Here is a 57671-nt window from a genome sequence, read left to right as displayed (position 1 = left end):
GGGGCGGCTGTCAGACAGATCACAAGAGTAAGCAGCACAACGGACACATTGGCGGCTTGGGACCAGACCATAATCTTCGTCTGTCCCTTCAACATCAGAAGGCCGTTGGCCACGTCCAGCCAGGTAAAAGCAACGGTCATAATCACAAAGATGCGCAGCGCCCGGAGGCTCTCCTCCAGCAGCAGCTCCTTGGCCCCCAAGGGATGGGTCATCACCCAGGCGCCGGCAGGGGTAAAGCTCAGGAGCGCCAGTAAAAGGCCGGGCATAAAAGCCAGCAGCAGAGTGAAGCGTTTCACCTGCAGCGGATCGGTGCGGTAAAAGTTGAGCACGATCTGGTGCAAATAGGAGAACATGCTCAGCACCAGCTGGCAGACGCTCCCCGCCAGCGCAAAGGCTGCAATGGAGCGCGCCGCATCCGGGGTTTTGCCCAGAGCGATATTGATAGCAGGGCTGATGATAACCGCGATTAACGAAGAATAAAGCAGCGGGCGATAAAAGGAAAAGATCTGGCTGGGGCGTTCGTAAGGATGATTCTCCACCTTCTCAGGGAGGGTCCGCCGGTACAAACGGGAGCCTTCGAAAAAAGCCACAGCCGCTTCAATAATCATACCGGTCAGGAAAATGACTGCTCCCACCTGGCTGCTGTCCACACCTCTGGCAATGTAATATTGGGATAAGGCGTACATGCCCAGCAGACGGATCACCATCCCGATGGTCAGCCAGAAGGTGCGTTTATTAAAGATGATGATGCCGTGGAACAAACAGCGGATGCCGGAGAAGATGCTGACGAACATCACGACCCGGTACACATGCATAATCGGCTCCACTTCTTCGCCCTTCGCCCCGAACAGGGTGCCGAAGATCAGGTCACCCAGAGCGGTATAGGATACAAGGACGCCGAAGGTGAAGATAGCCGCCAATAAATAGAAAGCCACTCGTGCCACGGCCCGGAAGGAGATCCGGTCGCGCACAAGGGCGGAGCAGGTTTGGCGCAGAAGAATAGCTGGTTTCTCGGTAATCCCCAGGAGACTCATAGCCACCGCGTAGCTTGCGATGATCTCCTCCGGGTTGGGGGCCCTGGTCAACGTTCCGTTGATAATAACGTGGGAGATGGTGACGAGGCTTGCCGATAGACTTAAGGGAATAAAAAAAGCGAACATTTGGGAGAGGCGGACTCCCGATTTTTCAGGCGGGAGCTGTCCGGTTCCTTGTGAATGCATGAATACATACTCCTGTCTCACATGATGGTCGGATTGAAACTCCGGTGCGATTTGCTTACCCCCGGTGTTTGCAAACATTACCCTAGTATAACACGATTGACTGTGGGTAGGAGATAAAATATAATGCAAGCAATGATGATGACAAGTCGAGTTTGCGAAAAATTTCACGAGAGCCACATAAAGTTCGGGATTTGTTCTTTGGGAAAGCCCGGCTTTACGGTATAATCGAAATTGGCATTGGAAATGGAGGAAGGAATAATGAGGGGACCGGCGTTCACCGTATTGGTGGAACGTTTGCGCGACCACGATCCGGGATTGTTCCCAACGGGTGTTTGGAACGAGGAGCTGGATCAGGAGATCATGGATCTGGTGACATCCAGTCTCGCAGAGGACCGCTCCCAATTCGACCTCGCCTATGGAATGGCAGTCAAAGCCGGACTTCACCTGTGGAATGAAAGTTTGCACCGTTCCCACGTGCTCAGCCAGGATATCCTGAATACCACCGGATGCTATTGGCATGGTTTGATGCACCGTATGGAGGGCGATTATGACAATTCGAAATATTGGTTCGAGAAGGCGGGTAAACATCCCATCTTCAGCCGCCTCCAGTTTATCAAGGAGGATATCGTCTATGACGGCGATTGGGAATATGCCACAAGCCATGAGCTGCGGGTAGGATTGCATCAGCTGTACGTCCAACGCACCTGGGATCCGATCCTGTTCGTGGATTTAGTCCAGGGTACGGTTACCACCGGCTACGAAACCAAACTCGAGAAAATTCTTACGGCACTGCAGAAGCAGGAGATCATCACGCTGCTGGAGTATTCCTACCGCAATGCCTGTGGGGGACAGACCATTGAGCCATTTAACCGATAATACATTTGAATATCCGGAGGGCCCCTTCGCCATGATGCGGCGGGTATACCGCTATGTGCTGCCCGAGGTTAAAGGACAGCTGGCGCAGTGGCGGGAGCAGGCGGAGCGTATGCCGGATCCGGAGCTGCGGAAGCAGGCGCTGGCCAGCATGCGGGACAAGGAGTTTCACTGCATCGGCGGCTCCATCTATGCGGCGGCCCATGTGAATGCCCGGCATGTGCTTATTCCGCTGGTCGTGGCGCTTCAGACCATCAGCGACTATCTCGATAACCTGTGCGACCGCAGCACCTCCCTGGACCCCCAGGATTTCCGGATGCTTCATCAAGCCATGCTGGATGCTGTTGACCCTGCCTCGCCTGTAAACGATTACTACGCTTTCCGCCAGGAAAAGGAAGACGGAGGTTATCTGGAGAAGCTGGTGCGCACCTGCCAAAGCTGCATCCTGATGCTGCCCTCCTATGCACTGGTGGAGGCTCAGGTCCGGGAACTGGTTTCGTATTATTGCGATCTCCAGGTATACAAGCATATCCGCAAGGACCTCCGGGAAGGGGAGCTGCTCCGCTGGTGGGAGTTGCACCGAGAGCGGTATCCGGCTCTGCGGTGGAATGAGTTTGCCGCCGCCACCGGGTCCACTCTGGGTATGTTTATGCTGTTTCTGGCCGCTTCCGATCCCAGCCTGGAGCAAGCGGAGGTAACCGCCGTCCGGGAAGCTTATTTTCCATACATATGCGGTTTGCATATTCTGCTGGACTACCTCATCGACCAGGAGGAGGACCGGCAGGGGGGCGACTTGAATTTCTGCAATTATTACAGCCAGGGGGAAGCGCTGGACAGAATGTCCATGGTTGTGGACTCTGCCCGGACCAAAGCGGACGGCCTGGCCGCCCCTAAATTTCACCGTCTGGTCATTGAGGGCCTCATCGCCCTGTATCTGTCCGATCCCAAGGTCAAGACCCAGGCCGATGTGGTCAAAATCAAACGCCGGCTCATGCGGAACAGCCCGATGACACGCCTGTTTTTCTGGGTGAACAGTGTTTGGATTCGGTTCTCTTCATTGAATTAATCTTAAGGAGGCTACTACTTATGAGTGAAGTCAAATCAATTGCAGTGCTTACCAGCGGAGGCGACTCCCAAGGGATGAATGCAGCGGTCCGCGCGGTGGTACGCAGCGCTATTTATTATGGGCTGGACGTGTACGCGGTGCAGCGTGGCTATTATGGACTTATTCATGATGATATCCGCAAAATGGACCTGCGCAGCGTGGGTGACATTATCCAGCGGGGCGGCACCATTCTCCAGACTGCCCGCTGCAAGGAAATGATGACGCTGGAGGGTCAGAAGACCGCCGCGGACAATCTGCGCAAGCGGGACATTGATGGTCTGGTTGTGATCGGCGGCGACGGCTCCTATCAAGGTGCAGACAAGCTGGCTCAACTGGGCATCAAGACAATGGGCCTGCCCGGCACCATTGACAATGATATTTCCTACACCGACTATACCATCGGCTTCGATACCGCCGTGGGCATTGTCGTGGACGCCATCAACAAGCTGCGGGATACCATGTCCTCCCACGAGCGGGCCTCCATCGTTGAGGTGATGGGCCGCCATTGTGGTGACATTGCCCTTCATGCAGGTCTTGCCAGTGGTGCGGAAAGTATCCTGATCCCGGAAGTTCCCTTCAACGTGGAAGATGTTGCTGACCGGATGAAGGAAAACTTCGTTAACGGCAAACGTCACTCCATCGTGGTTGTGGCGGAGGGAGTAGGCAGCGGCGAGGAGATTGCCAAGTCCATTACCTCCCGTGTGAACATCGATGCCCGCCTTACCGTGCTGGGCCATATTCAGCGGGGCGGCACACCGACCCACAAGGACCGGATTCTCGCCAGCCAATTGGGCGACTTCGCCGTACGCCAGCTGATTGCAGGCGACTCCGGCAAGGGCTGCGGCGTGATTAACGGCCAACTGGTGGCAACAGACATCCACAAGGTCATTACCACCAAGAAGGAATTCAACATGGACATGTACGAGCTGGCCTTGCGTCTTTCCCAATAATCGGATCAACATCAACAATCCCTGGTTAAGACGGCGCGAATGCTCCGGATGATCGGGGTTTTTTTCATGCCCAAAAACGCCGTCCCGGGCTGGGCGGCGTTCCGGATTTATTGCGTCGGCAGGGGGGGTTACTTACGCTATGCAACGGCGGCAAGATTAACTGTTACAGGCTCTAACGGAACTACGAGACGCTTAGAGGCAAATTTAAGCGTTTTTTCCGGCGTAACGGAACGGAGAGACACTTACAGGGGAAAAAGCGGCTTTATCGCTGCCCACCATCCCGCTAAGGCTCCGCCAGTTCCGTTAGAATTCTAAACGGCCGATTTATAGCCTTTAAGAGTCGTTGAGTCCCGTTACGCAGCGGCCTAGCCAGCTCAACCAGCTCAGCCCGCCCGGCCGTACCTCGGACTAAAGGCTGATTAATACCCCTGGCTCAAATCCATTTCATTGTGAAGAGGCCCATCCGGGTCCTCCGCCAGCCTCCGCAGATTCTCCCGGACAATTCCGGCTGCCCGTTCGTTATAATGGGGGCTGGCTCCGGCCACATGGGGCGTGATCAACACATTGGGCAGCTCCCATAAGGGAGATTCCGGAGGAAGCGGCTCCTCCTCGAACACATCCAGGGCCGCTCCGGCAATGATGCCGTTCTGGAGAGCGGCAATCAGCTCCGGCTCGGAGACCACTGTCCCTCTGGCCAGATTAATCAGGCATGCGGAGGGTTTCATGGCGTGCAGCTGCTCTTGTCCGATCAGACCCTGGGTATCCGGGGTGGAGGGGACAATTACTACCACATAGTCGCTTTCCCCAAGTACAGTTAACAGCCCGTCCGCTCCATGAAACACCCCGTCAAAATGAAGCTCGGGACGGCCGCTGGTATTATATCCCAGGGTACGCATGCCGAAGGCCTGCGCCTTGGCGGCAATGGCCTGGCCGATGCTGCCGGTGCCCAGAATACCGACGGTTTGGCCGTGGAGCTCTCCCGAGGGGACCCGCCGGCCCCATCTTTTGTCCAGCTGATTGGAGAAATGCAGATCCGCCCGTCTGGCCCATTGGAGCATCTGCAGCAGGGCAAACTCACTCATCTGAATCTGGTGGACACCCTTGGCGTTGGTCAAGCGGATTCCCCGCCGGTGCAGCTCCTCCAGGGGCAGCTTATCCGCTCCGGCGGATAGAATTTGTACCCAGGCCAGCCGTGGCAGCTCCTCCAGCATAGCGGAATCGGGCATTCCGCCGCCCGCGGCAATAAAACCTACGGCATCCGCAGCCAGGGCTGAAACTTCCTCCCGGCTTCGGCAGTGGACAAGGGTGAGCCCCTCGGGAAGGCCTTCTTCCAGGAGTGTCAGCAGGGTGTCCGCGTTCTTTGGCGCATAAACGATGATTTTCAAAGCGAATTCCCCCTTTTCTTTTCATCATAACGCGATTTCTGGTAAGATAAAACTCAAGTTTACCCGGATAAAGCATCCGAGATGCTAATGCTATCTGAATCTTTACCCCGAAAGGCGGGAAATGACCGATGTTTCTGTATAAGCTGGAAATCAAATTAACCGGAATGAATGTATGCCTGATTGTCCTGGCGGACTCCGATGAGGCGGCCTTCGGTTATGCGGAGGGCCATCTGGTCCGGCATTTTATCAAAAAACCGGAGGTTCTGGAAACCGTCATTGTGGAGAAAAAACGGGTGGAAAAGGGCAGCGGCTATGTGATTGAGACCGGGGAATTCTAGATTGCCCGCCTTCACGGGAGGAGGAGAGAGGCCATGAAGATCCTTGTGTTGGCCGGCAGCAACCGCAAGACCGGCTCCAGCAGAATGCTTGCCAAGGCGATTGCCGGGCGGATCACAGAAAAGGGGCATGAGGTGTCCCTGTTCGACTTGCATGCCAAGCCGCTGCCCATGTTTGATCCTGATGAGGATTACAGCGCGCATCCGGCGGTGGAGGAACTGGTGAAGGGTGTATACCTGGCCCACGGCATCGTGCTGGTCAGCCCGGAGTATCACGGCACCATCTCGGGCGTGCTGAAGAATGCTCTGGATTATTTGGTTCATGAGCATGTTGACGGCAAACCTGTCCTGTCCGCAGCCTGCTCTGGTGGAGTGGCGGCCTTCGGCGCCTTAAACCAGCTGCAGGCGATTGTACGGAACCTGCATGGCATCAACTCGCCGGAATGGATCTCCATTGGCAGCTCAGAACGGGAAACAGACCCGGCCGGGGATTTTACGGAGCCGCGGGTCCGGGCGAAAATCAGCCAGGCGACGGATTATTTTTTGAAGCTGGCTGAACAGCTGCGAAAGTGAACGGTGCACGTGCGCCAAAAAGCCCAGGGATGCGAAATTTGCATCTTCCCGGGCTTTTTCTTTGCGGTGCAGCGGTTATGCTAATACGCCACTCCCGCGGTATAGGTATTAACTGCATTCCAGAGCAGGAATTCCTCCACGCCGTTGTCCTTTAAGGCCCGGATCTGCTCCTCCACCTCATGTTTGCCGTACTTGATGTAGCCTTGCACCCAGGATGCGGTGAAATCCTGAATCCACGGCCGGATAATGGGCTTCAGCGTCTCAAGCGGTTCCAGCTTCTTGTTGGTGTCTACGGAAGCCCCGTTGATGGTTGCGTACGGTGCCGCATCGGGCACCTTCTGGCCGAACCAGCCTGTGCTGTAGTGGCTGGGGTATATCATGGGGCTAAGCACATCGGTATTCTGGGCGATCTTGATGAAATCCTGGCCGATGCCCTCAGCTGCCGGAACCGATGCCGCGTAGCCGAAGATATCCACGGAGGTTCGGACCCCCAAAGGGGCAAGCTGCTCACGGGCATATTTCACGAAGGACGTGACCGCATCCACCCTGGACCGTTCATCCTTGGTATACTGCAGCTTATCCGCACGGGTTTCGAAGCCTTCGGGGAAACGGACATAGTCGAACTGGATTTCCTTAAAGCCCGCCTTCACCGCTTCCTTGGCGACGGTTATGTTGTAATCCCATACTTCTTTGCTGTAGGGATTCACGAAGCTGTCCGCCGAGGCCTTGCCGTTGTTCCACAGAGTGCCGTCCGGGTTCAGGAAGGACAGCTCCGGCTTCTTTTTGGCCAGCACCGTATCCTTGAACACTACAATCCGGGCAATGGGATAAACCTTATGCTCATTCAGCTTGTTCATCAAGGCAGGCATGTCGGTGATGATCTTCTTCGTAGTTTCCATGGCTTCCAGCTCGGCATTCCCCGTTTTGTAGGTGATGTAGCCGAAATCATCCTTCACATCCACCACCAGAGCATTCAGCTCGGTTTCATCCATTAGCTTCAAGAGCGTTTCGAGCCTTGCCCCGCCTGCACTGTGAGCAGTGGCATAAACCCCTTTAACGGTGGGGGCGCTTCCCGCCTGCGGATCGGCTTTGCCTGCGGGAACCAGCGGGTCCACGGACTTGGTTCCGTCCGGCTGGACCACAATAGCAGCCGGCGGCAGCTCTGCAATCTGGGCGATTTGGTCAAGGGTCACTCCCGGATTCCCATCCGTCACATTTCCCCATAGCATCAGCATGGCGGCAATAAGCAATTCCATTATGAACCTCTCCCTGTCTCTTTTCTTTGTAGCTTTATTATAAGCCACAGCTTCAAAAGCCGTACAGGGCAAATGGACGGAATTTGTGGAAATCTGCCGGTTGCTGCTGTCAAAAAATAACAAAAGCCCCCAAATGCACGGGGCTCTTTTGTGAAATCTATTGTAGATAGTTGTTCTTCTGATGCTCGGATATGCTGAACTGAATAATTTCAATGGCATCTTCTTCCAAAAGCGCGTCGATTCCATGCATCAGCACGATGTCGGAATCCAGTTCACCCGGTTTAAGAAAGGTATGGAGCTCGGGCGTTAATTTCATTACGATCCTGGATAATTTGACGGTTTCCACGTGAATCATCCTCCCTTATCGTTGTAATTGCGATAGGAATAGAAGGTGCACGATCACTCTCGTAATACCAGAACAGATATGAAATTACAACCCATTATACCACAAGAGCCGGGATTGTACATCCGTTTCTCGTGGATTTCCATCCGTTTATAAAGATAGGGAAGCTGTCAGGCGTCCTTGCCCCGCCGGAATTGACCCAGCACACCAACCGTTTCCACAATATTGACGAAGGCGTGGGGATCGGTTTCGCGGATCAGCTTGCGCAGCTCGCCCAGTTCATAGCGAGTGGTGACCGTCATCAGCATGTCGCTTTCATGATGGGAGAAGGCGCCTTCCACCTTCATCAGTGTAACGCCGCGGGGATGCAGGAGCATTTTCTCCAGAAGGGCGTCCTTGTTTTTGGTGATAATAAACAGGGTGACCTTCACGTGGCGGATATGGATCGTGTCCACGACCTTGCCTGTTATGTAGATGCAAAGCATAGAGCGCAGGGCGGCAGTCCATTCTCCCTGTACATAGGCCAATGCAATAATAACAAAGCCATTCAGTGCAAAAAGCAGCATCCCCAGAGGGAAATCGCTCTTCATGGTGATAATGGAGCCTACGATGTCGAAGCCCCCGGTTGAACCGCCGATGCGCAAGCAGATTCCCGTACCTGCCGCTACCACAACTCCGCCGAAGATTGCTGCGATAATCGGGTCCTGAGTAACCGATAGCTCCGGGATCAGCTGCATTAACCAGACGGTGCCCGCAACGCTGATGACACTTAGGGTAATGAAGCGTTTCCCCAAAACCATCATGCCCCATAGAATGACTGGCAAATTAAACAAAAGGTAGAGCAGGCTGATGTTCCATGAGGTCACATAACCGACGATCATGGCAATGCCCGAAATCCCGCCGCTGAGCAAGCCGTGGGGAATGAGAAACAAATTGAAGCCGGCAGCCACCAAAGCCGCTCCGGCTACCGAAATCATCACATCCGAAATATTCTTGATCCAAAAGCTGCGTGTCAAATGCGAATGCCTCCTCAAATCTGCATCTTGTACTGCCAGTATAGTGGATTGGGGGCGCATACGCAAAAATAGGTATGCAAAAATCCGGCACATCCGCAGATGCGGCTTGCCGGAATCGCCAAAATCATGCTATCATTAACGGCTGCTCATAAATTTAACTTGTGCGGCTGATGTTTGCTCGCCCCGCATGGCGATAAAGCGCCCGTCCTGCCATTGCAGGAAAAAGTATTCGTCCGTGTTCCCGCTGATGCCGTAATACCGCCAGAACATCAGGTCGTCTCCGTTGCGGAAGTCTGTATTGCCCTCCACCCGGGTGAGGTCCGTACGCTGGTGGTCCAGCTGGAATTCCGAATCGCCGTCAATATCCAGACGGTTGGGCACATCCTGGGGATCACTCAGAGAGCCTTCCAGAAAGTCGCACAGGAAGCATTCATAGCTGCGGCCCTTCTCCACGAGCAGGCAGGAAATTTTGCGTCCGCTCTGGATATAATAGGCGAAGCGGTGGGGGGCGTAGCCCCGGTCAAAATAAATGACCTTGCCCGTGACAACGTATTGCTCGAGATCTACATTGACAATGTCCCCCACCTGTGAATCTTCATACGGGTTGCGGCTTGGGGCTGCGGGTACTTCTTTATTGCTACGCATGATGGAACCGATCCGTTTGAATATGGACATGAAAGGTCAGCGCTCCTCTTATAAATTCGTTTCAATCCGATGCTCCCTTATACGCGGCAAAGCGGCGCCGGTTTCGAAAATGAAAATAATTGATGATGACTTTCATAAAAGTGGCGAAATGGAACGGACATATGCTACAATATTAGAGATATTCTTAAGTTCGGCTGTATTTTCCTTGGTTTCCAGGATGTGCCGTACCGTGGCATGACATCGACAACAGTCCATATAGATCTGCCTGGATGGGGGAATACTTCCCGTATATCCGCTGAATCCTCGGCATTGATTGCATGCGCTGCTTTGGAGGGGATGTGCCCCGCTGCCCAAAGAAGCATGATTGAAACCATTGCTTCATTATTATACTAAGTCGCGCTTAAGGGTAAATCACCAAGACGTGAGCTTTGAACGAACGAAAGCGTTGAAGCGGCACGCAAAAAAGGAGATCGAACGTATTGAAAACATTTAATGAATTTGGCTTGGAGCCAAAAATTGTCCGCGCCGTTACGGAGATGGGCTTCGAGGAAGCCACCCCGATCCAGGAAAAAGCTATTCCTCTGGCCATGGAAGGCCGCGACCTGATCGGCCAGGCGCAAACCGGTACCGGTAAAACCGCTGCATTCGGCCTGCCGCTGATCCACAAGATCGATGTCAGCGAAGACCGCATTGTTGCCCTTATTATGTGTCCCACCCGCGAATTGGCCATCCAGGTAGCGGAAGAAATCAGCAAGCTGGGCCGGTTCAAGGGCATCCGCTCTCTGCCGATTTACGGCGGCCAGGATATTGTGAAGCAGATCCGCGCCCTGAAGAAGCGTCCCCAAATCATCATCGGCACACCGGGACGTCTGTTGGACCATATCAACCGCAAAACCATCAAGCTGGATGATGTGCAAACCGTTATTCTGGATGAAGCTGACGAAATGCTGGATATGGGCTTTATGGAGGATATCCAAAGCATCCTTTCCCTGGTTCCGGAAACCCGCCACACCATGCTGTTCTCCGCAACCATGCCGCCCAACATCCAGAAGCTTGCCCAGCAGTTCCTGAAGAACCCGGAGCATGTTTCCGTTATTCCGAAGCAAGTTAGCGCGCCTCTGATCCAACAAAGCTATATCGAGGTTCAGGAAAAAGCCAAGTTCGACGCACTTTGCCGCCTGGTGGATATGGAAGCTCCCGAGCTGGCCATTATCTTCGGACGCACCAAGCGCCGTGTGGATGAACTTTCCGAGGCTCTTCAGAAGCGCGGATATACCGCGGAAGGACTTCATGGCGACCTGTCCCAAAACCAACGGGATAACGTGATGCGCAAGTTCCGCGATGGCAGCATTGACATTCTGGTTGCCACCGACGTAGCTGCACGGGGCCTGGACGTGTCCGGTGTTACCCACGTTATTAACTTTGACCTTCCGCAGGACCCGGAAAGCTATGTGCACCGGATCGGCCGTACCGGCCGTGCAGGCAAGGAAGGCACATCTTATACCTTCGTTACTCCCCGTGAAATGGATCACCTGCACCTGATCGAGCGGGTTACCCGCCACCGCATCACCAAGCGCCAGCTGCCCACCATTGCCGAGGCTATGGAAGGCAAGCAGCGGATTCTGGCCCAACAGGTGCTGGAGGTTGTGGAGAACGGTGACAGCCACGAGTTCAAGGCAGTGGCTATCCAATTGCTGGAGCAATATGATTCTGTAGCTCTCCTGAGCGCCGCCCTTAAGCTGATGGCAGGCGAACGCAAGGAAGTGCCGATCGAGCTTACACCGGAGGATCCGATCCGCGTGAAGCGCCGTCAAGGCGGGGACATTCGTTCTCAGGGACGCCGTCCCGGCACTGGAAGCGGCTATTATAACGGCGGCAACCGCAGCAGCGGTGGAAGACAAGGCGACCGTCCCGGCGGCGGCTACCGCTCCTCCTCCCAAGGCAAGGGCGGTTATGAAGGCCGTTCCTATAACAGCAATAAAAGCGGCGAAGGCTACAGAGGCAACCGCAGCGACCGCGGCGACCGTCCGCAAGGCTCCTCCGGCTCCAACCGTGAGGGAGATTTCGCCAACCGTTAAGAAAACCTTCAGGCATACACCGATTCCCGAATCCGGGAAGATGGTGTATGCTTTTTTTGTGCGGAAGTAACAAAAACGAATAAGGGGAACAGGCATGAATCCTACTATTTTGCTCTTGGAAGATGACCGAAGCCTTATAGACGGCCTGCAGTATGCTCTCACGAAAAACGGCTTTTCCGTAGAAGTGGCTCATACCATTGCTGAGGCGGAAGCGTTTCTTTCGGAGCGGACCTATGATTTATTGCTGCTTGATGTGGCTTTGCCCGACGGGAACGGCTTTGAGGTATGCGAGAGGATCAGGCGGCAGGGCAATGCCGTCCCTATTATCTTCCTGACTGCATCGGATGAAGAAGTGAACGTAATTCGCGGGCTGGATATAGGCGGGGATGATTATATGACCAAACCCTTTAAGCTGGGGGAGCTCTGCTCCCGGATCCGGGCACTGCTGCGGAGGGCGGGAAAGCTGGGGCTGGACGGCTCCGATTCGGTTTTGGAGTCGGGCGGCTTGCGGATCGATTTGTTGGGCAGCCGTGTTATGCTGCAGGGGAAGCCAGTGGAACTGACGGGGATGGAATACCGTCTGCTTTGTCTTCTGGTGCGTCATACAGGCCGGGTGCTGCCCCGGAATCTGATTTTGGACAGCCTGTGGGACGGTACGGGGGATTATGTGGATGACAATACCTTGTCGGTGTATATCCGCCGCTTGCGGGAGAAGCTTGAGCGTGATCCGTCCCATCCGGAGCGGCTGGCGACAGTGCGCGGCTTCGGGTACCAATGGAATGAGGTGCACCCATGAGCTTTTGGAGAGACCGGGAATCCCGCCTTTTCTTTCAGGTTGTTATCGGATTGTCCATACTTCTGCTGATCTCCGCGGTGCTGCTCGTTCTGGAGCAAGCCCATTCGGCCAGGGAACTGCTGCTGGAGCACAATGCCAGAGTGGCGGGAGCCTTGTTGCAGGAGGGGGTGCGGCCCGATATTATCGCTGCCGCTGTCACTTCCCGGACCCATGAGGGACAAGGGTATGAACTGCTCACACAGCTAGGGCTTTCCCGGCAGACGGCGGTCCGGTTTCTTCCCGCGGCGAGAGGTTATGCAGTCCATACTGCCTTTTATTCCGTTACAGTCTGCCTTCTTTATACCTTGCTGCTCGCTGCCGCATGCTGGGTATATCTGACGCGGCGGGAGAAGCACTATGGGTGTGCCACCACAGTCATCCGCCGTTTTACGGAGGGGGATTTCTCTGAGCGTCTGCCGCGGAATGGCGATGGGGGGCTGTACAAGCTCTTCGGAGCCGTTAATCATGTTGCCACTGCTCTGCAAGCCAAAGGGGAGGCCCAGTACCGGTCCAAGGAATTCCTCAAAACAACCATCTCCGATATCTCCCATCAGTTAAAAACACCTCTGGCAGCCCTTCAAATGTACAACGAAATCATAACCGGCGAACCGGATCAGCCCGGGACAGTATCCCGCTTTGCGGAAAAAACGGCAGGTGCGTTAAGCAGGATGGAGCAGCTGATCCAGGCTCTGCTCAAGATGGCGCGGCTGGATGCAGGAAGCATCACCTTCGACAAGCAGCTCTGTAAGGTTTCGGAGGTTGTAGCCCAGGCTGTGGAGTATTGCGGAGTTTGGGGCGAAGCAGGGAGCAGCAGGATAAAAATCATCGGGGATTCCAGTGAGCAGATCCGGTGTGATTTGCACTGGACACGGGAGGCGCTGGGGAATATTATCCATAACGCCCATGAGCATTCCGGTCCGGACAAGGAAATTCTGGTTCAGTGGGAACGTCATCCCGGCATGGTACGCCTTACAGTAGAGGATCATGGATCGGGCATTGCACAGGAGGATATCCACCATATATTCAAACGTTTCTACCGGAGCACGCATGCGGCGGGCCGGCAAGGGCTGGGTCTGGGGTTGCCCCTGGCAAAAGCCATTATTGAAGGACAAGGGGGAATTATCAGCGTCCAAAGCGCCCTGAAGCAGGGAACCATCTTCACCGTCAGCTTCCTTACAAATCCGTAAGCTTCCCTTCACCGGATAGTAAGCTGCGTCTGGTAACCTTCAGGGAAAGGAGGGACAGTATATGAAGCTGTTGACAGTAGACCATTTGAACAAGCAATACGGCAAGGGCGAAGCGGGCATACATGCCTTGAAGGATGTATCCTTCGTTATGGAAAAGGGCGAGTTTGCCGCGGTTGTAGGCGAATCGGGATCGGGGAAAAGCACACTTCTGAACTGCATCGGAGGTCTGGACAACCCCACCTCGGGGAAGGTGTATTTGGACGGGTGCGATCTGTTTTCCCTGAAGGAATCTGAACGGACCGTATTCCGGCGCCAGAATATCGGCTTTATCTTCCAATCATTTCAATTGGTGCCGGAGCTGACGGTGGAGCAGAACATGATTTTTCCCCTGCTTCTGGATCACCGCAAGCCGGAGCAAAAAGCCGTGAATGAGCTCTTGGAGCTCCTGGGCCTCACAACCAGGCGCAAGCATCTGCCCAACCAGCTGTCCGGCGGCCAGCAGCAGCGCGTCGCCATCGGGCGGGCGCTTATGGCCAAGCCCATGCTGATATTGGCCGATGAGCCCACCGGCAACCTGGATTCCCGGAACAGCCGGGATGTTCTGGACATGCTGATTCAAGCCTCGCGGCATTACCAGCAGACCATTCTCATGATTACCCATAATGTGAACCTGACGTCCGCTGTGGACCGGGTCTTCCAGGTAGCGGACGGAGTGCTTGCCGACTTGGGGGGGATGCGGGAGTGAAAAGCTACCTGGACTTGGTTCCGATTTTTGCAAGGGTCCATCAAAAGCAAAACCGGATGACGATTATTTGTATTGTTTTATCGGTATTCCTGGTAACGGCGGTTTTCGGAATGGCGGATATGGCTATCCGCGGCCAAAAGCTGCAGGTTATCCAAAGCTCCGGCAGTTGGCATGTTTTGGTTACGGGAGTCAATGCCGAAACCCAGGCCATGCTGAAGGCCAGGCCGGAGGTTACCTCCGCAGGAGGGTATGCGTTTTTGGGGGACAGGAATGGCTTCACGGTTGCGGGAAAGCCTGTTCAGCTCGCCGGGTTGGATAAGGAAACCTCCGAGGATATGTTCCCTCTCCATATTACAGAAGGAAGATATCCGGAGAAGGATACGGAAATCGCCTTAAGCGAAAATGCCGTGTTCAGCCTGGGCGCTGGTTTGGGCGATACGCTCACGCTGGAGCGGCCGGGAACCGGCCCCGTACGGCTGAATGTCGCCGGTATTATGGAAGGGACATCCTCCATGATGAGCCGGGGAAGCTTTGTCCTGATGTTCTCGGAGGATGGGTTTCGGCATACAGTGCCCCGGGACATGTATGACAGCAGCCTGCTCATGAAGCTGTCCCGGTTCAGCAATATGCAGAAGGTGATTGCGGACATGGTCAAGCAGCTTCAACTGCGCGAGGATCAGATCCAGCAAAACGGGAATCTTCTGGCGGCAATGGGTCAAAGCAGAAACAGCTATGTCCTGCAGCTGTATGCCAGCGCAGCCGTTCTCTCCGGCATTATCGTGCTGGCGGGCGTGCTGATGATTGCCAGCAGCCTCAACAGCCATGTGATGCGGCGGACTGAGTTTTTCGGAATGATGCGCTGTTTGGGTGCAACCCGCCGGCAGATTATGCATTTTGTCCGCCGGGAGGCGCTGCAATGGTGCAATACCGCCATGCCGTGGGGGATCGGTGCGGGGATAGCCGTGGTCTGGGGGTTGAGCGCGGTTCTGAAAATGGCCAATCCCAGCCAATTTGCGGAGCTTCCGGTTTTTGGAGTGAGCTGGATTGGTGTTGGAGCGGGCGTGGTGGTCGGTTTGCTTACGGTGCTTCTGGCTGCCCGATCCCCTGCCCGAAGGGCTTCCCGGGTTTCGCCCTTGGCCGCCTCCACCGGAAGCGTCCACACCCTGCGGCCTGTCCGTATGGCTGCCCGCACCTCCTTATTCAAGGTGGAAACGGCCCTTGGCCTCCATCACGCAGTAGCCAGCAAAAAAAGCTTCCTGATGGTGGTAGGTTCATTTGCACTTAGCATTGTCCTGTATCTGTCCTTTTCCACCACGGTTGACTTTATGCACCATGCTATCCGGCCGTTGAAGCCGTGGAACCCGGATTTTTCCCTTGCCAGTGTGGACAAAACTACCTCTCTCGACCCTGCCTTCGTTAAACGGCTGGAGGGGATGGCCCATGTGAAGCGGGTATACGGCCGGATGTTTGCCTACGGGCTTCCAATGGAAACTGCAGACGGGCCCAAAAAAGCGGATCTCGTCTCCTATGAAACGCATCAGTTAAAATGGGCGGAGGAGAGCCTGCTGGCCGGCTCCATTGAGCCTCTGCGCCAGCCGGGTATGGAGGTGCTGGCGGTTTACAGGAAAGACAGCTCCCTACAGGTCGGCGAGCTCCTGCAGCTTCAGGTCGATGGAGTGTCTCAGCAGGTGAAGGTTGCAGGAATTCTGTCCAACAGCCCCTTTGACAGCCAGGCCGGCGTAGAAACGGTAATTTGCTCCGAGGAGCTGTTCAGGAGGCTGACCGGTCAAACCGGTTATACGGTGATCGATGTCCAGTTCTCCAAAGGGGCTTCCGATGAGACGGTACAGGATATCCAGACCCTTGCCGGTAGAGAGGCTGCCTTCTCCGACCGACGTACAAGCAACAGTGAGGCGAGAGGGAGCTACTTTTCTTATGCGCTGTTTATCTACGGGTTTTTAGCGGTGATCGCCTTGATTACCATCTTCCATATCGTCAATACCATAGCCATGAGTGTGCGCTCCCGTATCCAGCATTATGGGGCCATGCGGGCTATCGGAATGAGCAGCCAACAGCTGGTCAGAATGATTCTGGCGGAAGCTGCTGTTTATGCGGTCTGCGGGACCGCTGTAGGCTGCGCTCTCGGGCTGCCTGTGCACCGGCTTCTGTACGGGAGTATGATTACCAGCTATTGGGGAGAGGTGTGGCAGGTCCCGTACGGCTCGTTTGCCGTCATTAGCCTGATTGTGATTTCAGCTTCTTTCCTGGCGGTTCGTGGTCCGGTGCGGCAGATTCAGAACCTTTCGATTGTCGATACCATAAATGCCCAGTAAGGGTGCGCAGAAATAGAGGCCTCGGCCTCTATTTTGTTGCTGAAAAAAAGCTCGAATCATGGTAAAATGTGTAGTAAAACCAGAGAAGGTTGTCGAAATGATGACATCATCAAGCGGTGACAATCCACGACGTTCCTCCCCATCCTGGCTGTGGGCGGCTTTGGCCGTATATGCAGCGCTGTATGTGGTCCTGCTCCTTATCTCCAATCCGGCGGCGCTCGGCGCCGCCACGCTCATACCCCCGCTTCTGGCATATCTGGCCTGCCGTTTCTATTCCCGGTTTCCGCCGGAGCGGCGAAGCTGCAGACTGCTGCTGGAGGCCGCTTTTCTTTTCCATCTGGCCGGTAATCTGTTTGCGGTGGCCGGAGCTGCATTTTTCCCCTCCGGTGAGGCAGGCAGCTTTGCCTTTACCGCTGTCAAGCTGCTGATTTATCTTTTGCCCAGGCTGTGCTTTCTGTTGTTTCTGATCAGTTACGCCCGCCGCTTCATGAGCGGCCATACCCGGATGGAGCTGCTTTGGGACTGGATCACTATTTTCGAATGTGTTGTTGGCACAGTGTGGTTTATTTATCTCCAGAACAATCCGTTTCACATCTCCGGGTTCGATGTGAAGGCGTTCATTGCGCTGGTTTATACGGTTCTGTCTCTGTCCGTTCTGTCCTTGATCCTGCTGGTTTCGCTGTACGCAGACAAAAAATCCCGCACCGCCGGCCTGGTTCTGCTGCTCCTGGGCATCGGCATGTGGACCTCCACGGATTTGATCCAAACGCTGCATTTTCGGGTGTTTTCCGGTCCCCTGGTTGATGTTATCTACAAGTCCGGAACCCTTCTGATGGCCGCAGGAATATTGGTCTATCACCGGCCAATACGGCAGCCCGCCAGCGGCTCCAGATGGAGCTGGCTGATGCTGGGAGACCGTTCCCTGAAGGCGGGGATTCTGTTTGCCGCATATCCGGTCCTGGTGCTATTTATGAAGGGTGTATCCACCAATGTGCTGCTTTATTTTTCCATTATTATCATGTCCTACTTCCTTGTCCGGCTTTACGCCAAGCAAGTCCGGGTAACGAAGAGGCTGCTGGATACGGAGCGCCAATACACCGAAAGCTTGCAGCTGTATCTGAATGTAATTGAGCAATCTCCCTTGTCCATCCTGATTACCGATACGGACGGCAATATTGAATACACCAACCCTTTTTTCTCCAAGGTCACCGGGTACCGCAAGGAAGAGGCGTTGGGCAAAAATCCCCGGATTCTGCGCACAGGCAAAACGCCTGCAGATGTGTATGAGGACATGTGGGAGACGATCCTGAAGGGGGACATTTGGAAAGGCGAGTTTGTCAACCGGAAGAAGGGCGGCGAGGAATATGAAGAAGCCGTTATTATCTCGCCCATTAAGAATGCGCAGGACCGGATTACCCATTTCGTCGGCATTAAGGAGGATATCTCCGAGTACAAGCGTATCCGCAAGGAGCTGTCCAACCAGCTTTATTTTATTAATCAGCTGATTGATACCCTGCCTAATCCCTTGTTCTATGTAGACAAGGAGGAGCGGTTTGTCGGCTGCAACCGGGCATACGAGGACGCCTTCCGAATTAACCGCAGCCAGCTCCGGGGGCTCAAGCTTCGTGATTTCGCCCATGTATCCGCCAAGAGCTATGAGGAATTCAGCTGCGCCCGCCAGCAGGTGCAGGATACGGGCAAACCGGTGAGCATTATGATGAAGCGGATATTCGCCGACCGGCTGGAGCGGGATATTCTCTATACGGTCTCGACATACCGGCTGTCCGACGGAAGCACCGGCGGGTATTTGGGGATTATGACTGACATCAGCGACCTGAAGCAAAAGGAAAAGGAACTGCTGAACACCAATCATTTTCTGGATACGATTATCGACAGCCTGCCGCTTATGCTCTATGTGAAGAATGCGGATACCCTGAGCTTCGATAAGGTTAACCGTGCCTGCAGCGATTTCTTCGGGCTTACGCCTCAGGCTATGAACGGTTTGACCAATCTGGATATTTTTCCGGAGGATGTGGCGAAGGCGCTGGACGAAACGGGTGGGCGTGTGCTGAGGGAAGGCAAACCGGTCAGTGAAATTGAAGTGGTCCATACGCAGGATAAGGGCACCCGGTATATCCATGCCACCAAGCTGCCCATGGTGGATGCGGACGGGCATCAAACCTATCTGTTGGGCATCTCGGAGGATATCACGGAGCTGAAGCTGAAGGAAAAGCAGCTGGAGGAGGCTCTGCGGCTTGCGGAGGAGGCCACTCAGGCCAAGTCCCAGTTTCTGGCCAATATGAGCCACGAAATCCGGACTCCTATGAATGCCATTATCGGGCTGGCTTATCTGGCCCTCCGTACGGAGCTGACCGGCAAACAAAAGGATTATGTCACCAAAATACATAACGCAGGAAAATCCCTGTTGGGGGTTCTAAATGATATTCTGGACATCTCCAAAATCGAATCCGGAAAGCTCCAAATGGAGCATGTGGATTTTGTACTGGAGGATGTAATCAGCCAAACCATCGGTCTTGTCAGCCAGCAGGCGCATGACAAGGGGCTGGAGCTGCTGTCCCGTTTGGGCCCGGGCATCCCCCGGAGTCTGAAGGGAGATCCTCTGCGGCTGGGGCAGATTCTGATGAATCTCCTGAGCAATGCCGTTAAATTTACCCGGGAGGGACAGGTGGAGCTTCAGATTGAGATGCTCTCCGGTTACCGGGATAAGCTGGAGCTGAAGTTCTCCGTCTCCGATACGGGAATCGGCATGTCCGAAGAGGCCAGGGCCCGGATGTTCCAGGCTTTTATGCAAGCGGACAATTCCACAACCCGGCAGTATGGGGGGACAGGCCTGGGATTGGCCATCAGTAAAGAACTGGTGGAAATGATGGGCGGCTCCATCTGGGTGGAGAGTGTGGAAGGGGAGGGCAGTGTGTTCAGCTTCAAGGCCTGGTTCGAGGTTCCCGAAACGGCGCTGATCCACAGCCGGATCGTGCCGGAACGGCTGGACGGCCTCCGGGTTCTGGTGGTGGACGATAATATGACAGCCCGGGAAATTCTCTCTGAATACCTGGGGCAGATGCGCTGCCGGGTGGAAACCGCCGAATCCGGTGAGGAAGCCCTCCGTGCAGTAGCCCTGGCGGATGCAGACCGGCCCTTCGATCTGATCCTGCTGGATTGGAAAATGGAGGGAATCTGCGGTTTGGAAACCTCCACTCTCATCCGCAATGATCCGTCCATCCGGCACCAGCCGGCCATTATTCTGGTTACCGCCTTTGGTGAGGACAGCCTGAAGAAGCAGGCGGAGGCTGCTATGGTCAACGATTATCTGGTGAAGCCGGTCAGCGAATCCATGCTGTTCGATGCATTGGTTCGGATCTTCGCACCGCCGCCTGCCTTGCTGGAGGGCCGCGATAGCCTCGCAGCCGGCGCTGATCTGGAAGGATATGTGCTGCTGGTGGAGGATCACGAGATTAACCAGCAGATTGCTGTGGAGCTTTTGACCAGCCGGGGATTGCGGGTGGATGTTGCGGGCAACGGCGCCATTGCGGTAGAAAAAATGAAAAACCAGGCTTTGTCTGCTGATCCGTACCATTTTATTCTGTTAGATTTGCAGATGCCGGAAATGGACGGCTTCGAAGCGGCCCGGCGGATCCGGGCCATGGGGCATACGCTGCCTATTATCGCCATGACGGCCCGCACGCTCCAGGAGGAGCAGGAACGGTGTCTGGCCGCGGGAATGAACGATCACGTGGCGAAGCCCATTGATCCGGATATTCTGTTTGCCGCTATCCGGCGGATTGGGCTGGCTGCTCTCCCCGAGGTGGCAGCGGCTGCCGGGGACATCCGGGCGGGCGATAACGGAGCGCCGGAGCCGGATAGGCTGGGGCAATGGCCGCCCAGCATCCATGGTGTCGACCTGGAGGACGGCCTGCGCCGGGTAGGCCATAATCTGGAGCTGTACCGGAGACTGCTGCTGAGCTTCGCGGATAACCAAACGGATACGGCCGTGCCGGTCCGTTATGCCCTCCGCCAAGGGGATCTGGAGACGGTGCAGCGCCTGATCCATAACCTGAAGGGAGTCACCGCCAATCTGGGCATATGGGTTGTCAGCGGCTTATGTGAACGGATCGAGAAAAAGCTGTCTCATGATGGCGAAGAACAGGAGCTTAACAAGGAAGCCGAGGAGCTGGAGCAGCTTCTCCGCCGGATCGCTTTTGACATCAAGGAGCTGATTCCTGTGGAGCCCGAGGCTAAACCCGAGATGAAATTCCGCGCGGAGCCCACCGTTCAAGCCCTGCAGAAGCTGTTGGGCATGCTGCAGGACAGCGATAGTGAGGCTGTTGATTATTATGAAGCCATCAAGCATGAACTGGCCACGCTTCTTTTGCCGGATGAAGAAAGTCACCTGGGACATTGCCTTAAATCTTATGAGTTGGAAGAGGCGGCCACCGTTATTGAGGCCGTTCTTGCCCGCCATCCGGCTATGAAGGAAAGGAGCCATGACTGCCTATGAATAGTAAGCCCGTTATTCTGGTAGTTGACGATACACCCGATAATTTGACCCTATTAAGCGGTTTGTTGAAGGAGCACTACAAGGTAAAGGTAGCCACCTCCGGCACTAAAGCTTTGCAGATTGCCAAAGCCTCGCCGCCCGATCTGCTGCTGCTGGACGTTATGATGCCCGTGATGGACGGCTACGAGACCTGCCGGCACTTTAAGGAGGACGAGGCTTTAACGGACATTCCCGTGATTTTCCTGACAGCCAAAAGTGATACGGAGGACGAAAACAAGGGCTTTGCCTGCGGAGCGGTGGATTATATTATCAAGCCCATCAGCTCCGCCATTCTCCTCTCCCGGGTAAAAACCCATCTGGAGCTAAAGCAGACTAAGGATTTTCTGAAAAACCAGAACGAGTTTCTGGAGCTGGAGATCTCGCGGCGGATCAAGGAGATTTCCCGCATCCAGGAGGCCACCATCATGTCCATGGCCGCCTTGGCGGAAATCCGGGATACGGATACAGGCAACCACATACAGCGCACCAAGCTATACATACAGGAACTGGCCAAATGGCTTTCCAAAACAAGCAAATACAGCAAGCAGCTCAATCAGGAAAACATTGATCTGATCGTCACCTCCGCGCCTCTTCATGACATCGGGAAGGTGGGGATCCCCGACCATATTCTGCTGAAGCCCGGCCGCTTGACGCCCGAGGAATTTGATATTATGAAAACTCATACCGTATTGGGCAGAGAAGCGATAGACAGGGCGGAGCGGGTGATGGATGAAACGGAAACGTTCCTGCATTACGCCAAGGAAATTGTCTATTCCCACCACGAGAAATGGAACGGCACCGGCTATCCCGACGGGCTGGCGGGGGAGGCTATCCCCTTGTCGGCGCGCCTGATGGCCGTGGCGGATGTGTATGATGCGTTAACCAGCAAGCGGGTATATAAGGATGCCTTCAGCCATGATCAGGCCGTTGAGCATATCGCACGGGAAGCGGGGGTCCATTTCGACCCGGATATTATCGAGGTGTTCCTAAAATGCGAGCGCCGCTTCCTGGAAATATCCGAGCTGTATAAGGAGCCGCGGGGCATCGTGGGGTAATATCCCTCCCCATCCTGGAGCGATTCCCCTCAAATGGGCCTTGCCCATTTCGAGGCCTTCATTACTTATCCAGCCCTCGGCGTGGACCAAGTAATGGAGGCGGGGGAGCCGCTACCGATTTTGCCGGAAATAGGCTATAATATATGCATGATGTGATTCTGGCACTATGTTAAGGAGGAGCTTCTTTTGGAAATGCGGGGCATTATGGGCGGGTTCTACCGTGTATCGGAATGGATTATGCGGTTGAGCGCCATCAATATTTTGTGGGTGATTTGTTCCATCCCGGTCTTTTTTATGCTGCTGACCATGCTGGCATCGCCGGAAATGACTGTGGATGTTATGCTTTCTTCTTTATGGATAATCGCAATTTTGTGTCCGTTTACATTGATTCCCGCCACAGTGGCAATGTACGGTGTTGCCCGCAAGTGGGTGATGGGGGATACGGATGTTCCTTTGTTCAAAACCTATTTCCGTTGTTATAAAGAAAATTACAAACAAGCCATGCTGGGCGGCCTGCTGTTTCTGGTCATCGGCGTTCTGCTGATTGTCTGTATCCGGTTTTATTCCTCCCAGACCAATGCTTTGCGCTGGCTGTCGTTTCTGTTTATCTCCTTTGGCGTCGTGTATGTCGGCGCATTGTTGAATTTCTTTTCGTTGATGGTCCATTTTCATATGAAGCTGCTTCAACTGGTGAAGAATGCGTTTATAATGACTATGGGACAGCCGTTCACCTCCATCGGGATCCTGGCTACCAATGCGGTAATTGTGTATATCAGCACCCGGTACACGTTTTTGATCCCCTTCTTCATGGGCAGCGTCAGCGCCTTCGTGACCTTCTGGTATTTCTACCGCGGGTTCCAACGGCTGCAGGACAAGGCCGAGAAGGCCAAGGAAAAGGCCGGAGAGCTGGAAGAAGCCGAAGAGGACGAGCTGAACGCACCGACCAAACTGTAGGTATATTCTGATATTTTACTTTTGCTTCAGCGGAGATTATAATAAAGACACATTCCTGCGATGTGCGTATTGGTCCTCCATTGTTTTGAACCAATGAATGTTTCTAGGGAGATCAAGATTGTCGTGCGGCTGACCTGCCCCCCTGATGCGGGGGACTTCAAAAGCGCGGCTGCGGTCACCCACCTGCGAGAGCGGGTTTGAAGCATAGAGGACTGGACGGCATAGGCGGGTAACCCAAAAACTCCTTCTTCGGAAGGAGTTTTTGGTGTTTCATGGAGGGCGCTGGAGATGAGGACAGATCGTACAGATTGCAAGGGCAGGTGGATGGAGATGAACGGGATGGGGACGTATGGTGTTTGAAGGGCATAGAGGATTGTGGGACTGGTCGGACTTAGTTTTACCTTCCGATGGCGAATGTTGTGCTCTTGTGGACCGTAGATCCTTTATTTGGGTAAAAAGATGATTTATGCGCCGTTTGCGGACTCAGGGGACGTTATTCGGGTATGCGGGCTGACCAAAGTGCTGTTTTGGCCGGAATAGCGGAAGCTGAGTCCGAAAGAATGGCAAAAAGGGTGTTTATGGCGAAATACAGGCTCCTGGGTCCGTTAGAGTCAGTAAGCAGCACAATAATAAAGCCCGGCCTCCCAAACAGGGAAAGCCGGGCTTGCATATTATTGCTGGACAGCCAACGCGCTCAGTTGGTGGAAGGAGTCGCGCAGGGTCGGGTACATGCTGCGGTAAAGCTTGTAATACGCTTCGTAGCGGGCGCTGTTGTCCGGGTTAGGCTCGGTTCTGTGCTCCACGCGAATCCATTCCTCACACAAGGTGGAGATGTCGCGGTTAAGCACACCGGAAGCAGCCATCACGGCTGCGCCGTAAGCCGGGCCGTCGGTGGAGTTCACCGTCACCACCGGGTAACCGAAAATGTCGGCGATCATCTGCCGCCAGAAGGGACTTCTTGCGCCGCCGCCATTGACACGCAGCTCACTGATCTCCACGGAGGATTCCTTCATCAGCTCCAGGGAATCCCGCAGGCCGAAGGTGATGCCTTCCAGCACCGCACGGGTCAGGTGGGCTTTGGTATGCCGCAGGTTCAAGCCTATAAAAGCGCCGCGTGCCCGCGGATCGGGGTGGGGTGTGCGTTCGCCGGTGAGATACGGCAGGAACAGAAGGCCCTCACTGCCGATAGGAGCGGTTTCCGCCAGGGCAGTCAGATATTCGTAGGCATCTCGGCCTTCCTTGGCTGCCTTCTCCAGCTCCTCGTAGCCGAACTGGTTGCGCCACCATTGGAAGGAGCCGCCGGCGGAGAGCATAACTCCCATCCGGTGCCACTTGCCGGGCACACCATGGCAGAAGGAGTGGAGTCGGAACTCACTGTCCATATGGCATTCCTCGTCATGTACGAAAACCACACCGGAGGTGCCCAAGGCAACGGAAGCAATACCCTTCTTCACCACGCCTACCCCTACAGCGCCGCAGGCTTGGTCCCCGCCACCGGCAACTACGGGAGTACCGGCAGCCAAGCCTGTAGCTTCAGCCGCTTCAGGCAGCAAGTGGCCAGCAATGTCATTGCTTTCATAAAGAGGCGGCAGCCATTCGAAGGGAATACCCAGAGCGTCAGCCACTTCTTGGGACCAAGCCCGCTTGGCCACATTCAGCAGGAGGGTACCGCTGGCATCTGCCACATCCATCCCCAGCTTGCCTGTCAGATGAAGTCTTACATAATCCTTGGGCAAAATCAGATGACGGGTGCGTTCGAACAGCTCGGGTTCATTCCGCTTCAGCCAAACCGCCTTCGGCGCGGTGAAGCCGGTCAGCGCTTTGTTGCCGGTCAGCTCGCCAAGCCTTTGCTTGCCGATGGTTTCTTCAATCCAGGTGCATTCGGCCTCGGTACGTTGGTCGCACCACAAAAGAGCGGGGCGTACCACCTTCAGCTCCTCATCCAGGAATACCGAGCCGTGCATCTGCCCGGACAAACCAACCCCGGCCACTTGCGCTGCGGGAATTCCTGTTTTGGCCAGAAGGCCGCGAATGCAGGCGGCGGACTGATTCCACCAATCCTCGGGATGCTGCTCTGCCCAACCGGGATGTGGCTGCAGGAGCGGGTATTCTTCACTGTGGCTGCCGGCGACAGAGCCGTCCTCAGCCACCAGAATGCACTTGACGGCAGAAGTGCCGAGATCAATGCCCAAGAAATAATTCATCGTATCGTGCTCCTTGTAAAAGTGATGATTTGAGCTTCATTATAACATAGTTTGTTAAATGAATAAACTTAGATTTTTAGCGGAAAACTTTTTTGAGAGCGCCTCACAAAACCTATTGTATAATCCCGGCCAGACTGCTAAAATGGATTCAACAGATACTTTATTTAGTCAATAAAGAAAGTAGGTGTCTATGGAAACATTTAATACCGCCAACAAAAGTCTGATCAAGGACATGAATACCTCGACCATTCTCCAGATTGTCCGTACCAAGGGGCCGATCTCCCGTGCGGAAATCTCCAAGATTACAGGGCTTAACCCCGCCACTGTATCCAGCAATACTGCAGGGCTGATGGAGCTGGGACTGGTGAGGGAAACCGGGATCGGCGTGTCCAGCGGCGGGCGGAAGCCGCTCCTGCTGGAGCTGAACCCCGAGGCGTATTATGTGGTCGGTGTGGATATGGGAACCACCGATGTCGCTGTAGGCATTACGGATTTGGAAGGTCATATCCGCTGCAAAAGCACGCTTCCTTTTGGAGGAGCATCCGAGCCGGAAGAGATTATGGGCATCATCGGGCAAGCTATCCGTAACGTGCTGGATGCTTCGGAAATAGCCGCCGAACGGATTCTCGGCATCGGTATGGGCATCCACGGGCTGGTGGATCCCGACCGGGGGATTTCACTTTTTGCCCCGGCCTTTCAATGGAAGAATGTCGAGGTCGCCCAGCTGTTCAGCGAGCAGTTCGGGCTTCCCGTCTCCATCGATAATGATGCGCGTGCCATGGCTTTGGGTGAGAAGTGGTTTGGCAAGGCCCAGTCCGTCTCTAACTTTTTCTTCCTGAATATCGGAACAGGTATCGGGTCCGGCATCTATCTCAACGGCGAGCTCCTGAAGGGGGCCCACTTCGGGGCAGGGGAGATCGGTCATATCCGCATCGCCAGCCACCAGGAAAAGCCCTGTTTCTGCGGCAAAACGGACTGCCTATCCACCGCTGCTTCCGGTCCCGCTCTGGAGGACATCGCCCGGACGGCCGTGCACAGAGGGATGGCGCCGCTGCTGGCACAGCTCAGTAACGGTGAGCCTGATGTCATTACAGGCGAACTGATTCACCAGGCAGCCTTGCAGGGTGATGAGTTCTCCATCGGTTTGCTGGATCAGGCGGGCCGGCATATCGGCGGTGCACTGTCCCTGGTTATCAATCTGCTGAACCCCGAGATGGTGCTGATCGGCGGCGGCGTTGCCAACGGCGGGGACTTTATTTTCCAAGGTATCAGGGAGGAAGTGGCCAACCGGTCCATGCAGCATAATATCGAGCATATCTATATCGGGCCAGCCGGGCTGGGGGACGATTGCGGCATTATCGGCGCCGCCACCCTGATCCTGCGCAGTGTTTTCAGCAATCCCAATCAATACAATACTTAATAAAAAGGATGATCATCCATGGCAAATGTGGAGCAATTGAAGCAGCGTTTTGTGGAGCTGCACGGCGGCAGCGCGGCAGATATCCGGGTGTTCTTCGCCCCCGGCCGGGTTAACCTGATCGGCGAGCATACAGACTACAACGGCGGCTACGTTTTTCCGGCTGCCCTGACCTTCGGCACCTTCATGCTGATCCGCAAGCGGGAGGACGATGTTATTCGTCTGGCCTCCACCAACTTTGAGCTGCAGGTGGATTTTAAGCTGAAGGACGCGGTTTATGAAGAAGCCCATGACTGGGGCAATTATCCCAAGTCCATTCTGGTTCATCTGGCCAAGCGGGGCTTCACCTTCGGCGGCTACGACGTGCTGTACCATGGCGAAATCCCCAACGGGGCAGGACTTTCCTCCTCCGCGTCCATCCATTTGGCAACCGCTATCGGCTTTATGACCATGGAAGGACATCCTATTGACCGGGTACAGCTGGCTTTGGCAGCCCAAGAAGCAGAAAATCAATTTATGGGTGTCCAATGCGGCATTATGGACCAATTCGTCATCGCTAACGGCAAGAAGGATCATGCGGTGCTTCTGATGTGCAGCACGCTGGAATATCAGCTGGTGCCTTTCCAGGCCAAGGGCTACAAAATTGTCGTCGGTAATACCAACAAGCGCCGCGGGCTGGTAGACTCCGAATACAATACCCGCCGGGCCCAATGTGAACAGGCGGTAATCGACCTGCAGGCTGCTTTCCCCGACCTGAAGCTGCTGGGTGAGCTTACCCTGGAGCAATTCGAAGCCAATGCCCATCTGATCAAGGATGTGATTGTGCTGATGCGTGCCCGCCACGTCGTGGAGGAAATCGACCGGGTGCTGAAATCCGTGGAAGCATTGAAGGCGAATAATCTGGTCCGTTTCGGCGAGCTTATGACTGCATCCGGCATTTCCCTGCGGGAGCTGTATGAGGTGACCTGCAAGGAGCTGGATGTTATGGTGGAGGAAGCACTCAAGATTGAAGGTGTGCTGGGCTCCCGGATGACAGGTGCAGGCTTCGGCGGCTGTACGGTTTCCCTGGTCCGTGAGGATAAGGTGGAGGAGTTCATCGAGAAGGTCGGCAAGGCCTATGGCGAACGGACCGACTACAAGGCGGATTTCTACGTAGCAGATATCGGGGACGGCGCAAGCGAGTATTTCCCCCAAAACTAGTCCCCCAAAAGTGAAGCGAAGCTCTGAAGCTTAATCCGATTACTTTCGGGGGAGCCCCCGGAAAAACATTCATGGCAAGTACAACCCATTTATATAGAAAAAAAGGAGTGTATCCACATGGCAGTATTGGTAACGGGAGGAGCCGGCTATATCGGTTCCCATACAGTGGCAGAATTGATCACTGCAGGCGAAGAGGTAGTCATTGTCGATAATTTGTACCAAGGGCATAAGGACGCTGTGCTGGGCGGCAAGCTGTATGTAGGCGATATCCGGGACAAGGATTTTTTGGATACGGTATTTAAGGAAAACACCATCGACGCTGTGGTTCACTTTGCCGCTAACTCCCTGGTGGGCGAGAGCATGAAGGCCCCGGCCAAATACTATCACAACAACGTGTACGGAACTCTTTGCCTTTTGGAAAAAATGAACGAATACGGTGTCAGCAAAATTGTCTTCTCCTCCACCGCAGCCACTTACGGCGAGCCGGAGAATGTGCCGATTCTGGAATCCGACCGCACCTTCCCCACGAATACCTACGGTGAAACCAAGCTGGCGATGGAAAAAATGATGAAATGGTTCGATATCGCCCATAATGTAAAATATGTGTCCCTGCGTTACTTCAACGCCTGCGGCGCTCATGAAAGCGGCAAAATCGGGGAAGACCACAATCCTGAAACCCACCTGATCCCGCTGATTCTCGAGGTCCCATTGGGAAAACGGCCGTTCATCTCTGTTTATGGCGATGACTATCCGACAGAGGACGGCACTTGCATCCGGGATTACCTGCATGTCACAGACCTGGCGGATGCCCATCTGAAGGCTGTTAATTACCTGCGCAACGGCGGCGAAAGCAATGTGTTCAACCTGGGCAGCGGCACCGGTTATTCCGTTAGCGCCGTAATTGAGGCAGCACGCAAGGCAACCGGACACCCCATTCCCGTGAAGGTGGAGGGCCGCCGCGCGGGAGATCCTGCAGTGCTGATCGCCTCCTCCCAAAAGGCCAAGGATGTGCTGGGTTGGACACCGAAGTTCGATAATCTGGAATACATCATCGGAACCGCATGGAAATGGCATGAAGCCCATCCGAACGGATACGCTAAATAAGGAGAGAGCATCCATGTCCTACAACATTGCGCAGGATATCGCGTTATTGGTCCGTTTTGGAGTTGAAAACGGCATGCTGGGTGAAGGCGACGATATTGTTGCCGTCAACGGCCTTTTGGATCTGCTTCAGGTGGCGGAGCCCTATGAGGGGCCGCTGTCTGAGGTGCGGGAGGAGAGCCCGGCTATTCTTGGCCGGATTCTGGACTATGCCGCAGACAAGGGGATTCTGCCGGACAATACAACCGGGTACCGGGATCTGCTGGATGCCCGGATTATGGGCCTGCTGATGCCCCGCCAATCCGAGGTGGCCCGGGAGTTCTGGGAAACCGCCGGCAGCCGTTCGGTGGAGGAGGCGACGGACCGCTTCTACAAGCTGTCCATCGATTCCAACTACATCCGTATGGACCGCATCCGCAAAAACGGCTATTGGCCTGCGCCGACGGAATACGGTGATCTGGAGATAACCATCAACCTCTCCAAACCGGAGAAGGACCCCAAGGAAATTGCCGCCGAGCGGGCACTTCCCCAGAGCAAATACCCCAAGTGTCTGCTTTGTGTGGAGAATGTAGGGTATGCCGGGCGGTTGAACCACCCTGCACGCCAGAACCATCGGGTGATCCCGCTGAAGCTGGAGGGCAACCCCTGGTATTTCCAATATTCGCCCTATGTGTACTACAATGAGCACTGCATCATTTTCAACGCCGAGCATACGCCCATGCAGATCTCGGAGCGGACCTTCGTGCGGCTTCTGGACTTCATCGGCCAATTTGGCCATTATTTTATCGGCTCCAATGCAGATCTGCCCATTGTGGGCGGCTCGATCCTAAGCCATGACCACTTCCAGGGCGGAAGGCACATCTTCCCTATGGAAAAAGCTCCTGTGGAGCAAACCTACCAAGCGGAAGCTTATCCCGGTGTCAAAATCGGACGCGTCAAGTGGCCTATGTCCGTGGTCCGCATTTCCGGTAAAAACAAGGAGCAGCTGGTGGAACTGGCCAGTTCCTTGCTGGATACCTGGCGGTGCTATACGGATGCGGCGGCAGGAATTTTCGCGGAATCCGCGGGAGAGAACAAGGCGCCTGTGCCCCATAACACCATCACGCCTATTGCCCGCCGCAACAGTGACGGAGAATTCGAGCTGGACCTGGTGCTCCGCAACAACCGGACCTCCGAGGAGCATCCTATGGGTATTTTCCACCCCCATGCCAACCTGCACCACATCAAGAAGGAGAACATCGGCCTGATCGAGGTGATGGGGCTTGCCGTGCTTCCGGGACGGCTGCTTCAAGAGCTTGATGAAATTGCTGGAATTTTAAAAGGAGAATGGGGTGCCGATGGCGAATGGAATAAGAATGAGCATCCATTGTCGAAACATGCCGAGTGGATCGGTGAGCTGATCACCCGTTACGGCTCCTCTCTGAACGAGCAGGAAGCAACGGCCGCTATGCAGCGTGAGGTGGGACTGAAGTTCGCCGCGGTGCTGGCTGATGCCGGTGTATACAAGCGTACGGAAGCGGGAATGGCCGCTTATGACCGGTTTATGGAGCATATGGGCTTTCGCAGGGTGTAATTCTCTTTCGCTTAAAAGGAGACACGATAAACATGGCAATTACGGTGAAGACAATCACTTACGGCGGGTGGGGCAACTGCGTTGAGATATCCAACGGCATTGTAGATGTGGTCGCGACTGTGGACCTGGGCCCCCGCGTTATCCGGTACGGTTTTAAGGGGCAGGCGAATCTGTTCAAGGAAGACACAGAGCGCGCCATCACCAATCCGGTGCAGTACGAGGGTGTTGAGGATACCTGGTTTATTTACGGCGGACACCGTCTGTGGACCAGCCCGGAAGCTCATCCCCGCAGCTATTATCCGGACAATGAGCCGGTGGCCTGGCGTGCGACAGAAACAGGAGTGGTATTGACACCTTCCGCTGAGAAGTGGAACCATCTGCAGAAGGAAATGGAAATTTCCATGGATGACAGCGGGGAAGTGACAGTCCATCACCGGATTGCCAATACCGGAGCATGGACAGTGGAATTGGCTCCATGGGCGTTGTCTGTTATGGCCAAGGGTGGCACGGCGGTCATTCCCCAGGTTAAACGGGAAACCGGCCTGCTGGGCAATCGGATTCTTGCCCTCTGGCCATATAGCCGGATGAATGATCCGCGCGTCACCTGGGGGGAGGATTATATCCTGCTTCGCCAGGCGGACGGCCCGACTCCGTTCAAGATTGGTACCAACAATGAAAACGGCTGGGCGGCTTATTATAATGAAGGCAACCTGTTTGTGAAGTATTACAAGCATCAGCCTGAAGCTGCATATCCTGACTTCGGCGTTTCGTTCGAAGCCTATGTAAACGATCATTTCTTGGAATTGGAGAGCTTGGGCCCGCTGGTGCAGCTTGCTCCCGGTCAAACAACCGCTCATACCGAAACCTGGAATCTTTTCCGCACAGTAGAGCTTCCCCTTCAAGAGGAATCCCAGCTAAGCCGGGAAATGAAGCATTTCCTTAAAGGTTAGGCAATCCTATGATTACCACAGTAACATTAAATGCCACGATGGATAAAACCTGCTTTGTAGGAGATCTCCGGATCGGGATGGTTAACCGGGTTCCTGACATGCGGTGTTTTCCCGGCGGCAAAGGCATCAATGCAGCGCGGGTGGCCCATGATTTGGGCTGCCCTGTTCTGACAACAGGATTTGTAGCCGGGTTTAACGGATCATTTATTGAGACGGAGCTTTCCAGACGGGGGCTCCTTCACGATTTTGTGCGCATAGACGGAGAGTCCAGAGTGAGTCTCAACATTATTGACCGCTTTTCGGGAAAAACCACGGAGATTCTGGAGAGTGGCCCCCAGATTGAGGCGGATGATGTTTTGGCGATCCGGGATAAGGTTCGGGCGTCGGTGGCTTCCTCCTCGGTGCTGGCGATTTGCGGCAGTATGCCGGAGGGGACCCCGGTGACGCTGTATGCCGATTTTATTGAGATGGCCCATCATGAGGGGATCATCTCCATTCTGGATGCCAGCGGCGAGGCCTTGCTTGCTGGAATCGAAGCCCGTCCCACCTGTGTGAAGCCCAATGAGGATGAGCTGGCTGCCGTTCTTGGCCGGAAAGCCGAGTCGGATGAGGATGTTTATGAAGCGGTCCAGCGTCTTGCGGACAAAGGGATTTCCTGTGTGGCGGCGACCTTGGGCGAACGCGGTGCCGTGGTAGGAATAGACGGTCAGCTGTTCCGGGTACATGTTCCGGTCCTGAAGGCAGTGAATGTAGTAGGCTGTGGGGATGCTTTTGTCGGCGCTATGTGTGCAGGATATTACCGGAGAACGCCAGTGGAGGAAATCATCCGTATGGCAGCGGCAACGGGAGCGGCCAATGCCCTCACGGAAGAGGCAGGCGGCGTCAATCTGAACGATATGAGAGCCTTGCTGGGCGAAATCCGGATTGAACCTATATCCTGACACAGGTTTTCATAAGCATTTTCAATCACCTCTTTTGCTGTGCCCAAAAGAGTGGTAATATAGAAAGGTCAGAACTTGAGGATTTTGCTTCATTCCGATTTACCAAAAGGGGGATTCGCGTTTTGCTTAAGAGAACCTTGATCGGCATCATCCGCAGTCATGAGCTGACCGGAGAGAAGGCCAAGGACCCGGCCTTGAAAACCAAACACTACAAGCTGCCGAAAGCCAAGGCATGGGATGAAGTCGTATCGACTCTAAAGAAAATGAACGGGTATAAGCTACTCCATGAGGTTCCCAATGTGGGCGAGATTGTATTGGAGCGCAGAACCATTACAGGCCGGACACAGGACATTACGCTGACTGTATTCGATCTGGGGCCCAGCAAATCAGCAGTGGATATTTATTCCGCTTCGCGTGGTTCGATGGGAGATCTCGGCTCCAATTATCGCATAATTCTGGAAATTTACAGGGAGCTTGACCGGAAGCTGGCTCCATACAAAATATAAAGCGGATACAGCTGCTAGGGTGTGTTTGCAAACTCCGAGGGGAGCAGATTTGGCCGAATTTTCGTTCCAGGCAAGGCACTTACGTGAAGGCGTACCGGGGGTACGTCAAGCGGAAGTAACGATGCAAGGGACGAAAAGGCGGTGAAAGATGCCCTCAAGCGGGTTTGCAAACACGGCCTAGGCCGGCCTGCTCCACAACAAAAACAGCGGAAGAATTGAAATTCCCCCGCTGTTTTTCTGTGTCCTTAAAAACCGGTTTGTCCTGTTGGCCAAGCCCGGACGATTAGATGAGCTTACGGACGGCTTCCACGGCTGCTTCATAGTTGGGATGATCGGTCATTTCGCCAAGATACTCCACGTATTGTACGGTGTCATTGGCGTCGATCACGAAGATGGAGCGCATGAGCAGGTGGAATTCCTCGATCAGCACGCCGTAGGCTTTGCCGAAGGAGTGTTTCTTGTAGTCGGAGAGGGTAATGACATTCTCAATGCCTGCGGCACCGCACCAGCGGGCTTGGGCAAAGGGCAGGTCCACGCTAACGGTTAAGACCACCACTTGATCACCCAGCTTAACGGCTTCTTCATTGAAGCGGCGGGTTTGGGCGTCGCAGACTCCTGTGTCCAGGGAAGGGACAACGCTGATCAGCTTGATTTTGCCTGTGTAGTCCTTGAGAGAAACCTCAGTAACCAGATCCTTGTTCAATGTGAAATCAGGGGCTTTGTCGCCCACCTTCACCGTATTGCCTGCGAGAGTAAGGGGATTTCCTTTAAAGGTAGCCTGTGCCATTAGTTTCTTCCTCCTGTATCAAAAAAACGTTTTTTTCATTATAATATGGCTATGATGGACTTGTCCAATTAAGAAATGATAAATGTCACAGTTCGACAAAAACTTTTTTTGAAAGGATCGCTGCCGTGGAGCTTCGACAACTGCACTACTTTATCAAGGTTGCGCAAAAGCAGCATGTGACCCAGGCTTCCGAGGAGCTTCATGTGGCCCAGTCCGCCGTCAGCCGCCAGATTCACCAGCTTGAGCAGGAGCTGGGGGTATCTTTGTTTGTACAGAAGGGACGTAATCTGCAATTGACCCCGGTAGGCAAGCTGTTTCTGGACCGGGTGGAAAATATATTTACCGACCTGGAGCGGGCAGTCCGGGAGGTGCGCGAGTTTCTCGATCCGGAGCTGGGCGAGGTGCGCATCGGGTTTCCCCACAGCATGGGGATCAGCCTGCTGCCCACGGTGGTCGCCCAATTCCGCAAGGAGCATCCTGGCGTGAAGTTCCGCCTGCGGCAGGGAACGTACTCCAGTCTTCTGCGGGATGTGATCAGCGGGGAGATTGATTTGTCCTTCGTTTCCCCGTTTCCCGAATCCCACGACCAGGTTACCGGGGAGCTGCTGCTTACGGAGGAGCTGTATGCAGTGGTGCCGGTGAACCATCCCCTGGCGGAACGGGAGGAGATCCGGCTGGACGAGCTGAGCGGCGATCCCTTCGTGATGTTCAGTGACGCGTATTCGCTGCGGTCCATTGTGCTGGACGGCTGCCGCGCCGCGGGTTTTGTGCCGCAGATCGGCTTCGAGGGAGAGGAGACGGACACCATCCGCGGTCTGGTGGCCGCGGGGCTGGGAGTGGGCTTGCTGCCGGAGATGGCGCTGACGGAGATCAGCCCGCTGGAGCCGGCCAAAATCCGCATCAGCGAACCCAAGGTGACCCGTACCATCGGCCTGGTCCGGCGCAAGGAAGAAAAGCTGACACCGGTGGCGGAGCTGTTCCGCAGCTTCCTTATGAACTACTTCAAGCTGGGGTGAGGGGTACATCCGCTACCGATCCTAAATATGTGACTCCTTGCCGGATGCTGTTGCAGGCCATATTTTTTCAAGGTAAAATAGGCTTGTAAAGCACGTAAACCACATATGGTCGTGAAGCACACGCCGCTGGTCTCCTTCTCATAAAAAGGGGATGCAGCGGCTTTGTTTTTGCCGGAAGGGGAGAGTCACATGGCTTTTCGGGAAGCGTATGAAGCCTTTATGAGCAAACACAGAAAAGGGAGGAGTGGCGAGGATTTACGGCGTTTGGATGAAGGACATGGCCATGCGGAACGATTGTTTCTGGAGCAGGTGTGGTGGCCGGGCTTTGGGCAGTTTGATGATTTGATTCCGGAGTATCAGGTGACGGATTTTAAGGGAGGCAGCCGCTTTCTGGATTTTGCCTGGGTAAGAAGCCCATACCGGATCTGCATTGAGATCGATGGGTATGGGCCGCATCAGCGGGATGTCAGCAGGTGGCAGTATGCCGATCAAATACAGCGGCAGAATGATTTGGTGCTGGATGATTGGATTGTCATCCGGTTCTCCTATGATGATGTGAAAGACAGGCCGAGGCTGTGTGAGCGGACGCTGCAGCAGGTTCAGGGAAAGTGGTTTGAAGGGTATGATCAAAAATATCGATTAGCTGACTTGGAGCGGTTTATTCTTCATATTGCCATTCAGCAAGAGGAGCTTGTTCCCGGCAAGGTTGCGGAAGAACTGGGAATTAGCGAACGGACGGCAAGAAAATGGTTGAAATCCTTGGTAACCAAAGGGTTGCTGGTACCCTTGTCAGGCAACCATCGGGTCCGCAGGTATAAGGTAAATAAGGATGAGAGATTATCCAAATATCTGAGGTGAAATGTAAGCCTGACATAATAGCGGAAGCTATTTTCCGCTAAAGAGAGTTTGCCTTATCCATTGGGTGAATAACGGAAGGAGATTTCCGTTATTGCAGGATTTTATTCTGCTTCACGCAATAAAAAAGAGCATTAACGGAAAACTGTTTCCGCTAATGCTCTTTTTATTAGGTTTTGGGGGAGATAACGGAAACGCGTTTCCGTTATTTCATCACTGTCCACCGAATAAGCTCCAACGAGCGCGAATCAATCGTCCGAGCGGTTGAAGATCCAAATGTACTCCAGGAGCTGCAGGATGCTCATAACGGCTGCCGCGACATAGGTCAGGGCTGCTGCGTTGAGCACCTTGGCGGCGAAGCCTTCTTCGTCGTTGCGGATGAAGCCAAGTGCCACCATGTTGTCTCTGGCCCGGGTAGAGGCGTTAAACTCCACCGGCAGGGTGACGACCTGGAACAGGACTGCGGCGCTGAAGAAGATGATGCCCAGGAGAATCAGGCCGCTGAATTTGAAGAGGAACCCTCCGATTAACAGAAGCGGTGCAATGCCGCTGGCAAAGTTGACAACCGGGAACATCCGGTGGCGCGCCACCAGCATCGGGTACCGGACCTTGTCCTGGATAGCGTGGCCCACTTCATGGCAGGCGACGCTGACGGAGGAGATGGAGTTTCCGTAGTATACAGCCTCGGAGAGGCGTACTGTTTTGGCGATAGGGTCATAATGGTCGGACAGCTGTCCCGGTACGGGTTCGATGGGGATGTTGTACAGGCCTGCGTCATCCAGCATCCGTCTTGCCGCCTCGTAGCCGGTCATGCCCGTACTGACGGGAACCTGGCCAAACCGGGCGAATGTGCCTTTGACTCGGAACTGCGCCCATATGCTGAGGCCAAAAGCCAGCAGTATCAGGGGCGTCCATGGGGTAAACAGCATCGTGCCTCACTCCTTTTTTTGTTTGCGGTAAATGTGGTTAGCGGTAAGCCATGCTAGGCCGTGTTTGCACACTCGCTTGAGGGCATCTTTCACCGCCTTTTCGTCCCTTGCATCGTTACTTCCGCTTGACGTACCCCCGGTACGCCTTCACGAAAGTGCCTTGCCTGGAACGAAAATTTGGGTATTAGCTGCTCCCCTCGGAGTTTGCAAACACGCCCAAGGGTGTGCGTACTGCCCTAAAAGGGATCTTTGCCGAAGAGGACAAGCAGGGCTTCCAAGCAGGCGATTCCGGCTGGTGTAATCAGCTTGAAAAAGTTCTTCGCCTGGTTAGGCTTCAATTGCTCCAGGATCGGTTCGATTTCCTTGACTTCCTTCAGAAGCTGCTGCATGTGGAGCTGAAGATCTGTCAGTTTATCTGCCACACTTGCTTCCCCGGTTATCCGGTCCAAACGATCCAGGCTTGCCTTGATTTCCTCCAGGGTGAGCTTCTCCTGCTTCAACGATTCAATACGCTTCAAACGGTGGATGGTTTCATCATTATAGTAGCGGTAGTTATTATCGGCCCGTTTGATGGGATGGATTAATCCCAAATGCGTGTAATAATCGATGGTCCTCTGACTGACACCGGTCAGCTTCGCCAATTCCCCTACCCGGTAGAGAGTCCGTTCTTCCATTGGGATCACCTCCATCTTCTATTGTACACCACAAAAACCGTACAGTAAAACGTTATGCTTTTGGAAGAGCTACATTATAGATCGGTAAACGAGGTTGAAAATCTAATTATAAGCGAAAACCTGACATGAATAAAGCGCTTGAACGGAATAATTGAATATTCGTGATCTCATGTCAGATTTATATAGATTGGAATGTTCCGAGCGTCCTAACATATGGTAAATAGTACAATGCATGTACTCTAACATCCCATATGTTAAGAAAACACGAATTATTATCAGAATTGATACGTTAATTTTTCGTTTTTTGAAAAATTAGTTGTTGTCAAACGGAACATACCCGTATATAATGACATTAAGAATTTCATAAGATGTTAAAAAACATGACATTAAAGAAAGGGTGTTGGTTAGTATGGTAAAGAAAATGCTTTATGCAACGGGTATCATGAGCTTATTATTCCCAACCTTGGCTTTTGCAGCAGATGATCCGGTGGCTACTGTGAGCCTCTCGCTGGACAGCTTGTGGGTAATGGTTGCAGCGGTTCTGGTTCTGCTCATGCAAGGGGGATTTATTCTTCTCGAAGTTGGCTCCACCCGCATGAAGAACGCCGGTCACGTAGCCGGCAAAACCATCTTTGCAACAGGCCTTTGCACCCTGGTCTTCTGGGCAGTGGGCTACAGTCTGATTTTCACCGAAGGCACCTCCCTCCTGGGCGGTTTGTCCGAAGCCTTCTTTAACCCCAGCAAGATTGTGGAAGGCGGCATCGCCGGTACCTCTATCTTCTTCCTCTTCCAACTGGCTTTTGCGGCAGTTTCCCTCTCCATCGCATGGGGCGGCTTCGCAGAACGCGCCAAGCTGTCTGTGTACCTGATCTTCACCATTATCTTCGGCGTTGTCATCTACCCGGTTATTGCACACTGGATCTGGGGCGGCGGCTGGTTGGCTTCCCACGGCAAACAAGACTTTGCAGGCTCCACGGTTGTTCACTTAACCGGCGCAGCAGCGGCTCTGGCAGCTACAATCCTGCTTAAGCCCCGTATCGGCAAGTACAACAAGGATGGCACTGTGAACGCTATTCAAGGCCACAACCAAGTATTCTCCACTGTATCCGTACTGCTGCTGTGGGTAGGCTGGTTCGGCTTCAACGCCGGCTCCACGGTTGCTGTAGGCGATGGTTTCTTCGGTTATGTTGCATTCAATACCCAACTGGCTGCCGGCGCAGGCGCAGTAGCCGCTTTGATTGTATCCTGGATTTTCCTTGGCAAAGCTGATATCCCGACTATGCTGAACGGCGCATTGGCAGGTCTTGTAGCAATCACTGCATCCTGTGCATTCGTCGAACCTTGGGCGGCTGTGGTAATCGGTATCGTCGCAGGCGGTCTGATGTACTTCACTATGAAGTTCTTCGACAAGGTTAAGGTTGACGATCCGGTCGGCGTACTCTCTGTTCACGGCGTTGCCGGTATCATTGGTACCATTTCCACCGGCTTCTTCGCAACAGGTGAACTGGCTGAGAAGGTTGGTGTAGGTAAAGCGGGTCTGTTCTATGGCGGCGGCGTTGATCAATTGGTGGTTCAGCTTTATGGTGTGATCACCTCCGGCGTATTCGCATTCGTAGTATCCTTCGCAGCCCTGTGGCTCATCAAGAAGGCAATTGGCCTCCGCGTAACCGAAGAGGAGGAAGTGATCGGTCTGGACTTGAGCGAACACGGCTCCTACGGCTATCCGGAACAAATGAAGAAAGCTGGCACAGGCTACAACGTAACAGGCTGATCCAGCTGGAATCATCGGGCCGCTAGAAATAATCCATCTATGTTAAAATGGAATCAGGAGGTGGCTCCCAACCGGGGCCGTTACCTTCTGATTCTGTTTTAGGGCTAAAGACGGAAGGGGACAATGTCTATGGAACTCCATCTGGAGGAGATTCGTAAGACCATTGCGCGCAGCTCGGACCCCGATACATTGCGCGGATTGCGAGACCAAATCCATGAGAAGCTCCTGGCGCAGCCCCTTGACGCATTTCCCGGGGATTGGAACGACTGGATCAATACAGTCCATGACGCTCTGATTCAGTTTGCCGTAAAAAAAGCGGAGGACAACCTGCAACAGGCGGGATTGGGAACCCCACCGCTTCCATACGCCTTTGTTTTGTTCGGCAGCGGCGGGCGCCGCGAGCAGACGTTGTGGAGCGACCAGGATAGCGGCCTGATTTATGAAGAGCCGGAAGCGTTCATGAAGGAAGCGGTGGATGCTTTTTTTAAACGGCTGGGATCGGAGATTGTGAAGGTGTTGTTCCAGTTGGGTTATCCTCCCTGTGAAGGGGATGTGATGAGCAGCAATCCGGCATGGACACAAAGTGCGGACAACTGGTATGCCACCATCAATGCTTGGCTGGATGAGCCCAACTGGGAGAATATCCGGTATATCCTGATTATTGCCGATTCCCGCTGCATCAGCGGAGACCAGAGGCTTGGCGAAAGCCTGAAGCGATTGGTGCTGGACCGGGTGGCTTCCGACCGCAGACTGCTGGTGCATATGCTCCGCAATACCCTCCGGCGCAAGATTTCCTTGGGTGTCTTGGGGAATCTGATACCCGAACGGTTCGGGGAGGATATGGGCGGGATCGATATTAAGTACGGTGCGTACATTCCTTTGGTGAACGGGATTCGCCTGCTTGCCATCAGCCACGGCATCTCCCTCTCCAATACCTTGGACAGGTTAGCCGTGATGGAAGAGCAGAAGGCGGAGGACCCGGAAGCGATCAAACAATGGCGCCAGGCGGTATTAACGGTGCTCAAGCTGCGTTCGTTAACCACCTCCAAGCTGGAAGACGGCTTCTACCAGTCTGGAGGCATCCTGCCCGGGTCCAAGCTTACCAAGGAACGGAAGAACGAATTGAAATTCGCCTTGAAGGTTGGCCAGAAGCTTCATAAATATGTAGAGAAAGAAATGCAAGACGAGGAGATATAGAAGGTTCGGGAATCGGTATGGGCTTCGGAGATACACTTCACTTTGTGGGGAAGTTTAACGGGAAGAAGGGATACGGATGAAGGATCCGGGACCTGCAGGCCGAATGTGGCAGCTGTATAAGATGGGAGGACTGACGCCTGCCATCACATCCATGTTCGATTCACGGAATGCGCAGCAAATGGCCTTTATCCGGTCCGTCATGAAGGAGCAGCGCAAAAATTCCCTGTATGATGTGCAGCTGGATACGCTGGAAGCGGTGGTTTTTGATTTGGAAACCACAGGATTCTCTCCTTATAACGGGGATGAGATTCTATCCATCGGCGCCATTCTGGTGAAGGGGGATCAGGTATGTGAGGAAACCTTCTATACCTTGGTCAATCCCAAACGCCAGGTGCCGGATGAGATTGTGGCTTTAACCGGGATCACCAATGAAATGGCGGGCCGAGCCCCGGATCTTATCGACGGGCTAAAGGGCTTTCTGGAATTTGTCAGCAACCGGGTGCTTATCGCCCATGGCAGCGGACATGACAAGCATTTCTTGAATTCAGCATTATGGAAAACCTCCAAGGTAAACCTGTCCCACAGGCTGCTTGATACCATGATGATCGGCATGTGGCTCCACCCTAAACGAAGCCACTTCGACTTGGATTCTATGCTGAATCTGTACGACGTGGAGGTACTGCACCGCCATCATGCGCTGGAGGACTCCATTATGACCGCCCATTTGTGGGCCAAAATGTTAAAGGATATTGCAGCCAAGGAGATTACCAATCTTGGCGACTTATACGCCCATCTCAGCCACTACGGTACCTGATGGCCTGTTCCTCCCAGGAACGGCCTCCCCGGGGAAGGTAGCAGCGGAGCTCGGGCGTATTGTTGTTTTGGAGAGAAATAATCAGATGCAGCGCCGTGTCCCATAAGCTGTCCATATCCGCGGCAGAAGGGATGGCAGAGGAATTGGGATGGGAATGAAACAGGCCCACTAGTGATAATCCCGTTGCTGTCTGAGCATAACGATAGACCGTCTCCACCCATTCCGCCGGATCAAAAGCAAAGGCCGATTCCGGATCTGCTGCCCTGTTGCGCATACATTGAAAACCTTCTACATATAAGGAGCCATTCCGGTTGTGCCCTGTCAGAATGCCGCAGCATTCTCGGGGGTAAACCTTCCGGCAGGCGGCGGCCAGGCTATCCGGATGGTGATGGTCCCGAAAGAGCTTCGGTTCAAAGAAAATATCCATGTCTTCCTCCGAATGGGGTTTGGGGCGTGTCAGACACGCCCTAGCTTATAGTATAATGAAGATACTCCAATTTCGGTAGGATGGTGGTCATGAAGATTTTGTTTTTGTTTTTGGGCTTTTTCTTTTTTGGGCTGGGTGCAATTGGAACGGTTGTGCCGGTGCTTCCCACCACACCCTTTTTGCTGTTGGCGGCGTTCTTTTTTGCCAGAGGGTCGGAGCGGTTTAATCGCTGGTTCTTATCCACAGGCCTGTACAAGAAGCATCTGGAGTCCTTCATTGAGTCCCGCTCCATGCCCCGCAGGACCAAGGTGTATATATTAAGTTTTGCTTCCACCATGCTGGCGGTGGCTTTTATCCTTACGGATCTGTTGTTCCTGCGTCTATTTATCCTGGTGGTGGCAGCTTATCTTCATTACTATTTCGCCGCCCATATCAAAACAATGCCGTCTGAACGGAAAAAAGGAGCCGAAAGCGGCTTTACGCCACCTCCGCCTCCGGTTTGACCAGGAAGAACACCAGGGTCAAAGCGATCAGAGCCAGAACCGATACGGTGATAAACACCAGCATGTCCGAACGGTTCATCATCAGCTCGAATAAGGGAGGACCTGCTGCCACCCCCAGAAAGCGCAAGCTGCTGTAGAGGGAGGTGATCATGCCGCGCTGCTCCTTTTCCACCGAGCCGGTAATCATGGTATTGAGGCAGGGCAGCAGCAGGCCGGTGCCTACACTGCTGGCCGTAAGCAGGCCGATGAGCCAGTAGATGTTGCCGTTCAGGAAGATCGCTGCGGTTAAGCAGGCGGTCATTACAGCCAGGCCGATCAGCATTAGCTTGCGCATGAGGATACCGTTCTTTTTGATGACGGCGCCGGTGGTGTATGAGGTGATGACCATTCCCAAAAGAGGGATAGCCAGCACAAGCCCCTTCACAACCCCGTCGATGGAATAGGGCGGTTCCTCCAAAATCTGTGACAGATAAAATAACACGCCGAACAGGACAAACAAGGCCAATGCTCCTGCCAGATAGCTGGTGAGGAGCCATTTGGCTTTTTCTTTAATGAGCTTCAGCGTGGTGTGGGTATACTCCCCCAGCTTCATGGGAGGGCCGTCCCGGCCTGGCTCCTTCAGCAGGAAAATCACGGCCAGAAGGGAGATGGCGCAGAATACCGGGAGGGCAAAAAAGGCCAGATACCAGACGATCAGCGCCAGTGCCGCCCCCAATATGGGACTGACCACCTTGCCGGTGCCGTTGGAGGCTTCGGTCAGACCCAGAGCCTTGCTCTCCGTTGCGCCGCTAAAAAGATCCCCCGCCAACGCCATGGCAATGGGGGCCGTCCCCGCTGCACCCAAACCCTGCAAGGCCCGCGCGCCAATAAGGACCGAATAGGAGCCCCAGATGGCTCCGAAGCCGGCTAGAATCCCTGCCGAGCCGTACACGATAAGAGAAGGAATCATAACGGCTTTCCGGGAAAAACGGTCGGACAGAAATCCGCTGACGGGAATAAACAAACCTGCCGTAACGGAAAACAAGGTAATGACCAGACTGGACTGGAAATCGGAAATCTGCATTTCCTGCACCATATCCGGCAGAATCGGAATCAGCATGGAATTGCCAAGCACCAGAACCAATGGGACGGTAGCAATGGCTGCGAACTGCCAGCCGTGGCCTTTTTCCGCTTTTTTAGACTTGGACTTGGAATTTGGCTCCTTTTTATCGGCCGTCTCCTCGCCGTCGTCCTTAATCAGGCTTTCAAACACAACCTCCAAGGGCTTTTGCTTCGTCTTCTCCATATATGTTTCAGCCTCTTCTCGTGGGGGATATCCCTAATCTGTCCCAACGGGTATTCGGTCATGCTGGAGAAGCGTGGTATAATTGGCCTGGATGTCGGCAATCATGTTAGAATCATTTTAATGAACTAGAATTTTGGACAGGAGGCACATCATGAACCGCAACCGGATCGTGGCACTGGCCGTAGGGCTGTTGCTCACGGGGACATTGCTGTACCATTACGGCTCACGCGGACAGGCCGAGGCCGTGCTTCCGGCAGAGGCCGCTCCGCGGCTGAACATGGCTGCGCCTTCCTTTCAGCTGACGGCTCTGGACGGGGCTACTTATCAGGTGGGGGGGCCGCGGGAGAAACCGCTGCTGTTGAATTTTTGGGCGTCGTGGTGCAGCCCCTGCGAAGAAGAGGCCCCTGCTTTGGCCAGCTTGTACGACAAGTACAAGGACAAGCTTGATCTATATGCCGTTAATTTGACGGAAAATGATGACTTTGACCAGGTAAAGGCCTTTACCAACCGGTTCAAGTTCCATTTCCCCGTTCTTCTGGACTACAAGCTGGAGGCAGCGAAAAAGTACCGGTTCCAGGTGATTCCCACCAGCTTCCTCATCGATACCAACGGCAACATTGTGGACGTGATCAACCTGCTCACCCCCGAGGAGCTGGAGAAGAAGCTGCAGAAGCTGATAGGGATTTAAAAGGATAGAAAAACACCGGAAACCTCGACGGAGGAGTTCCGGTGTTTTTTGTGTAAGCATAGAGCATTACAGTGCATTCGTTATGCACCATTTAGTGATTAATCAGCCCTGCTTTGCCGAAGGGGGCATCCTCCGCAATCGCGGAGCGTTCCTTGCCGATGAGGGCGTACCGGATACTGTCCACCAGCGCCTGCCAGCTGGCTTCAATAATATTATCGGACACCCCTACAGTGTTCCAGCTGTTCTTATAATCAGTGGTCTCGATCAACACCCGTACCTTGGCGGCGGTGGCATCCTTTTCGTCGATGACCCGGACCTTGTAATCTGCCAGATGCATATGGGCAATAGCCGGGTAATATTTCACCAGCGCCTTCCGCAGAGCATTGTCCAATGCATTAACGGGACCATTGCCCTCTGCCGCGGTGAAGATGGATTCCCCGTGGACCCTTACCTTGACGAAGGCCTCGGATAAAAAGGGATTGTCGCCGGACTTTTCAACGAGAAGCTTGAAGGATTCCAAAGTGAAAATATGCTCCAGTTCTCCGAAGGCTTCTCTTAGCAGCAGCTCCAGGGAAGCATCTGCCCCTTCAAACTGGTAGCCCTGATGCTCCAGTGCTTTGATCTGCTCTATAACGGCCTTGGTTTTGTCCGTCTGGCGGGTCACGTCCAGGTTCAGATCCTGGGCCTTGGCCAGAAGATTGCTCTGCCCGGCCAGCTCTGATACCAGCACCCGTTGTTTGTTGCCCACCAGCTCCGGAGAGATGTGCTCATAGGTGCTGGAGGCCTTCAGAATTGCGGAAACATGGATGCCGCCCTTATGGGCAAAAGCAGAAGCGCCCACAAACGGCTGGTTGGGGGAAACATGGATATTGGCAATTTCGCTGATATAACGTGCTGTTTGGGTCAGACCGGCCAACTGGTCGTCCGTGACGCAGCGGTATTGCATTTTCAGCTGCAAATTGGGAATAACCGAGCACAGATTGGCATTGCCGCACCGTTCGCCCAGCCCGTTGAAGGTGCCCTGCACATGCCGTGCACCCGCTTGTACCGCAGCCAGCGTATTGGCTACGCCCAGCTCGCAATCATTGTGGGCGTGGATGCCCACCGGAATGCTTAGCTCCTTGCAAACACGGCCAACGGCAGCGGCAATTCCATCGGGAAGCGTCCCTCCATTGGTATCGCAGAGGACTACACAGTCCGCTCCTGCGGCAGCGGCAGCCTTCACGGTATTTAAGGCGTAAGCTTCATTATGCTTGAACCCGTCGAAGAAATGCTCCGCCAGATAAATCACCTCAAGACCGTGGCTCTTCAAATAAGAGACGGAATCGGCGATCATGGCCAGATTTTCCTCCAGAGTGGTCTGAATGGCGGTTTCCACGTGGAAGTCCCAGGATTTCCCGAAGATCGAAGCCACGGAGACACCGGTTTCCAGAATCCGGTTGAGATTGGTATCCTCCTTGGCGGGAATCCCCTTCCGGCGGGTGCTGCCAAAGGCGCTGATTTTGGCATGCTGCAGAGGGAGCTCCTTGACCCGTTCGAAGAATTCAATGTCCTTGTAATTGCTGCCCGGCCATCCGCCTTCTATATAATGGACACCGAGTTCATCGAGCTTGCGTGCGATTTTCAGCTTATCCTCTACGGTCAAACTGATGCCTTCCCCTTGGGTTCCATCCCGCAGTGTCGTGTCAAAAATCTTCACTTGATTCATCCGTCAATGCCCCCTGTGCCCATCGCAAATATTCAACACACGACCCGTAGGCATGTATAATGCATCATTATAACATATTCTTCGGGGAAGAAGAGATATGTATAAAAAAATCCTATAGGAATGGAGGGGACTGGGGCTTCTTGACCTCTTCCCCAGGCAACGGTATGCTGAATAGAAAAGGGCGGCGGCCCGTAAATTTAGACCGGGAGGTGCACAGCAATGCCCAAATCGGATGCGGAATCCCATTATCCCAAAAACGGCAGAGTTGTCCTCCATATCGATATGAATGCCTTTTACTGCTCGGTGCATGAGGCGGTGGAGCCGGAGACATACAAGGGAAAACCCTGTGCGGTGGCCGGAAGCGTGGAGCTGCGGCGGGGGATTGTGGTCACCTCCTCCTATGTGGCCAGAGCCAAGGGAGTGCGGACGGGGATGCAGGTACGGGAGGCCTTGCGGCTCTGCCCGGAGCTGATCTTAATCTCGCCGGACTTTCACCTGTACCGACAATTTTCCCGGCGTTTCCTGAATATTGCCTACAGCTATTCGCCGCAGTTGGAGACCATGTCCATCGACGAGTGTTTCCTGGACATTACCGGCTCCAAGCAGTTCGGGACGCCCGTCCAAATCGCGGAGGAGCTGCAGGGGAGAATCCGGACGGAGCTGGGGCTGCCCTGCTCCATCGGCATCGCTCCCAACAAGCTTTTGGCCAAGATGGGATCGGATATGAAAAAACCCAACGGCATTACCATTGTCCGGAAGCGGGATGTGCCGTCGCTTTTATGGGACAAACCCTGCTCGTATATGTATGGCATCGGCAGCCGGACGGGGGAGAAGCTCGACAAGCTGGGCATCCGTACCATTGGGGAGCTGGCCCATGCGGAGGAGAGCTTTCTGACCGCCCAATTCGGCATTGTGGGGGCATGGCTGAAGGCTGCCGCGAACGGTGAGGATGAAACGCCGGTGAATCCGGAGCAGGAGGCCAGCAAGTCCATCGGCCATACGACTACATTGCCCAAGGATTTCACGGACGAGCTGGATATCCGGCGTGTGTTCCTGAATTTGGCTGATCAGGTTTGCCGCCGGATGAGAAAGCAGCATCTGATGTCCTCCACGGTGCAGATCACCATCCGTAATCCCAGTATGAAAACCATTACCCGTTCGGTGACGCTGGATGCCCCCACCGAGGATGCGGATACAGTTTTCGAAACAGCCTGCAAGCTTTTCCACCGCCATTGGCAAAAAGGCCAGCCTGTCAGGCTTTTGGGGATTACCCTGCAGAATCTGGTGGACAAGTCGGAGGCGGCAGTACAGCTGGATCTTTTCGACTATAACAGGCAGCCCAAGAAGGAAGAATTGAACCGGATAATGGATAAGCTCAGGGACCGTTTTGGCGAAAGCGCCATTCTCACCGCGGGTATGCTGGGTGATGATCCCTCCGCTTTAATCCGCAATCACAAGATCCGGGGAACGTCTCTGCAAACCGACCATTTAAAGGAAAAAGATTTTTTTGGGGAGTCCCAATAACAGAGTAATGCCATAGACTGTAACAGAGTCGCCATCTTTATTTGAACTTTGTATGAATTTATATTATAGTTCTTATTGAGGATGACTTTTGAGGAGGAAGATACAGATGGCCAAGTATACTTGGGTAGACAAAGAAACTTGTATTGCATGCGGCGCATGCGGCGCAACAGCCCCCGACATTTATGATTATGATGATGATGGACTGGCTGAAGTTATTTATGAAGGCGACGGCAACAAAGGCGTAACCGAAATTCCGGAGGATCTCTACGACGATCTTCAAGACGCCCAAGACGGCTGCCCGACAGATTCCATCAAGGTTGCAGAAGCAGCTTTCAATAAATAATTCATCCATCAGAAGAAGCTGCCGGTATTTGCCGGCGGCTTCTTTATTTTTGCTGCTTGCGGACAGAGAGGCCGTTATTGTCCGCATGTAGGCCATATTTGAATTTTCGCGGACAGACGATCCCTTATTCGGCTCTAAAGGTGCGCAAAACTGCTGTTTTTTCGCATATAAAGGATTCTGTGTCTGTTCAGGAGAAAGATTGGCTGTTTTCAGCAGAATAACGGAACCAGGGTCCGTGAGGTAAGCCGGATTATATACAGCACCTGCATTGTTGCCTATATGGGAGGTCCAAAACATGGTAAACTTGTCATGAGCGTTGGAAGCCCTAAAGGAGGAACGAATATGTCCGAGGTTAAACTGGCGGTGGCGTATGAGGATTACGAAAACGGCGTCGAGATGAAGCAGCTCATCGAGGAGCTGGCGGCGAAGCCGGAGAGCAAGGAGCTGGAAAGCCTGATTATCGGCGATTGGGGCGGCTCGTATGAGAACGACTCCAGTGCCGTGGTGGAGGCGTTGGTCCAGTCCAAGGATGCATTTCCCAAGCTGCGCAAGCTGTTTATCGGCGACATGGATTCGGAGGAGTGTGAGGTGTCCTGGATCATGCAATCGGATCTGTCTCCGCTCTTCACGGCATTTCCCGAGCTGACTTCCTTGACCATTCAGGGAAGCACAGACCTGAGCCTGAAGCCTGCCCGCCATGAAAAGCTGGAGGAGCTGGTTATCATTTGCGGCGGTCTGGGCAAGAGTGTGCTGGACAGCATTGCCCAAGCTCATTTTCCCCGCCTCAAAAAGCTGGAGCTGTATCTGGGCGTGGATAATTACGGCTTCGACGGTACCCTGGAGGATGTTCTTCAGGTGGCCAAACCCGGACTATTCCCCGAACTTACATACCTTGGACTGAAGGATAGCGAGATCCAGGATGAGATTGCCGTTGCACTGGCTGATGCACCGATTCTGGACCAGCTGCATACTCTCGATTTGTCCTTGGGAACCTTGACCGATGCCGGGGCGGAGGCATTATTGAACAGCGAGCGGGTGAAGAAGCTGCACCATCTGGATTTGAGCCATCATTTTATGTCGGAAAAGATGATCAAACGCTGGAAACAATCCGGTCTGCCTGCGGACATCAGCGATGCCCAGGATGAGGATGACGAATACCGGTATCCGGCACTGACCGAATAGGATGGAGCAGCAGCTTATTCTGATTGGTAATCCTGGCAACCGCCGGACGGAAGGGCTGCAGGAGGCACGGCGGCAGCTGGGGCTGGAGCCGGCACTGGTGATTCCGTACCTGGATTTGCTCCAGGGGACAACCACTTTGGAAGAAGCGTGCCTGCGCTTTGGCCTTCCCGCGGATGCTGTTCCCATGCTGCGGCTGGATGCCCCCGGCGAGGACTTCCAGGTGGAGCGGCTTCTGATCGCCCTGGGTGCGCCGGATGCTCCTGTTGAGAAGCGGGTCGAGGGACTGTTGGTCTACGGGGCTATCCCCGATCCTCATCCGCTGGCGGAGGAAGAGGCGCTCTGCATCCGGGAGGAGGCGGGACGGCTGATCCATCCCTCCCAGTGGTTCCGCGGTTACATGCGGCTGTTGGGACGACTGGAGCGGGAAGCGGAGCAACTGTGGCCCGTCCCGTTCTGGTTGAATGCTCCTACCGATATTGCCGCCATGTTCGATAAACGGGTTACCCACCGGATTCTGTCCGGAGCCGGGATTGCCGTCCCGAAGCCGCTGGCTCCTCCTGAGGAGCTTCCCGATTCTGAAGCTCTGCGCGAAACGATGCTTCAGAAGGGGAAACACCGGGTTTTTGTGAAGCTGGCATCCGGCTCGGGGGCATGCGGTGTAGTGGCATACCAGGTGAACCCCAGGACTGGGGCGGAGGTGGCTGTTACCACCCTGGGGGTGGAGCAGCACCTGACCCGCCCTCCGGTGTATTACAACGCCATCAAGCCGTTCCGTTATACGGAACCGAAGCTCATCCGGCTGCTGCTGAACTGGCTGCTGATCCACGGGGCTCATGTGGAGGAGTGGATAACGAAGGCCACGTACCAGGGCAGGGCTTTTGATGTGCGGCAGCTGGTGGTGGACGGGCAGGCCTGCCACAGTATCGCGAGACTAAGCAGGACCCCCATCACCAACCTTCATTTGAGAAGTGAGCGGAAGAGTCTGGAGGAGCTGGGCCTATCGGAGGAGATCCGGCGGGGGGCGGAGGAATCTGCGGAGCGGGCGTTGTCTCTTTTCCCGCGTTCTTTGGTTGCCGGGGTGGATGTATTGCTGCGCCATGGCACCTATGCTCCCGTTATCGGGGAGCTGAATCCCTTCGGCGATCTGTTGTACCGGGTTGACTATCAAGGTTATGGCACCTACGCCTGGGAAATGAAGCGGCTCCCGGATTACGACATGTGGAGGGCACGGGGGGGTTCGCCTGAACCGGCAGAAGTGGCAAAAGCTGAAGGGGATGCAGGAGCTTCAGGAGGTATAGCACCATGACGGACATGAACCAAATCGTTGGCGACTACGACATTCTTATGATTACTCTGGATACCCTCCGGTATGATGCGGCGGTGCTGGAGGAAGCTAATTGCCCCAACCTGTGCGGCGGCGGGCATTGGGAAAAACGGCATTCGCCGGGAAGCTTCACCTATGCGGCTCACCATGCTTTTTTCGGGGGATTTTTGCCGACACCGGTCACTACGGACAAAACCGGACCTGAACACGTCAGACTGTTTCATTCCAAAAACACCGGCAAACCCACCCACCCCCACACCTGGCTGTTTGACACTCCGGATATGGTATCCGGCCTGGCGGGAGAGAGCTATAAAACCGTCTGCATCGGCGGGGTGATCTTTTTTACGAAAAAAGTACCGTTAGCCCGTGTGCTGCCCGGGTATTTCCAGAAAAGCTACTGGCGCATGAGCTTTGGGGTGACCAACCCCCGTTCCACGGAGCATCAGGTGGACCATGCGCTGAAGCTGCTGGGTGAAACCGGGCAGGAGGAGCGGCTTTTTCTGTTTATGAACATTTCGGCTATTCATGGGCCTAATCATTATTTTGTGCCCGGGGCCAAGCGGGACTCGGTGGACACCCAACGGGCCGCCTTACGCTATGTGGACGGCCAGCTGGGGCGGCTGTTTGCAGCAATGCGCGCCCGGAAGCGGCCAGCTATTTGCCTGGTCTTCTCCGATCATGGTACTGCCTATGGAGAAGACGGCTATGAAGGACACCGGCTTGCCCACGAGGTGGTATGGACGGTGCCGTACCGTGAGTTTGTTCTTTAGAGGGTTGTGCGGTGGGATGTAAACCAGCGCTGCTGAAACGCTAACGGAACTCAGAAGCTCTTAGCGGCTGAAAAGGCGGCTATTTGACTTGTAACGGAATTCAGTGCCTCTTAGCGCACAATTTGCAGCTCTTTTGGCCCGGTTAAGCAGGCTAAGAGTCGCTCAGCTCCGTTAGCGCGCTGAGGCAGCGGATTTCGGCCTCTAAGAGTCGCTCAGTTCCGTTAGCGCGTCAAGCTGGCGGATTGCAGCCTGGAGGTAGTGGATTCCGAGACGGCCCGCCAGTCAAAAGAGCTTCCATCGAAAGGAGGACGTTCCCGTGTTCGATTTAACTTTTCCCGATCCGTCGGATGATGCGGCTATTGTCCGGTGGAAGGAGGAGGTGCGGGCAAAGCCGTACCGCTCCTATTTGTACTCGTATCCCCACAAAACGGCTTACCGGGAGCTGAAGCCGGGCCTGCCTCTTGCCCAGCTGTGGGAAAAGGAACCCGCCGATAGCTTCTTTTTATATATGCATATCCCCTTTTGCGGGGCCCGCTGCGGCTTCTGCAACTTGTTTACGCTGGCGGACAGGCAGCCCGGGCTGCACCGCCAATATGTGGATGCTCTGGAGCGCCAAGCCCGGCAATGGTCGCCTTTCGTGAGCCGCAAACCCTTCGCCCGTTTTGCCATCGGCGGCGGCACACCGACACTACTGGCGCCGGAGCTCCTGGACAGGCTATTCGATATAGCCGAAGAGGTTATGGGCCTAAACCCGGAGCACGCGTCCATCTCCGTGGAGGCTTCTCCGGATACCGTCACCCCGGAGCGTCTGGATGTTCTCCGTAAGCGCCGGGTAGACCGGGTCAGCATGGGGGTGCAAAGCTTCGTGGAAGCAGAGTCCGCCGCCATCTACCGGCCGCAGAAGCCGCTGGAGGTGGTGCGGGCGCTGGAGCGCCTGAAGCGTTACGATTTCCCGGTGCTGAATCTGGACCTGATCTATGGGCTGCCCGGGCAGACGGTTCAATCCTGGCTGTATTCCCTGGAGCGGGCGCTGGCGTTCCAGCCCGAGGAAATCTTCCTGTATCCACTGTACACACGGGAGCATACCATCCTGAAACCTCAAGAAAGCCGGCGGGATGGCACCGATCTGCGGATGGAGTGTTATCTTGCCGCCCGAGACCGGCTTGCGGCGGAGGGGTATGTCCAATCCTCTATGCGCCGGTTTGCCAAACCCCCGGCACATTCCGGCAAGACCGTATTGCCCTACGGCTGCCAGGAGGAGGGGCTGGTTGGCCTGGGCTGCGGTGCCCGCTCCTACACCCGGCAGGTGCATTACGCAACCCGGTATGCCGTCAGCCGGGTAGCTTCGGAACGGATTATCCGGGAGTATATCAGCGCCGATAGCTATGAAACCGCGGACTACGGTATGGTGCTGGACAGCCGGGAGGAGAAGCGCCGCTACATTCTGAAGGCGGTTCTGCATCAGGAAGGTTTGGCGCTCCCCGCTTATGAAGAACGGTTCGGCAGCCCGGCGCTGGAGGATTGCCCGGAGCTGCAGGTGCTGCTGAAGGCGGAGTGGGCCTCTAGCTCGGATGGCATCCTCCGGCTGACAGATGAAGGTTTTGCCCATTCCGACGCCATCGGAGACGGGCTAATCTCCCCGCAGGTACGGGAGCGGATGGAAGGATTTGTGTTCGCATGAGGGCCGTATTGTATTACCGCGGCTCCTTATCCTCCTGCAATTACGACTGTCCGTATTGCCCCTTCGGCAAAAAGAAGGATACAGCGGAAACTCTTGCCCGGGACCGGGAGCAGCTGTCCCGGTTTGTCCAGTGGGTGGGTGCACAGAGTGAAGCCGGGCACCGTTTGAAGATCTTTTTTAACCCTTATGGGGAGGGGCTGATCCACCGCTGGTACCAGACGGCTATGACGGAGCTTTCCCGCATGGAGCATGTGGAGAAGGTGGCCATCCAGACGAACCTGTCTGCGGGTCTGGCCTGGGCGGACGGCCTCAATCCGGACAAGGCGGCATTCTGGGCTACTTATCATCCGGGGCAGGTGGGCGAGGCGGCGTTTTTGGGCAGGTGCGGGGAGCTGCACAGCCGGGGCATTCCCTTCAGTGTGGGGACCGTAGGCGTAAAAAGCGCCTTCGAAGCCATAGCCTCGCTGCGCGGCAAGCTGCCTGCGGGGGTGTATCTCTGGGTGAACGCCTACAAGGATAAGGCGGATTATTACACGGAGGAGGACCGCTCGTTTTTAAGCGGAATCGATCCCCATTTTGAAAGGAATCTGATGGATTATGCGAGCTCCGGCAAAAGCTGCCTGGCAGGCGAGTCTGTTTTCTACGTCCAGGGCACGGGTCTGGTGAAGAGATGCTACCAGGACCGGCAGGTGCTGGGGCATCTGTACCGGGAGGGACTGGAGGGACTGTCCCGCCGGAGGCTGTGCAGAATGGATGCCTGCGGCTGCTACATCGGGTACATCCATATGCCGGAGCTGGAGTTGGCGGAGGTGTATGGGGAGCGGCTGCTGGAGCGGATTGCTGGACCCGGCGCCGGGATAGCTCGGACCTGAGCCATTCCGTGATGTTCGGAGCTGGAAAGGGCCGTTTATTACAAGGAGGAGCGCTGATACATGCTTAGGAAGCAGCAAGGGTGGACCCTATGGATGACGGGATTGCCAAGCGCGGGCAAAACCACCACCGCCAACGCATTGACGGAAAAGCTGGAGGAGCTCGGTTGCGCCGTGGAATGCCTGGATGGTGACAAATTGAGGCAGCATATCGGTTCCGGCCTGGGTTTTACCCGTGAGGACCGGATGGAGAACGTACGCAGAGCGGTGTACGTATGCGGCCTTTTGAACCGGCACGGAGTGAATGCGGTTGTCGCTATGATCAGTCCGTATGCGGAAATGCGTGCGTATGCCCGCAGTCAATTGACCAACTTCATGGAGGTGCATATCGACTGTACCATATCCGAATGTGAACGGCGGGATGTGAAGGGGTTGTATGCCAAGGCGCGCCGGGGTGAGATTCCCCTGTTTACCGGAGTGTCCGATGTTTATGAACGCCCGGAGAATCCCGAGCTGGCCCTTCATACGGACGGTTCCGAGGTGGGGGATAATGTGCGCCTGCTGCTGGAGATGCTGCAAACCAGAGGATATGCTGCGGCGCCCTCCGTGTTCGGGGTCTAGAGTCTCATTTAACGGCGGCGCCGTTTTGCCGATATAATCCATGACGACACGGCAGAAAGGCGGTGCTGGTATGAATCAAAAAGAGCTGGAGGACCAGCTGCAGGCGTTTTTTGAGCATAATCCTCTGGATGACGATATGGTGTATCTCAAGCAATTTGTGAAGGAACACCCGGAAAACAAGCTTTCCTGGTATCTCTTGGGCAAGGAGTATGCGCTGCGGGGCAAACAAGGGAAGGCGCGGTACTGCTTTGCTCAAGCGGGAGAGGTATATGAAGCCTTCGAGAAAAAGAGGGTCCGTCTAGGGCTTCTGGAGGAGCTGAAGGCGGAGGAAGGGACAGCCGCCGGAGGCACCGTCCGCAAAAAACGGGCAAGATTGGCAATCAAGCTGGCCGGTGCAGTATTAATAGCGCTTCTGGCCGGTTCATACATATTAGGAGACGGGGTTCTTCCCCGTAAAGATTTGGACGGAACCGGGGAGTTGGCTTCGGAGGAGACCGAAACAGCTGCTCCGGGAGAAGGGGGGCTGCGGATTCTGTATACCGATCCGGTTGCCGGGCGGGGTCAGGAGCTGTGGAAGCAGGTAGTTCAGCCGGGGCAAGCTCCGGGCAGCAAAACACTGGTGGTGGAGGGGATACCCACCTCTGACGGGAAATGGGTTAACGGGCTGCGCCAGCCAACACTGCTGGCCAGTGCGGAGAGTGCTTCCGCCGGCAACGGGGTGAAGGTGGATTATCTTCAGCAGGCCTGGTGCAATTGCACTCCCCAGGTGAGTGTGGAAGCAGCGGCAGCTGTAGCCTCCTGGTACCAGAGCCAGGAGCAGGACGTGATCCTGCGCTCCGTCGTCAAAGCCTACCAAAGCAGGTACGGGGCGGCGTTGCCGGAAACCCTGGACGGGGTGGTCCGGAATTTTCCGGATAATCTCCTGCCGGGGTATACAGAGCAGATGAAAGCGGCCTATGAGGCGCTGCAGAGCGGGGCTCCTTCAGCAGGTGCTGCTCCAGGCAGCGGCGGAGGAGCCGGCGCTGGTGTTGGGCAGGACGGGGCAGGGGCAGGTCAAATCCCCGCTCTCTTCAGCGAACCGCTGGAGATTGTGGTCGACCGGCAAAACTACAGGCTTGCCTTGGTCAGCGGCCGGTTTATTCTGCGCAGCTATCCGGTTGGCCTGGGGGGAGACAAAACGCCTGAGGGTGTTTTCACCATCACGGACAAAGTCAAAAACCCCAACGGCAGAGACGATGGGGACTTCGGCTCCAGAGGCATGCAGCTGTCAGATACCGACTATGCCATTCATGGAACGAAAGAGCCGAGGAGCATTGGAGAAGACCGCTCACTCGGCTGCGTTCGGATGTTGAAGGCGGATATAGAAGAGCTGTTCGACATGGTCCCCTCGGGAACTAAGGTAACCATCGGACGCGGTCTGCTGCCGGCGGATATCCTCCGGAGCGAATCGCCCTTCCGTATGCCGGCCCTGCGCCAGGAAACCAATCCCGGCAAAATCTACAGGTGGCTGTAGGTTAACCGTTTACAATGATCAGGACGGAAACAAGTACAACGATGGCGCCTACAATGGAGGCCGTCCAAATGAGGGCCTTCTTATTCATTTCGTTGTCCTTTTTCTTGGTGCGGGCCATAATAGGAGCCTGCTTTTTCACGGACATGTATGATCGCCCTTTCTTCTCACGATATTGAACACTCCTATTTTAGCACAATCCGGCGAGGGTGTACTAGCACCCCTTTATAAATTCGCGCCAAGGCTGCCGATATTCTTGCAAACCTTGGAAGGATGGGGTTTAATAATGAAGGAGACAGCGTAAGCTTACGAAGTTGAGCCTTGCTTAACAGCAAAGCTCTTGGGAGGAAGCCGGATGGACGGAAGAGATTGGAGCAAGTTTTTGCTCCCGTACGAGCAGTCGGTGGAGGAGCTGAAGGTCAAGTTCAAGCTTCTACGGACAGAGCTCAAGTCCCGGGAGGAATATTCGCCTATTGAGTTCGTGACAGGGCGGGTGAAGAAAATATCGAGTATTCTGGCCAAGGCCAAAAAGTTGAACGTGCCCATGGACCAGCTGGAAACGGGCATCGAGGATATTGCGGGTATCCGCATCATGTGCCAGTTCGAAGAGGATATTGAGCGGCTGGCGGAGCTGATCGCAGACCGCAAGGATCTGAAGGTGCTGTATTGCAAGGACTATATCCGCAACAAGAAGGAAAGCGGGTACCGCAGCTACCATATTATTGTGGAATATCCGGTGCAAACCTCATTGGGGATGAAGAATATACTGGCCGAAGTCCAGCTGCGTACGCTGGCGATGAATTTTTGGGCCACCATCGAGCATTCCCTCAATTACAAATATCATGGCATTATTCCCGCGGATATCAGCGGGCGGTTATCGAAAGCGGCTGAAGCGGCTTACCGGCTGGATAAGGAAATGTCCAGCATCCGGGATGAAATTGTGGAATCCCAGAAGCTGTTTGAGGACCATTCCATTCTGGTGTCCAAGATTCTGAATATGATCCAGGTGCTGTACTTCTACCGCAAGGGCAAGGAAGCGGCGGAATTTCAGCGCAGGCTTGAGGAAATCTGGGAGTCCAACGAGCTGTCCAAGCTGTACGGACTGGCGGACGAGGTGGAGAAGGCTGTGATCAAGGCAAGAGAGGCCTTTAAGACCAAGCCCGAAGGGGAACAAGGATCATGAGGGGCTACGAGGAGCTGTATGTGGCCTTCATCTATTACTTCAATATCGAACGCGACTATTTCGAATGTCATGAGGTGATGGAGGCGCTGTGGCTGGAGGAGGGGCGCAATCCCATTTTCCAGGGACTGCTGCAGCTTGCAGTGGGGCTGTATCATCACCGCAACGGCAATGTCAGCGGCTCGATCAAGCTGTTCTCCCAGGGCATCGCCAAGCTGGAAGCACAGCCTGACATTCTTCACGGCATCAGGCTGCAGAAGCTTGTAGAGGATGCAAGGGTATACGTGGAGAAGCTGAACCGGCTGGAGGAGGAGCCCTTCGAATTCTATGATCTGGATATCGAGGTTACCGATCCGGTGCTGGAAGATTTGGTGGAGGAAATGAAGCTGAATCCGCCCGAAAAAGAAGAATAGCACGGCTGCCCTGTTTGCGGGGCGGCCGTTTTTTGGCTGTGCGGGGGCAAATAGCGTCCCCTGCTTCGGTTAGAATCAGATTCGTTGCTATGAACGTTTTTGTCAAGCCCTCCGGTTTTGCAGGGTCGGAGCACGTGGCACGGGAGCAAATAAACGAGCGACGGTCGGCACGCTGCTATCCGTGGGTTGGTACCACATGGTATGCCTTCGTCAAGGAGAGCGGTGGCAAGCTAGAAACGCACGTAAAGGGAAGTTCCCTTTGTGC

General features: G+C 54.6%; 52 protein-coding genes and 1 other RNA gene (1 of these 53 running past the window's edge). 39 read left to right on the top strand and 14 right to left on the bottom strand.

Features of this window, described 5'->3' with window-relative positions; genetic code table 11:
* Positions 1–1220, bottom strand: the 5' portion of a protein-coding gene (locus ACI1P1_RS19175) for a multi antimicrobial extrusion protein MatE (RefSeq protein ID WP_416218060.1). 139 nt of this gene lie to the left of the window's left edge; 1220 of the gene's 1359 nt are visible here — the first part of the coding sequence; it begins with the start codon at positions 1218–1220; its stop codon lies off the left edge, out of view.
* Between the two features lie 258 nt (positions 1221–1478).
* Here ACI1P1_RS19175 and ACI1P1_RS19170 point away from each other — a divergent pair, with 258 nt between their 5' ends.
* Genes ACI1P1_RS19170 through pfkA form a run of 3 tightly spaced genes read left to right on the top strand, consistent with a single transcriptional unit; the run spans position 1479 to position 4148 of the window.
* Positions 1479–2096 carry a hypothetical protein gene (locus ACI1P1_RS19170; RefSeq protein WP_416218059.1) on the top strand — a complete coding sequence of 206 codons (618 nt, stop codon included), beginning with the start codon at positions 1479–1481 and terminating at the stop codon, positions 2094–2096.
* Entirely contained in the window at positions 2077–3159 is a 1083-nt protein-coding gene (locus tag ACI1P1_RS19165; RefSeq protein ID WP_416218058.1) for a tetraprenyl-beta-curcumene synthase family protein, read from the top strand. The genes ACI1P1_RS19170 and ACI1P1_RS19165 overlap by 20 nt, the downstream gene beginning before the upstream one ends.
* Positions 3160–3179: 20 nt before the next feature.
* Entirely contained in the window at positions 3180–4148 is a 969-nt protein-coding gene (pfkA, locus tag ACI1P1_RS19160; RefSeq protein WP_416218057.1) for a 6-phosphofructokinase, read from the top strand.
* 419 nt (positions 4149–4567) lie between these two features.
* Here the strand turns inward: pfkA and ACI1P1_RS19155 are convergent, their stop codons facing one another.
* Positions 4568–5533 carry a D-2-hydroxyacid dehydrogenase gene (locus ACI1P1_RS19155; protein ID WP_416218056.1) on the bottom strand — a complete coding sequence of 322 codons (966 nt, stop codon included), beginning with the start codon at positions 5531–5533 and terminating at the stop codon, positions 4568–4570.
* A 128-nt stretch (positions 5534–5661) separates the two neighbouring features.
* Here ACI1P1_RS19155 and ACI1P1_RS19150 point away from each other — a divergent pair, with 128 nt between their 5' ends.
* The gene (locus ACI1P1_RS19150) at positions 5662–5871 is read left to right on the top strand and encodes a DUF3906 family protein (protein ID WP_416218055.1); all 210 of its coding nucleotides are present in this window, start codon (positions 5662–5664) and stop codon (positions 5869–5871) included.
* Between the two features lie 33 nt (positions 5872–5904).
* The gene (locus ACI1P1_RS19145) at positions 5905–6441 is read left to right on the top strand and encodes an NADPH-dependent FMN reductase (protein WP_416218054.1); all 537 of its coding nucleotides are present in this window, start codon (positions 5905–5907) and stop codon (positions 6439–6441) included.
* Between the two features lie 80 nt (positions 6442–6521).
* Here ACI1P1_RS19145 and ACI1P1_RS19140 read toward each other — a convergent pair whose 3' ends face one another.
* The 4 genes from ACI1P1_RS19140 to ACI1P1_RS19125 form a co-directional block, all read right to left on the bottom strand.
* Positions 6522–7697 (bottom strand): putative glycoside hydrolase, encoded by a 1176-nt coding sequence (locus ACI1P1_RS19140; RefSeq protein WP_416218053.1) that lies wholly within the window; start codon positions 7695–7697, stop codon positions 6522–6524.
* A 157-nt stretch (positions 7698–7854) separates the two neighbouring features.
* Positions 7855–8052 carry a hypothetical protein gene (locus tag ACI1P1_RS19135; protein ID WP_416218052.1) on the bottom strand — a complete coding sequence of 66 codons (198 nt, stop codon included), beginning with the start codon at positions 8050–8052 and terminating at the stop codon, positions 7855–7857.
* A 158-nt stretch (positions 8053–8210) separates the two neighbouring features.
* Positions 8211–9017, bottom strand: coding sequence for a YitT family protein (locus ACI1P1_RS19130; protein ID WP_416218224.1), 807 nt, complete (start codon positions 9015–9017; stop codon positions 8211–8213).
* Positions 9018–9191: 174 nt separating this feature from the next.
* The gene (locus ACI1P1_RS19125; protein ID WP_416218051.1) at positions 9192–9731 is read right to left on the bottom strand and encodes a DUF4178 domain-containing protein; all 540 of its coding nucleotides are present in this window, start codon (positions 9729–9731) and stop codon (positions 9192–9194) included.
* A gap of 449 nt (positions 9732–10180) precedes the next feature.
* Between ACI1P1_RS19125 and ACI1P1_RS19120 the strand changes: the two genes are divergently transcribed.
* The 9 genes from ACI1P1_RS19120 (at position 10181) to ssrS (ending at position 23679) form a co-directional block, all read left to right on the top strand.
* A complete protein-coding gene (locus ACI1P1_RS19120; RefSeq protein WP_416218050.1) occupies positions 10181–11779 on the top strand; it encodes a DEAD/DEAH box helicase in 1599 nt (532 codons plus the stop codon).
* A gap of 94 nt (positions 11780–11873) precedes the next feature.
* Positions 11874–12575, top strand: coding sequence for a response regulator transcription factor (locus ACI1P1_RS19115; protein WP_416218049.1), 702 nt, complete (start codon positions 11874–11876; stop codon positions 12573–12575).
* Positions 12572–13801 carry a sensor histidine kinase gene (locus ACI1P1_RS19110; RefSeq protein WP_416218048.1) on the top strand — a complete coding sequence of 410 codons (1230 nt, stop codon included), beginning with the start codon at positions 12572–12574 and terminating at the stop codon, positions 13799–13801. The genes ACI1P1_RS19115 and ACI1P1_RS19110 overlap by 4 nt, the downstream gene beginning before the upstream one ends.
* Positions 13802–13862: 61 nt before the next feature.
* Positions 13863–14546 (top strand): ABC transporter ATP-binding protein, encoded by a 684-nt coding sequence (locus tag ACI1P1_RS19105; protein WP_416218047.1) that lies wholly within the window; start codon positions 13863–13865, stop codon positions 14544–14546.
* Complete coding sequence (locus ACI1P1_RS19100; RefSeq protein WP_416218046.1) at positions 14543–16879, top strand: ABC transporter permease; 2337 nt, start codon at positions 14543–14545, stop codon at positions 16877–16879. Before ACI1P1_RS19105 ends, ACI1P1_RS19100 begins: the two co-directional genes overlap by 4 nt.
* Positions 16880–16976: 97 nt before the next feature.
* Complete coding sequence (locus ACI1P1_RS19095; RefSeq protein WP_416218045.1) at positions 16977–21395, top strand: response regulator; 4419 nt, start codon at positions 16977–16979, stop codon at positions 21393–21395.
* Positions 21392–22489 carry a response regulator gene (locus ACI1P1_RS19090; protein WP_416218044.1) on the top strand — a complete coding sequence of 366 codons (1098 nt, stop codon included), beginning with the start codon at positions 21392–21394 and terminating at the stop codon, positions 22487–22489. The genes ACI1P1_RS19095 and ACI1P1_RS19090 overlap by 4 nt, the downstream gene beginning before the upstream one ends.
* A 192-nt stretch (positions 22490–22681) precedes the next feature.
* Positions 22682–23443 carry a YesL family protein gene (locus tag ACI1P1_RS19085; protein WP_416218223.1) on the top strand — a complete coding sequence of 254 codons (762 nt, stop codon included), beginning with the start codon at positions 22682–22684 and terminating at the stop codon, positions 23441–23443.
* Between the two features lie 49 nt (positions 23444–23492).
* Positions 23493–23679, top strand: a non-coding RNA gene (gene ssrS / locus ACI1P1_RS19080) — 6S RNA.
* A gap of 435 nt (positions 23680–24114) precedes the next feature.
* On the opposite strand, the gene xylB is transcribed toward ssrS, so the two are convergent.
* Positions 24115–25647: a xylulokinase gene (xylB, locus tag ACI1P1_RS19075; RefSeq protein WP_416218043.1), complete on the bottom strand. Its 1533-nt coding sequence runs from the start codon at positions 25645–25647 to the stop codon at positions 24115–24117.
* A gap of 190 nt (positions 25648–25837) precedes the next feature.
* On the opposite strand from xylB, the gene ACI1P1_RS19070 reads away from it, so the two are divergent.
* The 7 genes from ACI1P1_RS19070 (at position 25838) to ACI1P1_RS19040 (ending at position 33335) form a co-directional block, all read left to right on the top strand.
* Positions 25838–27067, top strand: a complete 1230-nt coding sequence (locus ACI1P1_RS19070) for an ROK family transcriptional regulator (protein WP_416218042.1) — start codon at positions 25838–25840, stop codon at positions 27065–27067.
* Between the two features lie 18 nt (positions 27068–27085).
* A complete protein-coding gene (locus tag ACI1P1_RS19065; RefSeq protein WP_416218041.1) occupies positions 27086–28264 on the top strand; it encodes a galactokinase in 1179 nt (392 codons plus the stop codon).
* A gap of 117 nt (positions 28265–28381) precedes the next feature.
* Positions 28382–29368 (top strand): UDP-glucose 4-epimerase GalE, encoded by a 987-nt coding sequence (galE, locus tag ACI1P1_RS19060; protein ID WP_416218040.1) that lies wholly within the window; start codon positions 28382–28384, stop codon positions 29366–29368.
* Positions 29369–29381: 13 nt separating this feature from the next.
* Complete coding sequence (locus ACI1P1_RS19055) at positions 29382–30938, top strand: UDP-glucose--hexose-1-phosphate uridylyltransferase (RefSeq protein WP_416218039.1); 1557 nt, start codon at positions 29382–29384, stop codon at positions 30936–30938.
* Between the two features lie 32 nt (positions 30939–30970).
* Complete coding sequence (locus ACI1P1_RS19050; protein ID WP_416218038.1) at positions 30971–31888, top strand: hypothetical protein; 918 nt, start codon at positions 30971–30973, stop codon at positions 31886–31888.
* A gap of 8 nt (positions 31889–31896) precedes the next feature.
* Positions 31897–32829: a 1-phosphofructokinase family hexose kinase gene (locus ACI1P1_RS19045; protein ID WP_416218037.1), complete on the top strand. Its 933-nt coding sequence runs from the start codon at positions 31897–31899 to the stop codon at positions 32827–32829.
* Between the two features lie 122 nt (positions 32830–32951).
* Positions 32952–33335 (top strand): DUF1499 domain-containing protein, encoded by a 384-nt coding sequence (locus ACI1P1_RS19040; RefSeq protein ID WP_416218036.1) that lies wholly within the window; start codon positions 32952–32954, stop codon positions 33333–33335.
* A 283-nt stretch (positions 33336–33618) separates the two neighbouring features.
* Here ACI1P1_RS19040 and tpx read toward each other — a convergent pair whose 3' ends face one another.
* Entirely contained in the window at positions 33619–34122 is a 504-nt protein-coding gene (gene tpx, locus ACI1P1_RS19035; protein ID WP_416218035.1) for a thiol peroxidase, read from the bottom strand.
* Positions 34123–34247: 125 nt separating this feature from the next.
* On the opposite strand from tpx, the gene ACI1P1_RS19030 reads away from it, so the two are divergent.
* Together ACI1P1_RS19030 and ACI1P1_RS19025 are read left to right on the top strand one after the other, a co-directional pair.
* Entirely contained in the window at positions 34248–35138 is an 891-nt protein-coding gene (locus ACI1P1_RS19030; protein WP_416218034.1) for a LysR family transcriptional regulator, read from the top strand.
* Positions 35139–35327: 189 nt separating this feature from the next.
* On the top strand, positions 35328–35996 hold the full coding sequence (locus ACI1P1_RS19025) for a DNA-binding response regulator (protein WP_416218033.1): 669 nt from the start codon (positions 35328–35330) through the stop codon (positions 35994–35996).
* Between the two features lie 245 nt (positions 35997–36241).
* Here the strand turns inward: ACI1P1_RS19025 and ACI1P1_RS19020 are convergent, their stop codons facing one another.
* Complete coding sequence (locus tag ACI1P1_RS19020; protein ID WP_416218032.1) at positions 36242–36922, bottom strand: zinc metallopeptidase; 681 nt, start codon at positions 36920–36922, stop codon at positions 36242–36244.
* 236 nt (positions 36923–37158) lie between these two features.
* Positions 37159–37596 carry a MerR family transcriptional regulator gene (locus ACI1P1_RS19015; protein WP_416218031.1) on the bottom strand — a complete coding sequence of 146 codons (438 nt, stop codon included), beginning with the start codon at positions 37594–37596 and terminating at the stop codon, positions 37159–37161.
* A 409-nt stretch (positions 37597–38005) separates the two neighbouring features.
* Here ACI1P1_RS19015 and ACI1P1_RS19010 point away from each other — a divergent pair, with 409 nt between their 5' ends.
* The 3 genes from ACI1P1_RS19010 (at position 38006) to ACI1P1_RS19000 (ending at position 41378) form a co-directional block, all read left to right on the top strand.
* Complete coding sequence (locus ACI1P1_RS19010; protein ID WP_416218030.1) at positions 38006–39367, top strand: ammonium transporter; 1362 nt, start codon at positions 38006–38008, stop codon at positions 39365–39367.
* A gap of 129 nt (positions 39368–39496) precedes the next feature.
* On the top strand, positions 39497–40564 hold the full coding sequence (locus ACI1P1_RS19005; protein ID WP_416218029.1) for a DUF294 nucleotidyltransferase-like domain-containing protein: 1068 nt from the start codon (positions 39497–39499) through the stop codon (positions 40562–40564).
* 76 nt (positions 40565–40640) lie between these two features.
* On the top strand, positions 40641–41378 hold the full coding sequence (locus ACI1P1_RS19000; protein WP_416218028.1) for an exonuclease domain-containing protein: 738 nt from the start codon (positions 40641–40643) through the stop codon (positions 41376–41378).
* On the opposite strand, the gene ACI1P1_RS18995 is transcribed toward ACI1P1_RS19000, so the two are convergent.
* Positions 41359–41805 carry a M67 family metallopeptidase gene (locus ACI1P1_RS18995; protein WP_416218027.1) on the bottom strand — a complete coding sequence of 149 codons (447 nt, stop codon included), beginning with the start codon at positions 41803–41805 and terminating at the stop codon, positions 41359–41361. The genes ACI1P1_RS19000 and ACI1P1_RS18995 overlap by 20 nt on opposite strands.
* A gap of 89 nt (positions 41806–41894) precedes the next feature.
* Between ACI1P1_RS18995 and ACI1P1_RS18990 the strand changes: the two genes are divergently transcribed.
* Entirely contained in the window at positions 41895–42308 is a 414-nt protein-coding gene (locus ACI1P1_RS18990; RefSeq protein ID WP_416218026.1) for a YbaN family protein, read from the top strand.
* Here ACI1P1_RS18990 and ACI1P1_RS18985 read toward each other — a convergent pair.
* Positions 42283–43593 (bottom strand): MFS transporter, encoded by a 1311-nt coding sequence (locus ACI1P1_RS18985; protein ID WP_416218025.1) that lies wholly within the window; start codon positions 43591–43593, stop codon positions 42283–42285. The two genes, ACI1P1_RS18990 and ACI1P1_RS18985, sit on opposite strands and share 26 nt — an antisense overlap.
* A 151-nt stretch (positions 43594–43744) precedes the next feature.
* Here ACI1P1_RS18985 and ACI1P1_RS18980 point away from each other — a divergent pair, with 151 nt between their 5' ends.
* On the top strand, positions 43745–44281 hold the full coding sequence (locus ACI1P1_RS18980) for a TlpA family protein disulfide reductase (RefSeq protein WP_416218024.1): 537 nt from the start codon (positions 43745–43747) through the stop codon (positions 44279–44281).
* A 91-nt stretch (positions 44282–44372) separates the two neighbouring features.
* On the opposite strand, the gene cimA is transcribed toward ACI1P1_RS18980, so the two are convergent.
* A complete protein-coding gene (gene cimA, locus ACI1P1_RS18975; RefSeq protein WP_416218023.1) occupies positions 44373–45989 on the bottom strand; it encodes a citramalate synthase in 1617 nt (538 codons plus the stop codon).
* 219 nt (positions 45990–46208) lie between these two features.
* Here cimA and ACI1P1_RS18970 point away from each other — a divergent pair, with 219 nt between their 5' ends.
* The 9 genes from ACI1P1_RS18970 (at position 46209) to ACI1P1_RS18930 (ending at position 55816) form a co-directional block, all read left to right on the top strand.
* A complete protein-coding gene (locus ACI1P1_RS18970) occupies positions 46209–47513 on the top strand; it encodes a DNA polymerase IV (RefSeq protein WP_416218022.1) in 1305 nt (434 codons plus the stop codon).
* Between the two features lie 106 nt (positions 47514–47619).
* The gene (locus ACI1P1_RS18965; RefSeq protein WP_113020661.1) at positions 47620–47856 is read left to right on the top strand and encodes a ferredoxin; all 237 of its coding nucleotides are present in this window, start codon (positions 47620–47622) and stop codon (positions 47854–47856) included.
* Positions 47857–48198: 342 nt separating this feature from the next.
* Positions 48199–49038, top strand: a complete 840-nt coding sequence (locus ACI1P1_RS18960) for an STM4015 family protein (RefSeq protein ID WP_416218021.1) — start codon at positions 48199–48201, stop codon at positions 49036–49038.
* Position 49039: 1 nt separating this feature from the next.
* Positions 49040–50344: an STM4014 family protein gene (locus ACI1P1_RS18955; RefSeq protein WP_416218020.1), complete on the top strand. Its 1305-nt coding sequence runs from the start codon at positions 49040–49042 to the stop codon at positions 50342–50344.
* Positions 50341–51132: an STM4013/SEN3800 family hydrolase gene (locus ACI1P1_RS18950; RefSeq protein WP_416218019.1), complete on the top strand. Its 792-nt coding sequence runs from the start codon at positions 50341–50343 to the stop codon at positions 51130–51132. Before ACI1P1_RS18955 ends, ACI1P1_RS18950 begins: the two co-directional genes overlap by 4 nt.
* Positions 51133–51448: 316 nt before the next feature.
* A complete protein-coding gene (locus ACI1P1_RS18945) occupies positions 51449–52813 on the top strand; it encodes an STM4012 family radical SAM protein (RefSeq protein ID WP_416218018.1) in 1365 nt (454 codons plus the stop codon).
* Complete coding sequence (locus ACI1P1_RS18940; protein WP_416218017.1) at positions 52810–53685, top strand: STM4011 family radical SAM protein; 876 nt, start codon at positions 52810–52812, stop codon at positions 53683–53685. Before ACI1P1_RS18945 ends, ACI1P1_RS18940 begins: the two co-directional genes overlap by 4 nt.
* A 60-nt stretch (positions 53686–53745) precedes the next feature.
* Entirely contained in the window at positions 53746–54303 is a 558-nt protein-coding gene (gene cysC, locus ACI1P1_RS18935; RefSeq protein ID WP_416218016.1) for an adenylyl-sulfate kinase, read from the top strand.
* Between the two features lie 70 nt (positions 54304–54373).
* On the top strand, positions 54374–55816 hold the full coding sequence (locus tag ACI1P1_RS18930) for a L,D-transpeptidase (RefSeq protein WP_416218015.1): 1443 nt from the start codon (positions 54374–54376) through the stop codon (positions 55814–55816).
* A gap of 1 nt (position 55817) precedes the next feature.
* On the opposite strand, the gene ACI1P1_RS18925 is transcribed toward ACI1P1_RS18930, so the two are convergent.
* Positions 55818–55961 carry a hypothetical protein gene (locus ACI1P1_RS18925; RefSeq protein ID WP_416218014.1) on the bottom strand — a complete coding sequence of 48 codons (144 nt, stop codon included), beginning with the start codon at positions 55959–55961 and terminating at the stop codon, positions 55818–55820.
* 207 nt (positions 55962–56168) lie between these two features.
* Here ACI1P1_RS18925 and yjbM point away from each other — a divergent pair, with 207 nt between their 5' ends.
* Both yjbM and ACI1P1_RS18915 read left to right on the top strand, forming a co-directional pair.
* Positions 56169–56996 carry a GTP diphosphokinase gene (yjbM, locus tag ACI1P1_RS18920; protein WP_416218013.1) on the top strand — a complete coding sequence of 276 codons (828 nt, stop codon included), beginning with the start codon at positions 56169–56171 and terminating at the stop codon, positions 56994–56996.
* The gene (locus tag ACI1P1_RS18915; protein ID WP_416218012.1) at positions 56993–57406 is read left to right on the top strand and encodes a DUF309 domain-containing protein; all 414 of its coding nucleotides are present in this window, start codon (positions 56993–56995) and stop codon (positions 57404–57406) included. Before yjbM ends, ACI1P1_RS18915 begins: the two co-directional genes overlap by 4 nt.
* The last annotated feature ends 265 nt before the right edge of the window (positions 57407–57671 follow it).

The organism is Paenibacillus mesotrionivorans (genome assembly GCF_046098205.1).
GTDB classification, from domain to species: domain Bacteria; phylum Bacillota; class Bacilli; order Paenibacillales; family NBRC-103111; genus Paenibacillus_AR; species Paenibacillus_AR mesotrionivorans.
Note: the sequence above shows the minus strand (reverse complement) of the source record. Positions and strands in the feature narration are given on the sequence as shown.

Bases quoted from the DNA above. Each gene is read 5' to 3' on its own strand.
- ACI1P1_RS19125 (WP_416218051.1), bottom strand. From the start codon at position 9,731: ATGTCCATATTCAAACGGATCGGTTCCATCATGCGTAGCAATAAAGAA.
- ACI1P1_RS19140 (WP_416218053.1), bottom strand. From the start codon at position 7,697: ATGGAATTGCTTATTGCCGCCATGCTGATGCTATGGGGAAATGTGACG.
- ACI1P1_RS19105 (WP_416218047.1), top strand. From the start codon at position 13,863: ATGAAGCTGTTGACAGTAGACCATTTGAACAAGCAATACGGCAAGGGC.
- ACI1P1_RS18925 (WP_416218014.1), bottom strand. From the start codon at position 55,961: ATGTCCGTGAAAAAGCAGGCTCCTATTATGGCCCGCACCAAGAAAAAG.
- ACI1P1_RS19090 (WP_416218044.1), top strand. From the start codon at position 21,392: ATGAATAGTAAGCCCGTTATTCTGGTAGTTGACGATACACCCGATAAT.
- ACI1P1_RS19170 (WP_416218059.1), top strand. From the start codon at position 1,479: ATGAGGGGACCGGCGTTCACCGTATTGGTGGAACGTTTGCGCGACCAC.
- cimA (WP_416218023.1), bottom strand. From the start codon at position 45,989: ATGAATCAAGTGAAGATTTTTGACACGACACTGCGGGATGGAACCCAA.
- ACI1P1_RS18930 (WP_416218015.1), top strand. From the start codon at position 54,374: ATGAATCAAAAAGAGCTGGAGGACCAGCTGCAGGCGTTTTTTGAGCAT.
- ACI1P1_RS18960 (WP_416218021.1), top strand. From the start codon at position 48,199: ATGTCCGAGGTTAAACTGGCGGTGGCGTATGAGGATTACGAAAACGGC.
- ACI1P1_RS19070 (WP_416218042.1), top strand. From the start codon at position 25,838: ATGGAAACATTTAATACCGCCAACAAAAGTCTGATCAAGGACATGAAT.
- ACI1P1_RS19015 (WP_416218031.1), bottom strand. From the start codon at position 37,596: ATGGAAGAACGGACTCTCTACCGGGTAGGGGAATTGGCGAAGCTGACC.
- ACI1P1_RS19055 (WP_416218039.1), top strand. From the start codon at position 29,382: ATGTCCTACAACATTGCGCAGGATATCGCGTTATTGGTCCGTTTTGGA.
- ACI1P1_RS18980 (WP_416218024.1), top strand. From the start codon at position 43,745: ATGAACCGCAACCGGATCGTGGCACTGGCCGTAGGGCTGTTGCTCACG.
- tpx (WP_416218035.1), bottom strand. From the start codon at position 34,122: ATGGCACAGGCTACCTTTAAAGGAAATCCCCTTACTCTCGCAGGCAAT.
- ACI1P1_RS19050 (WP_416218038.1), top strand. From the start codon at position 30,971: ATGGCAATTACGGTGAAGACAATCACTTACGGCGGGTGGGGCAACTGC.
- ACI1P1_RS19130 (WP_416218224.1), bottom strand. From the start codon at position 9,017: ATGATTTCGGTAGCCGGAGCGGCTTTGGTGGCTGCCGGCTTCAATTTG.
- ACI1P1_RS19095 (WP_416218045.1), top strand. From the start codon at position 16,977: ATGATGACATCATCAAGCGGTGACAATCCACGACGTTCCTCCCCATCC.
- ACI1P1_RS19085 (WP_416218223.1), top strand. From the start codon at position 22,682: ATGCGGGGCATTATGGGCGGGTTCTACCGTGTATCGGAATGGATTATG.
- ACI1P1_RS18990 (WP_416218026.1), top strand. From the start codon at position 41,895: ATGAAGATTTTGTTTTTGTTTTTGGGCTTTTTCTTTTTTGGGCTGGGT.
- galE (WP_416218040.1), top strand. From the start codon at position 28,382: ATGGCAGTATTGGTAACGGGAGGAGCCGGCTATATCGGTTCCCATACA.
- ACI1P1_RS18940 (WP_416218017.1), top strand. From the start codon at position 52,810: ATGAGGGCCGTATTGTATTACCGCGGCTCCTTATCCTCCTGCAATTAC.
- ACI1P1_RS19020 (WP_416218032.1), bottom strand. From the start codon at position 36,922: ATGCTGTTTACCCCATGGACGCCCCTGATACTGCTGGCTTTTGGCCTC.
- ACI1P1_RS19145 (WP_416218054.1), top strand. From the start codon at position 5,905: ATGAAGATCCTTGTGTTGGCCGGCAGCAACCGCAAGACCGGCTCCAGC.
- cysC (WP_416218016.1), top strand. From the start codon at position 53,746: ATGCTTAGGAAGCAGCAAGGGTGGACCCTATGGATGACGGGATTGCCA.
- ACI1P1_RS19135 (WP_416218052.1), bottom strand. From the start codon at position 8,052: ATGATTCACGTGGAAACCGTCAAATTATCCAGGATCGTAATGAAATTA.
- ACI1P1_RS19025 (WP_416218033.1), top strand. From the start codon at position 35,328: ATGGCTTTTCGGGAAGCGTATGAAGCCTTTATGAGCAAACACAGAAAA.
- ACI1P1_RS19065 (WP_416218041.1), top strand. From the start codon at position 27,086: ATGGCAAATGTGGAGCAATTGAAGCAGCGTTTTGTGGAGCTGCACGGC.
- ACI1P1_RS18985 (WP_416218025.1), bottom strand. From the start codon at position 43,593: ATGGAGAAGACGAAGCAAAAGCCCTTGGAGGTTGTGTTTGAAAGCCTG.
- ACI1P1_RS19115 (WP_416218049.1), top strand. From the start codon at position 11,874: ATGAATCCTACTATTTTGCTCTTGGAAGATGACCGAAGCCTTATAGAC.
- yjbM (WP_416218013.1), top strand. From the start codon at position 56,169: ATGGACGGAAGAGATTGGAGCAAGTTTTTGCTCCCGTACGAGCAGTCG.
- ACI1P1_RS19150 (WP_416218055.1), top strand. From the start codon at position 5,662: ATGTTTCTGTATAAGCTGGAAATCAAATTAACCGGAATGAATGTATGC.
- xylB (WP_416218043.1), bottom strand. From the start codon at position 25,647: ATGAATTATTTCTTGGGCATTGATCTCGGCACTTCTGCCGTCAAGTGC.
- ACI1P1_RS18995 (WP_416218027.1), bottom strand. From the start codon at position 41,805: ATGGATATTTTCTTTGAACCGAAGCTCTTTCGGGACCATCACCATCCG.
- ACI1P1_RS19045 (WP_416218037.1), top strand. From the start codon at position 31,897: ATGATTACCACAGTAACATTAAATGCCACGATGGATAAAACCTGCTTT.
- pfkA (WP_416218057.1), top strand. From the start codon at position 3,180: ATGAGTGAAGTCAAATCAATTGCAGTGCTTACCAGCGGAGGCGACTCC.
- ACI1P1_RS18970 (WP_416218022.1), top strand. From the start codon at position 46,209: ATGCCCAAATCGGATGCGGAATCCCATTATCCCAAAAACGGCAGAGTT.
- ACI1P1_RS18955 (WP_416218020.1), top strand. From the start codon at position 49,040: ATGGAGCAGCAGCTTATTCTGATTGGTAATCCTGGCAACCGCCGGACG.
- ACI1P1_RS18915 (WP_416218012.1), top strand. From the start codon at position 56,993: ATGAGGGGCTACGAGGAGCTGTATGTGGCCTTCATCTATTACTTCAAT.
- ACI1P1_RS19010 (WP_416218030.1), top strand. From the start codon at position 38,006: ATGGTAAAGAAAATGCTTTATGCAACGGGTATCATGAGCTTATTATTC.
- ACI1P1_RS18965 (WP_113020661.1), top strand. From the start codon at position 47,620: ATGGCCAAGTATACTTGGGTAGACAAAGAAACTTGTATTGCATGCGGC.
- ACI1P1_RS19005 (WP_416218029.1), top strand. From the start codon at position 39,497: ATGGAACTCCATCTGGAGGAGATTCGTAAGACCATTGCGCGCAGCTCG.
- ACI1P1_RS18950 (WP_416218019.1), top strand. From the start codon at position 50,341: ATGACGGACATGAACCAAATCGTTGGCGACTACGACATTCTTATGATT.
- ACI1P1_RS19110 (WP_416218048.1), top strand. From the start codon at position 12,572: ATGAGCTTTTGGAGAGACCGGGAATCCCGCCTTTTCTTTCAGGTTGTT.
- ACI1P1_RS19000 (WP_416218028.1), top strand. From the start codon at position 40,641: ATGAAGGATCCGGGACCTGCAGGCCGAATGTGGCAGCTGTATAAGATG.